Origin of the sequence: Chryseolinea soli (genome assembly GCF_003589925.1) — a bacterium.
Lineage (GTDB): Bacteria > Bacteroidota > Bacteroidia > Cytophagales > Cyclobacteriaceae > Chryseolinea > Chryseolinea soli.
The window spans coordinates 3,456,390-3,514,060 of record NZ_CP032382.1; the positions used below are offsets into that span (position 1 = coordinate 3,456,390).

The window sequence follows — 57,671 nt, forward strand, 5'->3', positions numbered from 1 at the left end:
GCGGCCGCTCGCCGCATAAGTTGCCACAGAAGGGGCATGAGGCTTTCGTGTTTTTGAATAGAAATGGGAAGAAGCTCACGCGGGTCATGATCTTTACCATCATCAAGAATCTGGCGTTGCAGATCGGGTTGAACAAGACGATCAGTCCGCATACTTTTCGTCACTCGTTTGCTACGCATCTCATTGAAGGGGGGGCAGACTTGCGGGCTGTGCAGGAGATGTTAGGTCATGAGTCCATCACTACGACTGAAATATACACGCATTTGGATCGCGATTATTTGCGGCAGGTCATCCAGGAATTTCATCCACGGGCATAAGGGAAACGTGCGAGATGAAGCTGGACACCGTACAATACACTAAGAAAACGGTTATTTTTACTGACACAACACCATGGCTATATGAAACTCTTTAGCGCAACGTCATTGATGGTCCTACTACTGGTTTCCCGGTCGTTGGCCCAAGATCCGTACGAAACAATTCACATCAAGCCCACTAAAGATTTTGAAATCACAGGAGCAGGCGATGCAGCGGCCTGGAAGGATGCCGATTGGCTCACCTTGACACAACGAACGGGAAACAAGTCCTACGCCACGAAAGCCAAATTACTTTATAGTGATAAAGGAATCTACGTGCTCTTCCATTGCGACGATGAAAAAATATCGGCAACCAACACGGAAGATTTCGCCGACCTATGGAAAGAAGATGTGATGGAAGTTTTTTTCTGGACCGACGAGTCCTCGCCCCTCTATTTTGAATATGAAATATCGCCTCTTAATCGCGAGCTCGCCCTGTTGATTCCCAATTTTGACGGGACTTTTTTGGGATGGCGGCCCTGGCATTATGAAGGGGATCGAAAAATAAAGCACCTGGTCACCACCGCCAAGGGGGCAACGGGAAACGTCACTTCCTGGACGGCGGAGATATTCGTTCCCTACAAATTGCTTCAACCCCTCCAGCACGTACCGCCTCAAAAAGGGACCCGCTGGCGCATGAACATGTACCGGGTCGATTTCGACGATGGCAGAAGTGCATGGTCATGGAATAAAGTCAAAACCAATTTTCATGACTACAAGAACTTTGGTGTCATGCTATTTGAATAACACGGACGGATCGCCCTTCTTTAAAGGCTTTCATAAAAATATCTTTCGTACCTTCGCCCCATGATTCGAATCACCGCAATTGCCTTGTGTGCGTTCTTCCTTGGATCGACTTTCTCTCAGGCGCAAACCGTTGAAACCCACACCCAAAAAGGCGTGGACCTCACCGAATACAAAACCTTCACCGTCACCAAAGGGGAATTCATGACCCCTGCCGACGAAAAAAACACATCTGAGGACGAGCTGTTTGCCACTATAAAGAAATCCATTGTTAAAGAACTGGAGATGCGCGGCTACACCTACGCACCCGACTCCGCCCAAATGGTGGTGAGCTATGTCGCCGGCGGCTATAACTTTACCGACGGTGGCTCCAACGGTCCCCTTGGACAACGCCCCGCCGACAATCCGGTGGACATGGACCAGTCGCGCAGCTGGTCGCGCGAAACCCGCGAAGGCATGATGATGATCCAGATCGACGACGCGCGCACCAAGAAAGAACTCTGGAAAGCCAACGCCAACCTCGTGCTTAACGGTGCCGACCTGCACCGCGCGTTGGATGCGTCTGTCTATAAAGCCTTTAAAAAATTTCCCAAACGGAATAAAAAGAAAAAGTAGTAACGCCCTGCATGTACGCCCTGATCCGTCCCCTGCTGTTTGCCGTCGATCCTGAAAAAATCCACCACATTGTTTTTGGTTTTCTCCGATTCGTCGGGCGTGTCCCTGGCGGCAAAGCGCTGCTGCGGTGGGCTTTTCACTATGAGCATCCCAGCCTGGAGCGCGAGCTGTTTGGCATCCGTTTTAAAAATCCAATCGGCCTTGCGGCAGGGTTAGACAAAGATGCGCGGCTCATCGACGAGATGGCCTGCCTGGGCTTTGGCAGCATCGAGATCGGCACGCTCACGCCGTTGCCACAACCTGGCAACGACAAGCCGCGTCTTTTCCGCTTGCCCCAGGATCAGGCGCTGATCAACCGCATGGGGTTCAACAACGAAGGCGTGGAGGCCGCCGTGCAACGACTTAGAAAAAGAACGTCGCGCGTCATCGTCGGCGGCAACATCGGCAAGAACAAGGTCACACCCAACGAGAACGCGATGGACGATTACGTCCGTGCGTTTGACGCTCTGTTTGATCATGTCGATTATTTTGTCATCAACGTGAGTTCGCCCAACACGCCTGGGCTGCGCGCATTACAGGAAAAGGATCCGCTGGGAAAATTGTTGCAGTCCATCAAGCAACGAAGCCTGGCCAAGCCTCGCCCCAAACCCGTGCTCCTGAAGATCGCTCCCGATCTCACGCCCGAACAACTCAACGATATTGTCGACATCCTCCGTGAAACCGGAACCGATGGTGTCATCGCCACCAACACTACCATTGCCCGTGATGGCCTGCGTGCCAGCAAAGCGGACCTCGACCGAATTGGCAACGGGGGGCTTAGTGGCCGGCCGCTGACAGCGCGTTCCACGGAAGTGATCCGATATTTGCGCACGTCACTTGGCCCCAAATTTCCCATCATCGCCGTTGGCGGCATCTTTACACCTCAGGATGCTATCGAAAAATTAGACGCCGGCGCCGATCTCCTGCAGCTTTATACCGGATTTATTTACGAAGGGCCCGCCCTTGCAAAAAGGATCAATAAAAGTCTGGTGAAGCGAAAAGCCTGAGCGCCGGTTGACCCAGGGCGTCAACTCATGATTTTTTATCGAAATTCAAGGTGGCCTTCACCGTGCCCTGTATTTCGGTCTTCGTGTCCGGGTCGGTATAGCTGCCATCCTTTTCAATGTACAGGACGAGTTTGGTATCGGTGATCTCTTGAATGGTGTAGGTGCCCGACAAATCGATAAATTCAGTGCCAAAGGTGACGGAGAGCGTGAGCTTGTCATTGTTCTGAGACCATGTGCCGGTGGAGGTTTGATTGTTGTCGGTTAGCACCGCTGTGCCATCGGACTTGAATTCCACCAGGGCGTCAAAGGTATCGTCGGTTTGTTTGTTGGGGAGGGCGACGCCGAAGACGGTGATCTCGGCCGTGAGCAAAGTGCCTTGCCATTTTCCGGTCACGGAAGGGTAGGACTTTTCATCGTCCTTGCACGATAGCAGGATAATGAAACTCAGGCTCAGGAAGAACGTGATAATGCGGGGGGTCATGATGCTTTCGTTTATAAGTTTCGACAAAGATCTATATTTGTAACGCGATTTTCGTCCTTCTGTTCCGGTCTGCGGGACGAACGGATAATAGAAGCGTTGTTGCAGCATAATACATTGTTCGTTGCACATTTCTTCATTATCTTAGTATACTTACGGTTTACTAAGTACGCACGACCAGATACTCACGACTCATTCGACCCTCTCATGAAAACAAGAACCCTGCTTCCTGCTTGTATCTTTCTGCTTTGTAGTGTGCTCTTCATCTCCTGGAAAACCTGGGAGCGCCCCAAAGCGAAGGGCTATGGAAAATTGCCCAACACGCCCGTCGCGCTCTGCGGTGGCGTTTCGTGGGATTTGGCCGACACCTTACTGGCCCAGCCGCGGTTGCTCAGTGGCCTCGGCGATCTGCACTACCCCGTCACCACCACTTCGCTGGAAGCGCAAAAGTTTTTTGAACAGGGTTTGCGGCTGGTCTATGCCTTCAATCATTGGGAAGCCATCCAATCGTTCCGCGAAGCCACACGCCTCGATCCCGAATGTGCCATGGCCTATTGGGGATTGGCCCTTGCCTATGGCCCCAATCTCAACGACGTGAATCCAAAAGACCGCGAACGCATCGCGCTCGACGCCATCCAGCAAGCCCAAAAAAGAAAGGCCCGGATCTCGCAGGTAGAAAAAGATATGATCGATGCGCTCGCCACCCGCTACAACGGCAAGGCCTACGAAGTGCGCGACTCGCTCAACCAGGTCTACGCCGGCGCCATGGGCAACATCGCCCAACGCTATCCGGAAGATGCCGAAGTTCAAATTCTCTATGCCGACGCCGTGATGAACACGATGCCGTGGGACTACTGGCTGCCCGATGGCAAAGCCAAGCTACAAACCCAGGAGGCGAAGCGCGTGCTGGAATCGACGCTGGCAAAATTTCCCCGGCATCCCGGCGCACACCACCTCTACATTCACCTCATCGAAGCCTCGCCCACGCCGGAGTTGGGCTTGAACAGCGCAAAGTTCCTGGAAGCGGCCATGCCAGGCGCGGGGCACATCGTGCACATGCCTTCCCACATCTACGTTCGCACGGGCGACTACACCCGCGCAGTGCTCTCCAATGTCAAAGCGGCCGAAGTGGACGAGAAATATTTAGCACGGTCGGAAAACCAGGGCATGTATCGTCTCATGTATTATCCGCACAACATCGATTTTATCTGCTTCAGCTCCTACATGGAAGGCCGAAGCAACCTGGGCATTCAATCGGCGCTGAAGCTGGCCTATAAATCGAATTTCATGTTATCGACCTCTCCGGGCTTCTCGCAGTATATGCAGATCGAACCCATGATCGCCTTCACACGCTTTGGCAAATGGAACGACATCCTCGCCTTGCCCGATCCGGGCAAGGAGCCTTACCCGCAAGTGATGTGGCGCTTCAGCCGCGGCATGGCCCTGTTGCGTACAGGCTTTGCGTTGGAGGCCAAGTATGAACTCTCCAAGCTCGACTCCCTGGCCAAACTGGATGCGTTGAAGTCGATGTACATCTCCTTCAACCCCGTCTCCACGGCTGCCGGCATTGCCGCCGACCTGTTGCACGGCGAGATCGCGTTAAAAGAAAAGAAGTTTGACGAAGCCATTTCGTTCTTCCAAAAAGCCGTGAAAACCGAAGACGGCATGCGCTACAACGAGCCCCCCGACTGGAAAATACCCACACGCCACTTCCTCGGAGCCGCCTTACTGGAAGCCGGCAAATTTGCCGAAGCCGAACAAGTATATAACGAAGACTTAAAGCGCAACCGTGAAAACGGCTGGTCCCTCGCAGGCCTGCACCGCGCCCAACACGAACAAGGAAAAAAAGATGCCGTCCTCAGCACCGTCAAACGCTTCTCCACCTCCTGGAAAAACGCCGACATCACCATCATCACCTCCCGGTTCTAAACTTTGCGTCTAAGGGGGAAGCCTACTGGTTTCTCTAATGTGTGCAACGAAGCATGGAAAACGGAGACTGAGTTCTGCGTTAACTTTGTGGCTCTTTGCGTCTTTGCGGTGAAATTGAAATCGCCCGAATGGATAACCGAAGAACTAATTCCCCAAAGGCTTCATATAACTAATCCCCACAATAAGGGCCCGGTTAGTATTATTCGTATCGTCATGCGCATTCTTCTGAAGATCCAACACCCCCAACTCATACCGGAGGTCCAACGACAAACTTCCATTCTTCAAAAAATACTCCAACCGTCCACCCACGTTCGGACCGAAGTCAAAGCGTTTCGTACCGGTCTGCTTAAAGTCGACGTTGTCGGCCCCATCGGGATCGAACCCTTTGGTTTTGTAGATGCCGTTCAGCCAATAGGCCGTATAGATCCCCATGTTGGCATGCAGCTTGAAATTTTTTAGTCCCGGCATGATGAAGGTATAGTCAACCATGATCGGCACCTCCAGGTAATGGGCCTCCAATTTGTCGGTGATGGTGTTGCACACTTTGTGATAATAGCCTTTCTGGATATAATGAAAGTCCAGGGCGAGACCAAAATGCGTCCCCAACTGTTTGAACGACGTGAAGCCGAACGTGTAGCCGATATTGGAGGCTTCCTTCCACGGCGTTTTGGTTTTATAGTTGGAGAAGGTCGGTCCGGCTTTCACACCGACGTACCAGATCTGCGCAGAGGCCAGCGAAGCGGAAAAAAGAAAAAGGATCAGTAATGCTATTCTCATGGTCGTGGCTTAAAAAGGTTCTAAAACATATTCGAATTCATCGGGGCCGGTCTTGTTCACATCGCGCTCGATGACGAGCACGATCTTCCGCGGCGTATACGACTTGATGATGTACGGCTCCGCGATGCCTGACTGCGGGGTCAGTGTCAGCACCGTGTTGTTGTTGCCGATGGTCCAGATGCCGGTGTCGGTCACACCCGTCAGGTTGACCCGGTTGAAGTTAGCCGTGGGCGCCGAAGTGGGATTGGGCATGATGAGCGTGAGCTTGTATTTCTCCAGGTCGATCGACGTGTCGAGCACACCGTTGGCGTAGATCTGCGTGAGCCGCCACTCGCCCGACAGTACACACATCTTGCTGGGGCAATCGGGTATGTCTCCGCCGCCACACGACATTTCGAGGACCAGGAAGACAAGGACAGTTATTTTGACAAGTATAGATTTCATAGCGTGATAATTGGCTGTGAGGTGCTGGATTAGTTGACCTTGATAATTTTGTGGGCCTGCTTTTGTGCGCCGATGTCGATCATGAGCACATACGGACCTGCGGGCAAGTCGCGCAAAGACAACACGTGTTCCTGGCCGCTGCCCTGAATGACTTTCATCGGCCGGCCGGTGATGTCGTTGATGGTGAACGTTACCGACGGTGCAGCTTCTTTCAGGTGCACGTTCAATTCGTCGCGTACCGGGTTCGGGTACAATGACCAGAGGCTTTGTTTTTCCGCGCCCGTGATGAGATACGTGTAATCTATGGATCGTCCAACGCAGCCAAAGTATGTTACTTCGACAGCGTACACGGCGTTTTCATAGACGTTGATCGGCAGCGTGGCGGTTGTAGCACCGCTGATCGCGACATTGTTCCGATACCACTGTATGGTGCTTCCCGCGAGCGGGGTGGGGGTGGTAAGGGGGGTGCCGTCTGCTGAAGAATTGATCACCGGTGCGGCCGGGCAGATGCCGTATTCGCCATAGTTCTCGCGGTTTTCAAGGCCGAAGTAGTTGATGTAACCGCCGATGTAAAGTTTAGTAGGTGAAAGGGTGATGGACTCGACGTCGTAGCCTCCCTCGCCGCCATCGCCATTGTCGGGCACCCAGTTGTTGAGTGCGCCGGTGGCCAAAGAGAAGGAGCACAATCCCGGCCGATTCGAAAGCGATTTTCCAACGTAACTGAAATATCCAGACACGTACAGATCGGTGGCACTCAAGGCTACATCGGTAACCCGGCCGCCAAAAAGGGTGTCCCAAGGAAGTGTATTTCCCGTGCTGAGATCCAGCGCGGCAATGCCCGCGTCCCGAACCTGTCCGCCGATGCCATTGGCAAAATCGCCCACGACGTAAGCAGCATTGGGAGCCACTCGGATCTTGCGCACCTCGCCGTTGCTCTTCGGTGCCCACGGCAATACCGAACCACTGGTGGCATCGATGGCCGCGAGATTGCCGCGCGCATTGTTGCCCCCGACGAGACTAAAGGATCCCGCAGCATAGACGGTGTTGCCTACGATGTCGATGGAGTTCACGACTTGATCGATGGTCTTGCCATCGCCAACGGAGGGGTTCCACGCATTGGCTGCACCTGTGGTCAGGTCGACCGCCGCAAGACCAAAGCGTACCGTGTTGGCGTTGTTGACCGACCTGAACCGGCCGGCCACATACAGCAGGTTGTCTTTGATGCGAATGTTGTAGACCTCCGCGTTAGGATCTCCGACACTCAGGCCGTCGACCGACGGATCCCATGGCAATAAAGCGCCGGTGGTGAGGTCGAATGCAGCCAAGTTGTTGCGTGTAGCCCTGCCGATGAGATTGAAGCGCCCGCCGATGTACAGCTTATTGCCGGTTACAGCGATGGTGTTGATGTTGCCACCGCCACTCAGGTCGATGGGAAACGGCCATGCCTCGTGCGTGGCATCGCTCAGGAGCGCGAAGCCGGAACGGTCGAGCCAGTTGAAGCCATTCATGTAGCCGCCTACGAAGACGGCCGACGCTGTGGGCGCTATCGCATTGGTATAGGATGTGTTGGGTCTCGGTGCCCAGTTTGTAACGTTCACGGTGCTCACATTAGAGATATCGACAGCCGCGGCGCCATAGCGCTCAACCCCAGCGACATAGTCAAAATAGCCGGACAGGTAAAGGGTGTTGCCGGAAAGGGCGAGCTTATAAATGGATGTGCCCGCCATCGCAGGGTCCCAGGGTAGCAACGAAGCTTTGCCCCTGTCGAGCGCCACCAGGGTGGTTCTCGGCGTGCCGTTGACGGTGTCAAAATACCCGGCAACGAATACCACATTGGTTGTGACCTCGATGTCGTATATATAAACTTGGTAAGGCGTGATCGAGAGCTTGGCATCCCAGCCCGTAAGGGCACCGGTGGTGATGTTAAACTGGGCCAGGGAGGCGCGCGCCACGCCACCCACCGTCAGAAAATAGCCCGCGATATAAATATTGCTCGCATCTATTTTGAGGGCGTACACATAGGGTGTCGATGAGCCCGCCAGGACGGGCGCCCAACTTGTGGCGACTCCGGTCGATGCATCGATGGCTGCCACGCCTGTCCGGGCGACGACGCCAATATTACTGAAGTATCCGCCTACGTATACCGTAGTACCCGTTACGGCAAGGGCGTAGACAACATTGTCTGGTGCGGGGTTCCAGGCGTTTAGTGCACCCGTAGTGGTGTTGAACGATACCAGGTTTTTCCGGCTTTGTCCGGCAATGAGGGTGAAACTTCCTCCGACATATAAGGTGTTGCCGCTGAGGCTGAGCACTTGCACGCCACCATCGGGATTGGGCTTCCACGTCCGGTCGACGGTCTTGTCGCTCTTGATGTGTGCCAGGTGTTGGATGCGCACGGTGTCGATCGCTTCAAAATATCCTGCGATGTACCATCCACCAGATCCATCCGAAATTGCCTCTTCCACGGAACCGTGCACTTTCGGCATCGCCGTATCGACCGCTCCGGTTGTCGGATCGGTAGCCACGCCACCGCCCTGGTATGGGCCGACCTGGGTGAAGTACCCGGAGAGCATAGTATAACCGTTGGAATATTCAACGCGGTTGACACCACTGTTGGGGATCCAATTATCCTGGAGGTGGTCCCCCGATTGCGCCAACAGGCGGAAGGTGAAAAACAACGCGGCCAAAAAGGTGACAAGCCTTCTTGACGTGGGAGTAGCGGCAGTCATTCGGAAAGGGTTTAAAACAAGTTTGAAAGTTAAAAAAAATTGCCAGCGTCGCGAAATAATTTCGACCAGTGTACGTTTCGTTGCATTTCCTGAAACGGGATTGCTAGAGCGCCTCACGTTTTTCCGTGATCAATAAAAACTTTGAATTGGGATGGACGTTGAGCCGAAGGGTGTGCGATGCCGGCGGGCCGTGAAATTCGGCCCGTCGTTCGGGCCAGACCGCGCATTTTTTTATGCGTTGCCGTGCGGCAGAATAGCCCGTGCCTGGGGTAGGGATATGGCAGTTTTTTCTTTAGTTTTGCGACACTGATAATAAATGGCACAAAACACCTATAAGTCAAATACATTTAAAAAGCCGGAGAAGGAAAAGAAGGGGAAATCGTCCTCAAAAACTAAAATATCACTCGGATTTCTGAAGGATCCCCGCTTCAAACTGGCGGTCGGATTTTTCCTCATGATCGCCGGTATCTACCTGTTCCTGGCGCTGTTCTCATATCTTTTCACCGGGCAAGCCGACCAAAGTGTTGTGGAGGCGCACGACGCGTCTGTCATCGAGGCGGGCAAGGAGGCGGCGAACTGGTTGGGTCTCTACGGTGCCATCACATCGCATTATTTTATCTTCCGGTGGTTCGGGATCTCCGCGTTCTTTATTCCGCCATTGCTGTTCATCATCGGGTTCAAGATCGTTTTCAACCGCGAATTGCTGCGCATTTTCTCATTTTCCATTTTATCGATCTTCACGGGCCTCTGGCTGAGCCTGTTGCTGGGCTACATGACCATGATCAACGACGGCGTGAGCGAATGGAGCTTCCTGGGGGGCGGCATGGGCTATTACCTGGCCGTGTGGAGCGATGGCATGTTTGGTTGGGGAACCTTCCTGATCCTGATCCTCAGCCTTTTCATTTTCATCATCTTCTACTTCAACGTCACCGCCATCCCCCTCTTCGTGAAGGACCCCAAACCCATGGGCAACGACGCGATCCTGGACGACGAGAAGGAAGGGGAAGACCCCCTGTTTTCGGCCTATACCGATGATAAAGACAACTGGCCCGACCAGGTAGAGCCCAAAGTGGAGGCTCCTCCCAAACCGATTGTCCCTCCCAAGCCAGCCGTTGAAGAGGTTCTGGCCATGAACGAGGTGAAGCTGGACATCGAAACGCCACTGCCCCCTAAAAAAGAAACCAAAGCGGCCGAACCGGTCTTCACCGTGGAAGAAACCGCCGACACCGAAAAGCTTGCCGAGCAACTGGTGCAGGAGCAAGGCCTCTACGACCCGACCCTGGATCTGAGCGGCTTCAAATTCCCGCCCCTCGAATTGCTGAACGAATACGACGCGGGAAAAGCGGGTGTCACGCAGGAAGAACTCAATCAGAATAAAGATCGTATCGTGGCCACGCTGGTCAACTTCAAGATCGGCATCCAAAGCATCAAGGCCACCATCGGCCCCACGGTGACGCTCTATGAAATTGTGCCCGATGCCGGCATCAAGATCTCGCGCATCAAAAATCTGGAGGACGATATTGCCTTGAGCTTGTCGGCCCTCGGCATCCGGATCATTGCGCCCATTCCCGGTAAAGGCACCATCGGTATCGAAGTCCCCAACAAGAACCGCGAGATGGTGGGCATCCGCTCGGTGTTCGGCAGCCCGGGATTTGCCAAAACCGACAAGGAACTGCCCATTGCGTTGGGAAAAACCATTTCCAACGAAGTGCTGGTGATCGACCTGGCCAAAATGCCCCACTTGCTGGTGGCCGGTGCCACAGGGCAAGGGAAATCGGTGGGGTTGAACGTCATTCTCACCTCCCTGATCTACAAACGCCATCCGTCGCAGTTGAAATTTGTACTGGTGGATCCCAAGAAGGTGGAAATGTCGGTCTACAGCAAACTGGAGCGCCACTACCTCGCCAAGTTGCCCAACAGCGAAGAAGCCATCATCACCGACACGCGCAAGGTGGTGCACACGCTGAACTCGCTCTGCATCGAAATGGAAAACCGCTATGAGATCCTGAAAGATGCGGGAGCGCGGAACCTGAAAGAATACAATGCCAAATTCGTGTCGCGCAAGCTCAACCCGAAAGAAGGCCATCGTTTCCTGCCCTACATCGTGCTGGTGATCGACGAGCTCGCCGACCTGATGATGACGGCCGGCAAGGAAGTGGAAACACCTATTGCCCGCCTAGCACAGTTGGCCCGCGCCATCGGCATCCACCTCGTGGTGGCCACGCAGCGGCCTTCGGTGAACGTGATCACCGGTGTGATCAAGGCAAACTTCCCGGCCCGCTTGTCGTTCCGCGTAACGTCAAAAGTGGACTCGCGCACCATCCTCGACGCCGGCGGTGCCGATCAGTTGGTGGGACAGGGCGATATGCTGTTGTCGTCGGGCTCGGATGTGATCCGTCTGCAGTGCCCTTTTGTGGATACACCTGAAATTGAGAAAGTGGTGGAATTTATCGGTGGCCAGCGCGGTTATGACTCGGCTTATATGCTGCCGGAATACGAAGGTGACGAAGAATCGGGACCGTCCAGCGTGGACCTCTCGGAGCGCGACGCGCTGTTCGAGGAAGCGGCAAAACTCATCGTGGGGCATCAGCAGGGCAGCACGTCGCTCATTCAACGAAAATTAAAGCTTGGCTATAACCGTGCCGGTCGGTTGATCGACCAATTGGAAGCCGCAGGGGTGGTGGGACCGTTCGAAGGCAGCAAAGCCCGCGAAGTTTTGATCAAGGACGAGCTCAGTTTGGAACAATTATTGAACACATTGAAAGAAAAACACAGTCAATCTTAACTTTACGCAGTTTTTTAAGTTTTAAAAGAAATGAAAAATTTGATTTTTGCAGGCTTTTGCCTCCTTTTGACCGTAAATGTCTTCGCCCAGTACGACCCCAAAGCGCTGGAAATCCTGGAGGCCATGAGTAAAAAATACAAGTCCATCCCCGCCTTTGAAGCCAACTTCTCGTACGTGCTCACCAACGACGTGGAAAAAGTGAACGAAGAATTCAAAGGCAAGCTCACCGTGAAAGGCGACAAATTCCGCATGGTATTGCCCGAACAGGAAGTGATCAACAACGGCGCAACCATCTGGACCTATTTGCCCGAAGCCAAAGAAGTGAACATCGACAACTACGACAAGAATTCAGACGATGTGAACCCCTCCAAAATTTACGAGATCTACAAAAAGGGCTTTAAATACCTCTACCTCCAGGACAAAACCGAAGGCGGTGTGCTTTGCGAAGAGATCGACCTGGTGCCCGAGAAAAAAGATGCTCAGTATTTCAAGGTAAAAATGTTCATCAACAAAAAAGACAAGAACATTCAAAGCTGGACCATGTTCGACAAAGGGGGCAACAAATACAAATACACCATCACCAAATTCGTTCCCAACGCCAAAGTGGAAGACAACCTCTTCACCTTCGACCCCAAAAAATACCCCGGCGTGGAAGTGATCGATCTTCGATAAGTTTCGATTTAAGCCCATATAAAAAGAAGCCATCCTCATCGATGGCTTCTTTCGTTTAAAACAACCCTAACTTTCTTAATTTAGCGCCGTTCAACCCCGGTACTATGGATCGCGAAGCCCTATTCCAGCAAATCAAAAAGAAAAACTCCTATCTCTGCATTGGCCTCGACACGGACCTCGAGAAAATTCCCCAACATTTGCGCTCCACTGCCGATCCGATATTTGAATTCAACAAACAGATCATCGACGCCACGCACGAATACTGCGTGGCCTACAAACCTAACATCGCCTTCTACGAAGCGCTGGGCCCCAAGGGGTGGGAGAGTCTTCAGAAAACGATGGACTATATCCCGAAAGGCCTCTTCACCATCGCCGATGCCAAACGCGGTGATATCGGCAACACCTCGGCGCTATACGCCCGGACTTTTTTTGAGTACTTCAACTTTGATTCCGTGACCGTGGCCCCCTACATGGGAGAAGACTCCGTGAAGCCGTTCTTGTACAAAGACAAGTGGGTGATCCTGCTGGCCCACACCTCCAACCCTGGGAGCTCCGATTTTCAGCTGATCGAATCCGTCGTGACCGGCCGCAAATTGTATGAAGAAGTATTGCTGAAATCGCAGCGATGGGCCACACCCGACCAGCTCATGTATGTGGTGGGCGCCACGCAAGCCGAAAAAATGGAAAGCATCCGCGCCCAGGCGCCGGAACATTTCTTTTTGGTGCCGGGCATCGGCGCGCAGGGCGGCGATCTGAAAATGGTGTCGCAATATGGTATGAACGCCCAATGCGGACTGCTGGTGAATTCTGCCCGCGCCATCATCTATGCCTCCAATGGTCAGGATTTTGCACAACGTGCCCGTCAGGAGGCTGTCAACGTGAGAGACGAAATGGCGCGACACTTGCAGGACTACTACAAATAAACAGTGGCCATACCGTTGTTTTTGGAACGAGAAAATAGTATACTCGTTTCTAAATCGTTGTGTCGTGACCGAATCATTTTTACACTACCTGTGGCAGTTTCAGTATTTTGATAAGACAGAACTGCGCACCACGCAAGGCGACGCCTTGCAGATCTTTCACCCCGGCCAAAAAAATACACATGCAGGTCCGGACTTCTTCAACGCCCGGCTGAAGATCGGCGCCACCGAGTGGGTGGGCAATGTGGAGATCCACATCCAGGCCGGCAGTTGGATGGAGCATCATCACCACGCGGATCCCGCCTACGAAAACGTGGTGCTGCACGTGGTGTGGAGCAACGACAAGCCCGTGATCCGCAGCGACGGCTCGCCACTGCCTGCGCTGGAACTAAAACATCGCGTGGATCACAAGTTGTTGACCGATTTCAGGCAGCTGCTCCAAACGCCGGGCACGATTCCCTGCGCACCGCAGTTGGCGGGCGTACACGACCTGGTGAAGATCTCCATGCTGGACCGTGCACTCATGCACCGCCTGGAAGCCAAGACCGCCGTAATCACCGATCTGCTGAAGCGCAACCGCAACGATTGGGAAGAGACCTGCTATCAATGGCTCGCGCGCAATTTTGGGTTTAAAGTGAACGTGGATCCTTTTCAGCAACTGGCCCGGGCGTTGCCCCTTCGCTTGCTGCGGAAACACCGCGACCATCTCCTCCAGATCGAAGCCCTGCTGTTTGGACAAGCCGGATTTCTGGAGGCCGACGAAACCGACGACTACTTTTCAAAATTGAAACGCGAATACGATTTGCTGTGTCACAAATACCAATTGTGGGGTAAGCAGATGCAAAAGGCCCAATGGAAATTCATGCGCCTGAGGCCCGCGAATTTTCCGACGCTGCGAATCGCCCAATGTGCTTCCCTCATTCATCACCGGCCCAAACTTTTCTCCAGTCTCATGGAAGCGGAGACGGCGAAACAATTGGCAGAACTTTTTTCGGTGTCGCAATCGGACTACTGGCAACGTCACTATCAGTTTTTCAAGGCCTCCAAGGAAGCGGTGGCCAACATCGGTGTGGCGAGTGTGGGCAACATCATCATCAACACCGTGGCGCCGCTGCTGGTGGCCTATGGAAAATCGAAAGATGAAAACCTGTATGTTGACCGGGCAGTCGCTATCTTGCAGCAGGTTCACGCAGAGGCTAACCAGATCATCCAACAGTGGAAGAACGTAGGAATGGCGTGCAAGACAGCGTTCGATTCGCAGGCCCTGGTGGAGCTCTACAACAACTTCTGCCTGAAGCGGCGGTGTTTGGAGTGCAGCATCGGGGCGTCGCTGGTGAAACCGGGACGGCCGGCGTGAACAAAACCGGGGTTGCTACAACGGTCGGGGTGTGCCTGCAGGGTAACGCGATTTATTTTTACAAGACGAAATGGACGTTTTCTTTGCCATCATCAATGTAGGATTCCTGCTCTTCGTGGCGTTCCGCCTGTGGCGAAAAGAACCCGCCATCTTGAAGCCTTTCTTTTGGCCCGGGCTCATCGTGAAGTGTCTTGCGGGCATAGGCCTGGGGGCACTTTATAAATACCACTATGGTCTGGGTGATACGCTGGCCTACTTCAATGACGGTACACACCTGGCGGACCTGGCCCGCACCGATCCCGCCACCTATCTCCGATTTCTTTGGAGCGGCGATGAAACTTTCCCCGTGTGGAACACCCTGAACCTGCAGGAGCCCCGCGCCTTGTTCATGGCCAAGATCACCAGCATCGCCAACCTCTTCACCCACGACAACTACTGGGTGACGTCGCTGTATTTTTCGTGTGTGGCGTTCTTTTCTTCGTGGCTGCTCGTGAAGGCGCTTGTGCAAATGCAGGCGGCATGGCGAAATGCGGCCGTGTTTGCGCTGCTGTTCTTTCCTTCCGCGGTGTTTTGGAGTACAGGACTGATCAAAGAGGGAATCGCGATGGCTTGTCTTTTTTATATCACCGTCATTTTTTTAAAACTCTGGCAACGACAGCGTGTAGCCTGGTGGCAAGGTGTGGTCGCGGGAATCTGTCTTTGGCTGGGATGGGGATTAAAATACTATTACCTGGCCATTTACCTGCCAGTAACATCCAGTGCGCTCGTGGTCCAATTCCTGTTCAGCCGCTTGCAGGTTTCTGTCGCCGTGAAGGGTATGTTGTGGGTGGTGATATTTGTGATCCCGCTCTGTGTGGCCACCCTCATTCATCCGAATTTCTATCCCGAGCGATTCCTTGAGGTCATTGTCTCCAACTATGAAGCCTTCCACTCCATTTCGCAGCCGGAAGACGTGGTGGAGTACCCCGGCCTGCAGGCCACAGCATCGTCTATGGTGATCAATGCGCCGCGCGCCTTGGTGGCGGGACTTTTCAGGCCCTTCCCCTGGGAAGCCGGCAACGTGCTTCAGACGGCGCTGGCCTGGGAAAACGTGGGCTTGCTCATCCTGGCTGCCTTCGCTTTAACAAACCTCCGAAAAGGGTTGGCGTCGCCACACCGCATGCTGGTGGTGTCGATCTCATTGTACACCGTGTTGTTGTGCGTATTCCTGGCCTTGTCCACCCCCAATTATGGCACCTTGGCGCGGTATCGCGTGGGCTTTCTTCCTTTTTTTGTTTTGTTGATATCGATTGAAAATCCCGTCGTGAATCAAGCCGCGCGTTTCATAGAAAGATCATGGGCCCGCCTTGTTCGGTAGGGCAGCGGACTCTACCTTTGCTGCTCGCAAAATACGTATGGAAAATCCCGTCATCATCCTTGGTGCAAATCCCTTAGGGCGCCAAGCGAAAGAGATCCTCGAAAGCAATGGCAATGTGGTTTATGGTTTCCTGGACGACAACAAACAACTGCACAATACGGAGATCGACAACATTGTCGTGCTGGGCAGCACCGACGACGACGGTTTCCTGAAACTGATCGGAAAAAAATGTGAGGCCTTCGTGGCCGCGGACGAAAACAAGCTGCGCAAGAACCTGGTGGCTATGCTGCAGGAAGTGCGCCATGTGCAGCCTATCAACGTAGTGCCCAAAGCGGCCGTGTTGCCACAGTCGCTGGAGATGGGGCATGGAAATTTCATTGATAACGGCGCGATCTTTGGCGCCGGCGCCGTGATCGGGCACCACAACATCATCAACGCGGGGGCTATTGTGGGCATGGAAGTGAAGATCGGCAATTTTGTGCAGGTAGGTTCAGGTACTGTGATTAATCCAGGGACGGTCGTGGAGGATGAAGCGTTTATCGGCTCGGGAGTGACTATTGTGGGCGGCATCACGATCGGCAAGGGCGCACGGGTAGGCGCAGGGTCGGTGGTTGTGGCACCCGTGAAGGCCGGTGAAACAGTCTTTGGCAATCCCGCCCAAAAAATAAAGGCGTGATCATACTGAAAAAAATTTTGGGATGGGTGGTGATCGCCGTGGGCTCGATCATTTCGTTGATTTCGATCGTCGCGTTTTTGAAGGGCCTCGAGGGACCTTCTGAGAGAGGCATTCATCTTGTTGAAACCATCGTTGGCAAAGGCATTGTTGTCATCGCGTGGGGTGCAGCGTGTGTCTTCATTATCCGCCTTGGTATAAAGTGGACAAAAGGATCGTAATATGCCCATCTCCGAAACAGATCTCATCTTAAATAAGGATGGTAGTGTCTACCACCTCAACCTGTTGCCCAAACACATCAGCGACACCATCATCACCGTGGGCGATCCCAGCCGCGTGTACCGCGTGAGTCAATATTTCGACGATGTTGAATTTGAGATGAACAAACGCGAGTTCATCACGCACGTGGGCAAATACAAAGGCAAGCGCGTCACCGTCATCAGCACGGGCATCGGCACCGACAACATCGAGATCTTTTTCAACGAACTGGATGCGCTGGTGAACATCGACCTCAAAACACGCGAACCCAAACCGCGCCGCAAGCGCATGAGGATCATCCGCATCGGCACATCGGGCGCCCTGCAAGACGATATTCCCCTCGGTGCACACCTGGCCACCGAATATGCGGTCGGGTTCGACAACCTCATGAGCTTCTACAACCTGGAGAACGACGGATTTGAAGAAAGCATCGCCCGCGACATCCAGAAAAAACTAGCGCTCCCATTTTCGCCTTATGTAGTGAAAGGAGCGCCCGCGCTAAAACAACATATCGCCGCCGACATGATCACCGGCAACACGATTACCTCACCAGGCTTCTATGCGCCACAGGGGAGATCGCTGCGCATCCCCATCAAGTATCCCAAACTGCTGGAAGACCTGACGCGCTATCACAATAAGAGCAACGATTTTTGGCTGACGAATTTTGAAATGGAAACGGCCGGATATTATGCGTTGGCGCGGCTGCTGGGACACGATGTGCTGAGCGTGAACGCCATCATCGCCAACCGGGTGAAAAACAAATTCTCAAAGGATCCGAACAAGGTGATCGACGCGTTGATCAAGAAAGTGCTGGAGAGAATTTAGGAGACGTTGTTTTGATCCCGGAACAGGCATCGAAACGTGAATGAATTATTGAACAATGGCTGCCGGCATCACCGGCGGCCATTGTTGTTATTAGGGCTAGAGTTCTAAAATGACTTGCCTTCGTGTCGCTCTTCTGTGAAGCGCACGCCCCGATAAGCGACGTCGGCAAACGCTAAATATTCACGGAGCTATCCATCCGCATAATGTGCTTGGCAGCAGCAAAGGGCTCGTTGTTGTAGAAGCCGGAAAGGATGCGGTGGGCTATTTGTTCGATGATGAGCTCATCATCAGTCTTGCCTTGCTTGCCTTGCCAAAAAATGCGATTGGGATGGCGTTTCATGTCTTCCACGTAGCCTTTCGCGCGGTTGTATTGATCATCCGTGAAGGTGATTGTGAAGCAGGTTCTTACTTTTTGTGTGTCCATAGCAAGTAGAATTTTACAATAGTTGTGCCAGTTGATTTTCGTAATAATAATACAGAAAAACGATGCGTCAGGTCAAGTGTTTGACCGCGAACGGGCATAAGTGTTCGCCGTTGGGAAGCGGTGTTTTTTGGTGTTGAACGGCCTACCCCGTTCGAGGGTAGGCTGCGTTTTGTGAGGTGGTTTTGCTTTCGGCATAGGCATGGATGTCGGTGGGGTAAGGTGTGGCGGCGAGGTGCAACCATGTTTGAAGGAACGTTGAAGGAATTTTTTTGTTGGTGGGACACCAACAAAAGGCGGGAGGTCAGATAACAAATTCGGTCAAGGGTGAGGGGTGGTCAAAACATAACTCGAGACGGCGGGCGGGCGGTGCGTCTACCCGGCGGAGGTGGCCAGAACGGCCAAAAAGGCCTTTTTTTGGGGTCCGGTGGCCGTATTTTGCGGCCGTGAATTCGGCTGAATGGGTTACCTTTGTGGCCAAATGAGAAACTGCACCATCTTTACATTGTCCAACGGCATGCGCGTTGTACACCAATATATTCCGACCACGGCCATTGTGCATTGTGGTATTTTCGTGGGCATTGGCAGCCGCGATGAACAGATCGCCAACCAGGGCATCGCTCACTTCTGGGAACACATGGCCTTTAAAGGCACCCGCAAACGCACTTCACTCGACATCATCAAAAGCCTCGACTCCATCGGAGGTGAATTGAATGCGTTTACCGACAAGGAAAAGATCGTTTTCTATGCTTCGGTGCGCAAAGAATACTTTGAGCGCGCACTCGATGTGCTGACCGACATCACCTTCCACTCGACCTTCCCCGAAAAGGAACTTGAAAAAGAACGCGGTGTGATCCTCGAAGAGATGGCCATGTATTTCGACAGCCCCGACGATTCGCTCCAGGACGAATTGGAAGCGCTCATCTTCAAGGATCATCCCATGGGGATGAATATCCTGGGCAATGAACAGACCGTGCGCGCCTTCCGGAAAAAAGACTTTGTATCGTTCTTTGCTGACCATGCCGACAGCCGGAAAATTGTGTTCAGCTGCATTGGCAACATCACACTCGAAGAAGTGGAGCAGCTTGTAAAAAAATACCTGGAGCCCAAGCCCCGTCTCAAGGCCAGCGCCACGCGCAAGAAATTCACGAAATACAAACAAGGGGAGAACAACCTGAAGCGCGGCGTGAAGCAAACCCGTTGTGCCCTCGGGCGAACGGCCTATCCACTGCTAAACGAAAAACGCATACCCCTTTATTTGATGACCAATATTTTGGGCGGACCGGGAATGAACTCCCGCCTGAACTTGTCGGTGCGCGAAAAACATGGGCTGGTCTATTCCATCGACGCGCAATACCTGGCTTATGCCGACACCGGCATGTTTGCGATCTACTTTGGCACAGAACCCAAACAAGCAAAAAAATGCCTCACTTTGGTGCGCCGCGAGATGGACAAGCTGTGCGACAAGAAACTGAGCGCCCGCGAGCTGGCGTCGGCCAAGGAGCAGATCAAGGGCCAACTGGCCATGTCTGAAGAAAACAACCTGGGGTTGATGATCATGATGGGACGAGCCGTCATAGATCTCGACAGAGTGCCGCCTTTGCAGGAGACGTTCGACAAGATCGAGGCGGTGGATGCGTTAACCTTGCAGACCGTAGCCCAGGAGACCTTTGACCCGCGTCACCTGAGCTACCTCACCATGGAGCCCGATCTGAAGTAAAAAGAAATACCCTCTCCCAATGGAATTTATAGACGAGAACATCCAGCGCTATGCCGAAGAACACACCACGCCGGAAAGCGCGTTGCTGAAACGCATCAACCGTGAAACGCATGCCCAGGTGCTGCGGCCCCGCATGCTGTCGGGGCACATGCAGGGACGCTTCTTGTCCCTGGTCAGTCATATGATCCAACCCAAGCGCATCCTGGAGATCGGCACTTACACCGGCTACTCTGCGCTGTGCATGGCCGAAGGACTACACGCCGACGGCAAGATCATTACCATAGACATCAACGAAGAGCTGGAGACCCGTGTGCGGGCCTATTTCAGCGAATCGGGCATGAACGCCAAGATCGACTACCGCGTGGGCGATGCGCGCGCGATAATTCCAACGCTGAACGAAACGTTCGACCTGGTGTTTATCGATGCCGATAAAGAGAACTACGCCCGCTATTTCGACCTGGTGTTCGACAAAGTGCGCATAGGCGGTTTCCTGTTGGCCGACAACGTGCTGTGGAGCGGCAAGGTGTTGCAAGGCAACGTGGACAAGGACACGAAGGCGATCATCGACTTCAACGCGAAAATTCAGAACGATCCGCGCGTTGAAAACGCACTTCTTCCGTTAAGAGATGGGATTTTGACAATAAGAAAAGTATCTTTGTAGAACGGTTTGATCATGAGAATACTATTCGCGCTATTTTTTGCGACCTGTTTTACAGTCGCCGCGCAAACACCACAAGTTCCGCATAAGATGGAATTCGCCGGCATGACGCTCACGATCCGTGACGATGCCCGACGCGAGATCCAAAAGGACGTGGATGCGCTTACCGCTTCACCCCGCCATCATAACATCAAGGTGGAACGGGCCAAGACCTACTTCCCGCTGATCCAAAAGGTGTTCGAAGAGGAGAACGTGCCCGACGATTTCAAATATCTCGTACTGCAGGAAAGCGCGCTCATTGCCGATGCCGTGTCGGTGTCCAATGCTGTGGGCTTCTGGCAATTCAAAGAGTACACCGCCCTGGAAATGGGTTTGCGTGTGGACAAGGAGATCGACGAGCGGCTCAACATCGTCTCATCCTCGCGCGCCGCGGCGCGCTATATCAAGAAGAACAACTTCTTTTTTAACAACTGGGTCTACGCCCTGCAAGCCTACCAGATGGGTGCAGGAGGTGTGATGAAGACCGTGGATAAAGGAGAAAGTGGTGCCAAGAGCATGGAGATCAACAGCAGCACCTACTGGTATGTAAAGAAATTCCTCGCGCACAAAGTAGCTTTTGAAAATGCCGTGAAAGGCGAAGGCGAAACGAAAGTGGTGCCCTATGAGAACCGGAGCAAGAAAAGCCTGAGCGACCTGGCCCGCGAAGTTTCCGTGAACGAGACCGAACTGGTGCAGTATAACAAATGGGTGAAGAAAGGCACCATTCCGGAAGACCGTCAATACATCGTGCTCATTCCCATGAAAGGCGACGGCAAGCCCTTTAAGCTTCCGGAAACAGCTGCCGGCACGGTGGCTTCCGCACAAGCCGGGGCGGCCCCGGTTGCGGCCGGAGCAGCCATCGCCAGCAAGGCCACGCGCATCAAGATCAACGGCATCAACGCGGTGAAGGCCGTGGCCGGCGAGAACGTGACCCAATTGGCCACGCGCGCGGGAGTGACTGCGAGTGAGCTTGCAAAATGGAACGACATCACGATCACCACGGCCCTGGTGCCGGATCGCTATTATTTGTTGGGCAAGAAACGCGCCCGCGGAACCGAAGCCTACCACAAAGTGCTGGTGGGCGAAGACCTCTGGGCTGTGAGCCAGCAGTACGGTGTGCAGATGAAAAAGCTGCGCCGCTACAACCGGCTGTCGTCGACCGAAGCGCCGTTGACGGCGGGCACCACGCTCTGGCTGGCGTCTATGAAGCCAAAAGATGCTGATAAGATGACGCCGCCGGCCGAAGTGGTACAAGTAGACAATGGCCAGACATTTTCGTGGGGTGCTTCCGGAGAGACGGAACCAACGGTATCGGTAAAGCCCGCGGCGGCCACGGTGCCCCCTGCAACTGCCCCGTCAGCCACAGGAACAACATCGTCGTCGACTCCTTCCACAACGCCTGCGACAGGCCCTGCCATCGCCCAGGTGTCAACCGCCACCGTTCCGGTAGAGAAAGCCCCGGAACCGAAGGATTCAGTTCAAAACATACAGCCAAACGCCCCGGCTGCCATGGCTCCTGATACAGCAACACAACAAACTATCGAAGTTGTCGTTCCCGAAAACAAAGGAGAACACATCGTCAAGCAGGGCGAAACCCTGTATGCCATCGCCAAACAGTATAACGTGGCCGTAATGGACCTGGTAAACTGGAACAAGCTGAACCTGCAGGAAGGCATAAAACCGGGTCAGGTGATCAAGTTGGTTGATAGTCAGCCGGTTGAGGTCGAGACGCCCGTCGCGACCCCAGTCAAGGAGATCGAACACGAGGTAAAATCCACCGATACGCTCTACAGCATCGCCAGAAAATATAACGTAACGATCAAGGAACTGATGGAATGGAACAATAAAAAGGACTTTACCTTGTCCATTGGCGAGCGGCTGAAAATCAAGAGTAGGTAAATTGCGGTTTTTTTACGTTTTTAGATAATTTATTACCTGACTTCATGAATTTTACGGAACCCATGCCGGATATTCTAACAAAAGGATATTTTTGTGATTCGTGGAATTGAAAGTGAGGCCTGATTTACTGATTATTGATGCAAACTGATACAAAAGCCATTGACTTAGTAATGCTCGTTGATGATAATGACACTGATAACTTTATCAGTAAGCGTATCATTGAGATTACCAAGTTTGCCAAGCGCGTGGAAGTAAAAGGTTCCGGCAAGACCGCGTTGGATTACCTACGCGAGAACCAGACCAATGCCGAAAATCTACCCAGCCTGATTTTCCTGGACATCAATATGCCCATCGTGGATGGCTTCGTATTTCTCTACGAGTTTGAGAAGTTCAACGAAGTGGTGAGAAACAAGTGCAAGGTCATCATCCTCTCCAGCTCCGACAACAAACGCGACATCGACAAGATTGTGAACAACAATCACGTGATCAAGTTCATCACCAAGCCGCTCACCGAAGTGGCCCTCGACGAGATCAAGCTAAACAATATCTGATTTTTCATTGTTTGGGTTTTTAACGCTACTTAGTAGTTTTGTCAAAAACCCACTGTTATGAAAAAGACCCATACCCTCCTTTCTGTCCTTGTTGCTTTATTCTTACTGATCATCGCCCCGGGTTTGCAGGCTCAAGTTGTGAAGCCTGATTCGCTCACACACTGGAAGCGGAAGCTGTTGTTCAATATCAACCTAAACCAAGCTTCATTTTCATCTAACTGGAAGGCTGGGGGTACGAACTCCATCGGTTTGAACGCCCGGTTCAACTATAAGCTTACCTACAAACACGGCCGGAACGGCTGGGAGAATGAGATCGATCTGCTCTACGGTTTTGTGAACAACGCGGGGCAGGGTTATCGCAAAACGGTGGACCGCATTTTTATCGACACCAAGTATGGTTACGAACTCAGCAAGAACTGGGGTTTGTTCTCTTCGCTCAACTTTATCTCGCAGTTTGCCCCAGGATACAAATATGAGAAGGACGCCAATGGCGTAGAGCAAAGTATTTTGATCTCCGATTTTCTGGCCCCCGGCTACATTACTTCAGCCTGGGGCTTGGAGTATCACCCGGTGGATTATTTTAAAGTGCGCATTTCACCGTTTGCCCCCAGGGTGACCATTGTGCGCAACTCCGAACGGTTTATTCCTTCCGTAGATCCCGTAAAACCCTATGGCGTAACGCCGCCCGACCAAACCCGTTTTGAATGGTTGGCGTTCCAGTTAATGGCCGAGTTCAATAAAGACATCGCCAAGAACATGAACCTGCAATGGCGCTACATCATGTTCGCCAACTACGAGACCCTGGCCTTGAAAACCATCGACCACCGCCTGGAGCTGTTGCTGAATGCAAAAGTGAATCGGTTCATCCAGGTTGGTTTAGGAGGGATACTGCTCTACGATTACGACCAGGATTCTGGCGCGCAGATCAGCCAGGCGTTCAACCTGGGCTTTGCCTACACCTTCCAGAACTACGAGGAACCGAAATAATAGGATAGACGTCCCAACAGCCATATTGGAGAGGCCTGAAATTTTCAGGCCTTTTCTTTTTGATAGCGCGATAATTTTAACTTGCATAAAAACCATCGCCCCATGTCAAAAGAAAATTTCATCGCCGCCATCAACAAGGCCTACACCACGTCGCTTCCCTCTATTTATCTTGGCGCGGGTGTTCTCAACAACGAGATCATCGCGGAAGCCAAAGTGAATTTACCCTTGCGCATGATGAACCGGCATGGGTTGGTGACGGGCGCCACCGGCTCGGGTAAAACACGCACCTTGCAGCTCATGGCCGAGCAACTTTCGGCCGCCGGCGTTTGTGTTTTCATGCCCGATATGAAAGGCGATTTGTCGGGCATGGCCAAAGAGGGCGCGGTCAACGAGAAGATCACCGAGCGCGCCAATGCGTTGGGCATAAAATATACACCCTCCGGATTTTCTGTCGAGTTGTATTCGCTGACCGGAAAACTAGGTGCACAAATGCGCGCCACCGTCACAGAGTTCGGTCCGACGTTGCTCAGCAAAATCCTGGAACTGAACGACACCCAAACCGGTGTGCTGAACATTCTTTTCAAATATGCCGACGATAAGAATTTGCCCGTCGTGGACTTCAACGATCTCAAGAAAGTGTTGAACTACCTCACGGAGGGCCCGGGCGCCGCAGAGATCAAGAGCGACTATGGAAAAATATCCGGCGCCACCGCCTCGACCATCCTGCGCAAGATCGTGGCCCTGGAACAACAAGGTGTCGACAGCATCTTTGGAGAGACCTCGTTCGACGTAGAAGACTTGTTCGAAAAGATCGATGGCCGTGGTGTCATCAGCCTGCTCAACGTGGCCGACATTCAAAACCAACCGGCCATCTTCTCCACGTTCATGCTGTCGCTGCTGGCCGAGCTTTATCAGCGCCTGCCCGAAGCCGGCGACCTGGATAAACCCAAACTCATTTTCTTTCTCGACGAAGCCCACCTGCTCTTCAACGACGCGCCAAAAGCATTCCTGGATCAGATCGATCAAATTATCCGGTTGATCCGCTCGAAAGGCGTGGGCATCTTCTTCTGCACGCAGCTCACGCAAGACGTGCCGCCTTCGGTACTTGCACAGTTGGGTAATCGTGTGCATCACGTGATCCGCGCGTTCACACCCAATGACGTAAAAGCACTAAAAGAAACGGTGAAGACGTTTCCTAAGTCGGAGTACTATGAGATGGAACAACAGTTTACGCAACTGGGTACCGGGCAGGCTTTCATCACGGTGCTCAATGAGAAAGGCATTCCCACCGAAACCGTGGTGACGCATTTGGCGCCGCCGGCATCGGTGATGGGGCCGTTGAGCGATGGTGAATATAAAACGCAACTGGAGTCGTCGGACCTGTATAAGAAATACAAAGAGACGGTCGATCCTCAAAGTGCTTTTGAGATGTTGGATGGTCGCATGAAGCAGCACGAAGAAGAGCAGGCGGAGGCAAAGGAGCAGAAGGCACAAGCGAAGACTTCGTCGCGACGGGAGAAATCTACTTTTGAAGAAGTGATTGCGTCGCCGGTGGCAAAGCAAGTAGGGCGCGAGTTGGTGAGGGGGGTGTTCGGGGTTTTGTTTGGGACGAGCACGCGGCGGAGTTCGAAAAGGAGAGGGGGATTATTTTAAGCGCTGGATCAAAACGCGAAGCGCCTTTGCGTTGACTTTGCGCCTTTGCATCTCTGCGGTGAAACCTGAATTCTAAAACTCCACCTGCAACCTGTAATACGTCCGCTCCGACCGCTCACACAAAGGAATAAACTTCGCATAAAACTCCTTCCAATCCTCCTGATGCGTAAGCCTGCACTGCGAAGGCTCCGCTTCCGCGAAGGTCTCATACCCCAATTCCAACACCAGGCTATACGCCGCCCCCGACACATCGGTCAACAAGCGCGCATGAATCTTCTTATCGCGCTTCTGCACGCGTTCCAGATATTCTTTCCACATCGGCACCGCCTCTTTGCTGGCGCCGAACTTGAGGGTGAAGACGTTTCGTTCCACATACATAACAGCAGGAGTTTGGGGTGAGCCAGGATTTTGCGCCGAAACAAGAAGGAAGGCCAGGGTCATGCCCAGGCACGCAACAAAGATCCGTTTCATAGGCAAGAGGTTTGGGTATGACCAATTTACCTAGAAATCAGGGTCCAGCCCAAGTCTTTCTTTCAGTTCCTTCAGGTTGGGATTCTTCTCCACGAGGTAGTCGAATTTGTCGCGGGGCGTGTACATCATTTTCTTCTCCTCCATTTCGCGCATTTCGCCCACTACGAGGATGGAATAGTTCTGTAGGGTGTCGCGCAGGTGGGTGATGAGCTCGGCCCTGATGTTGTTGAGCATCGTGTCCTGGACGGGACTCAACAAATGAACAATAACCTGTGTGCCCCGGAGTTCATAGGGTTGGCTGAGGAGCTGGTATTCGGCCTGGAATTTTTTCCGTTGTTCGGCAAAGGTATTCCAGGCGGCCTGCATTTGCTCGGGTGTGAACGACTGGCTGGCCCTCGATTGGATCTCGATTTGCTGCTCGGCGGTCTGTTCTTGTTTGGGTTCTACCTTGGTGAGGCCGGTAAGTTTTACCGTCGTTTTAGGAGCCGTTTTGAAGCGGGAGCGCTCGGAGTAGTCAGGCTTTTGTGAAAGTCCGGGAAGCGGCGGTGTTTCTGGAGTAGGCGCCGGTGTTTCTTTCGGAGTGGAGGACGATGGTGTTGGACTGGTTTGGGCCGTCGCAGCGGGTGTTTCGGCTACCGTGGGGGGTTCTGCCGGTGCGGCTCCGGGTTCTTCCGGGGTTACACTAATTTTTTTTTTAACCCATCCCCCAGATGGTTCAACTGTTGCAATTGGAGCACGGCTCCCACGTTCGCCATTTTCATGAGCGCAAGCTCCACGGATAGCCGCTGGTTCTTGCTGCCTTTGTAGTTGATGTCGCACTGGTTGGCGATGTTCAGCCAGGTGAGCAGGAGCGAAGGGGGAGAGGACTGCGCTTGTTGCGCATATTTCTTCTTCACGCTTTCGGGCACCTCCATCAGGTTGGTGGTGCGCGCGTCTTGCGATACGAGCAGGTTGCGCAGGTGTTCGCTGAGGCCTACGATAAAGTTGTGACCGTCAAACCCTTTGCGCAGGATCTCGTCCAGCAACAAGAGGGGTTGCGTGTGATTCTGGGTCAAAAGGGCGTCCACTACCTGGAAATAATAGTCGTAGTCCAGGATGTGGAGGTTGCTGAGGGTAGCGTTGAAGGTGACGCCTTTGCCGGAGGAATAGGTCACCATCAAGTCGAAGATGGAGAGCGCATCCCGCAGGGCGCCGTCGGCTTTTTGTGAGATCAGGTGGAGGGCCTCATCCTCGGCGGGGATGCCTTCGCGTTGCGCGATCTTTTTGAGGTGATGCGCGATATCGCTGATCTGTATGCGGTTGAAGTCGAAAATCTGGCACCGCGACAGGATGGTGGGGATCACCTTGTGTTTTTCGGTGGTAGCCAGGATAAAGATGGCATAGGAGGGCGGCTCTTCCAGCGTCTTCAAAAAGGCATTGAAGGCGGCGTTGGAAAGCATGTGCACCTCGTCGATGATATAGACCTTGAATTTTCCAAACTGGGGAGGGTAGCGCACCTGGTCGATCAGGTTCCGGATGTCTTCCACCGAGTTGTTGGAGGCGGCGTCCAGCTCAAAGATATTCAGGGAGTTGGTTTCAGCCTTTTCTTCAAACCCGTTGATGAGGCGGGCAACGATGCGGGCACAGGTGGTTTTGCCCACGCCGCGAGGGCCGCAAAACAACAGCGCTTGCGCCAGTTTGTTGTTGTCGATGGCATTTTTGAGCGTGGTGGTGATGTGCTCCTGGCCCACTACTTCGTCAAACCCCGTGGGGCGGTATTTCCGTGCCGATACGACAAAATTCTCCATCGGCCGCAAGATAACAGGAACATTGTAAAGTTGACAAGCGCAAAAAATTTTTATACGCAAACCAACCAGGACCCTCTCCGTTATTAAACGGCAAGGCAACACCCGGGCCTTTCATTCGTTCATTTCGTTTGGGTGCGGATGAAAGCCTTGATCTTGCTGAACAACTGTTCGGGGACGCGGAGGCAAAAATAATAGAATCAAGGGATGTCGATAAAACCGGCATGTGTTGTAGTTTTGGACTGTGGGCCATAGTTCGGTCTACCCCCCCCTCAACTGCATTTCTGATTGTTCCCCCAAGGTTAGCAGTTCGACGATTGTATCGACAGACATTTTGGAATAAAACGATATGGATTCCCGAATTTAAATTTTCAAGGGAAACCATCTTCTTGTCGCATCTTCGTGTCTAAGGAAAAAAGGATCGAAACATAAACCTATGTAAAGTGAGCCTCTCTATCCGTGTTGTGCCCCTGATAAAAAAGATTTTTAGAAAGCCCATATTCATCCTGGTAGTATGGCTCTCGTTGGCCACGGTGGCAGGCCTTCAGCATTATGCACTGGGTCACTATAACAATTATCGCATTTTTAAAAATGTGTTTTGGAACAGCGTGGAAGGCAAGAACCTTTACGCGCTTTATCCGGACGAACACAACGACTCCAATCACTACGGACCCTTCTTCAGCGTGGTCTTTGCACCTTTCGCGCTGATGCCCGACGCCCTCGGGCTTTGTTTGTGGATCATGTTCAATGGTGTGGTATTGTTTTATGCCATCCGTCAGCTTCCGCTAAAAGAATCCACCGGGATAGCCTTGCTGTGGCTGGTCACCAACGAGCTTTACACATCCTATTCCAACCAGCAGATCAATCCCATGGTGGCGGCGTCCATTATCCTGGCCTACACATGGATGCGGAAAGAGAAAGATTTTTGGGCGGCCGCCGTGATCATGGCCGGCACCTTTATAAAATTGTATAGCATAGCCGGCCTGGCATTCTTCTTTTTTTCGAAACACAAAACGGGCCTGGTGGCGGCGTGCTTGTTTTGGGCGATCGTATGTTTCACAGCGCCGATGGTCATTTCGGGTCCCGCCTTTGTAGTGCAGTCGTACCGGGATTGGTATACGTCCATCAAAACCAAAGATGAACTGAATGCCAAGGAGTCGCGTCACCAGGACATCTCCCTGTCGGGGGTGGTGCGGCGTGTGTCGGGCCACCGCGACATACCGATGCTTTACTTTTTGATTCCCGGTCTTATACTTTTTCTGTTGCCCTATCTTAAAACTCAATATTACGACGACCCTACGTTCCAGCAGCTCATGCTGTGTTCGGTGTTGCTATTCATTTGTTTATTCAGCAGCAGCACGGAGTCGTCTACCTACATCATTGCCTTCACAGGCGTTTCGCTTTGGTTCCTGTTGCATGAACCACCGCCGGCAAAGATTGTTTTAGGATTGTTGATCTTTGCCTTTGTGTTGACGTCGTTGTCGCCCACGGACCTCGTGCCCCGGCCGGTCAGGGCGTTCATCACTTCCTATTCATTGAAGGCTGTTCCGTGTGTGTTGGTTTGGTTATATTTAATGGCTGAGCTTTTGAAATATAGTCCATCGTCGAAGTGGCAAAAAACAATCGCATGATCATGAACCAAATGAACCGACAACTCATCTCCGTGGTGGTGCCCGTTTTCAACGAAGCCGGAAACATCCGCAAGATCTACTCGGAACTGTTGCGTGTGTTCGACAGCCTTCCCTATGATTGTGAGATCATCTTCGTGGACGACGGAAGCCGCGACAATTCGCTGGAGCTCATACAAGAGATCGCGGCGGGTCAATCGAACGTGTTTTTCATCGAACTGTCAAGAAACTTTGGACACCAGCATGCGCTGAAGGCGGGTCTGGACGTGGCGCGCGGACATGGCGTGATCTCCATGGATTGTGATATGCAGCACCCGCCGGAGATCATTCCGCAGTTGGTGACCCAGTGGGAAAAGGGATACGATGTCGTTTACACCGTCCGCGAAGAAGATCCGGGTCTTTCCTGGTTCAAGCGCAAAAGCTCATCCTATTTCTACAGACTCCTGAACAAATTGTCGGGCATCGATTTGGAAAAAGGGGTGGCCGACTTCCGGCTCATGGACCGGTCGACGGTGGATGTGTTTATCCGCTTTGGTGAGAACGACCTCTTCATTCGTGGGCTGGTGAAGTGGATGGGGTTCAAACAAGCTGCTGTGCGTTATGTTCCCAATGGCCGCTTTTCAGGAAAAAGCAAATATAGCCTGATGCGCATGGTGGCCCTGGCCTTCAAAGGCATCACCTCGTTCAGCACGAAGCCGCTGGTGATCACGGCCTATCTCGGCATCATATTTTTCCTTATTTCATTGATCTATCTTCCGTACGCCCTCATCAGTTATTTTACGGGCCATGCCGTTTCGGGATGGACTTCGATCATCATGACGGTGATATTTTTCGGCGGCCTGCAATTGCTCATGCTGGGCATTATCGGTCTGTATCTCGGCCGCATTGTTGTTCAGGGAAAAGGAAGACCCCAATATGTTATCCGGACCACGAACCATCCCGGTGTTGTTAAAGCAACCTATGCCTAGACCGCGTCTTTACCTTTCTTTCGACATAGAAGAATTCGACATGCCGTTGGAGTATGGAAAATCCATTTCATTCGAAGAACAGATTGCCATATCCAAAGCCGGTTGTCATCACATTCTCGATTTGCTGAAGAAGCATTCCGCACGGGCCACTTTTTTTAGTACGGTGGTGTTTGCAGAAAATGTGCCCGATATCATTCAACGCATTCTCGGCGAAGGACATGAGTTGGCTTCACACGGTTTTTATCATTCCGATTTTAAAAACGAACACCTGTTACAATCGCGGTTGGAGCTTGAGCGACTATCGGGAAGGAGCATCGAGGGGTTTCGCATGGCGCGCATGATGCCGGTGGAGACGGGGGAGATCATCCGGGCGGGGTACCGGTACAACTCGTCGTTAAACCCAGTTTATATTCCCGGCCGGTACAACAACTATTTCAAAAAGAGAACCTGGTTTCGCAGCGGCACTTTGTTGGAGATCCCAGCGTCGGCGACACCCTTCGTTCGCTTCCCGCTTTTTTGGTTGTCGTTTCACAACCTGCCGCAAGGGCTATACCGCGGCTTGTGCGCGATCACGATGATGAAAGATCATTACCTCAACATCTACTTTCACCCTTGGGAATTTACAGACCTCACCCTGCCACGCTTTGGTTTTCCGGGGTTCGTAAAACGCAAGACGGGAACAAAGATGATCGAAGCCTTTGATGGCTGGTTGTCCTGGTGCCACCGCAAGGGCTACACGTTTGAAGTGCTACGCGAATTTTCGCAACAACATGAAGCGCATGCCGGGCGATTGACGGGACCCCTTACCCCTTGATCCAAAGCTCGTCCATCGAGACGTTGGGCGGGAAATCAAGAAAGAGGCTTTTATCGATCTTCACCTTTCCTTTGAAAGCAGAAGTGCGTTTGAATTTGTAGGTCGATATGCGATAGCTCACCGGTGTGGCACCTGCCGTCGTTTTCTTGTCCAGGAACTGGCTTTCTGATTTGGATGTGCTGGTCACGATGTTGAGACCGGAAGCTTCCATCTTGTCGCGATTCAGTTGGGCGAATTTTGCGTCTTCGCTTTCGCTGCGTTGTTCGATGATCAGGTAGCTCTGTCCGTTGTAGTCTAACTGGCGGATCCAAAGTCCCTCGCGCGCCGTATCGGGAAGTTTGGGGTATACGCGCAACGTGAGGCTGTTGGTTTCATACACGCGGTCGGCGATGGAAAAACGAAACGGTCCGATCTTTACCTTGCCCGTGTCCGGTAGCACTTGTGATATTTTTAGATTGCCAAAGGCGATCTTGTTCTTGCGCAGCGCAGCAAAATCTTCGGTGGATTTTTTCTCCTTGATTTCGATGGCCTCCAGGCTTTCTTTTTTCACCGTGATGATGATCTCGACTTCCTCGCCGGCACGTGGTGCGGGATTCGCGATCTCCAATATCGAGGTCTGAGCCCAGGCCGTTGCGCAGCAAAAGCACCAGGCATATGTAAGCAGTCGTCTGATCATATTCATACAAGGAATGAATCCCACCGGTTGCGTGCCGGGATTCATGACCCGGTTTTTGCGAACGGGAGATAAAAGTAAGAAAACAATAGGCCGCTTACAACGTCCCGGCCGGGTTCTTGCCTGCCTTGTTAGGCATCGAACTAGGATGGAGTCGCCCATCCCAAGCCAAAGGATACCGAAATCCAGCTTATCCCAAACCGCAACGGCCCGCAAAGTACTCCACAGCTTCATCAACGATCATGTCCCGGGCATTGATCTTCGATTTCAATGTTATTCCCTCCAGGGTCCGGCACCGGCTCAACGCCACATACAACTGCCCGTGGGCAAAGGCCCCACGCCCCATGTCGATGGAGATGTTATCAAAGGTCAGGCCCTGACTTTTGTGGATCGTCATCGCCCATGCCAAACGGATGGGGTATTGCGTGTAGGTACCCAACACCTCAAAGGTGATCGTGTTCAATGGCTTGTCCCATGTATAGGCCTTACGCTCCCACGTCACCGGCTCGATGCGATGGATAGCCCCATCGGCGAACCGCACCATGATCACCTCCGGGGTGAGCTGGTCCACGATGCCGATGGTGCCGTTCACCCATCGTCCCTGCATATCGTTCTTCACCATCATCACCTGTGCCCCTTCGCGCAGGCTCAACTGCAAGCTGGCCGGGAAGAGACGTTGATCGAATGTGCCATCCGTTTTGCCCCGGTACACTTCACCGTGTGTCTTTAAGGCCATAAGTTTTTGCAAATTCACCTGGTCGGCAATTGCGTTAATGGAAGTGAGCGATACCGCAAATTCGTGTTCATCTTCTCCCGGGCGATAGCGCCGGTTCAAGGCTTCCAGGTCGTGACCGTCGGCATTGTTCATGCGGATCCGGTTCAAGAGATAAATGAAATCATCGTCCAGTTGCCGGTAGATTTTTTTTAATTCCACCACCTTGGGACGGCTGGCACGAAAGGCATCGGCGCTAAAAAAATAAGGACTCTCATACGTGTCCAGGTCGGTGCTTTGAAAATCCTGAGCACTCACCACCGGCGAAAGCTGGAACACATCGCCAATAAAAATAAGTTGCTTGCCCCCAAAAGGGAGGTCATTATTCATGTTGAGCCGAAGCGACAAGTCGATGGCATCCAACACATCGGCCCGCACCATCGACACCTCGTCGATGATCAACGTCTCCATCTTGCGAAGAATACGCAACCGGGGATGTCCCTTGCCCCAAGGCTGTATCTCCGGATCGTCCTTCACCAAGGTCCGCAACGGAAACCCAAAAAAAGAATGAATCGTCCCCCCACCCACATGAAGCGCCGCCAACCCCGTAGGAGCCAACACAATATGTTTTTTTGTCGTGGTCTTCCGAAAGTAATTCAACAACGTAGACTTCCCCGTCCCCGCACGTCCGGTCAGAAAAAGGGTCTCGCTCGTAAATTCCATCATGTGGTAGGCGGCGGCCAGGTCATCTTCCAGCCGAAAGTCACTGGGAATGACAATGGTGTCTTTGTCCGAAGTAGCGCTGACTCCCTTATTCATGCAACAACATACTAAAAAGGAGCCAGAATCCAGGAGCCAGGAGGGTGTGGGTGCGGGAGTGCGGTGTGTGTGAGTCTTGAATTTGTAAGCGACGTTTCTGTATTTTAAAAAACTGACCCCAACGATCAGCTCTCCCATACTTGCCTCCTGGCTGCTCACACTCCTCCAACTCCTGACTTCTGGCTCCTGAATTCCGCCTCTCGCTCCTGGATTCTGTCTGCTGATTTACTAGATTGATCCCCGCGATATGACCTCCTCCTCCAAAAATTTCCGCAAGATCATTCACATCGATATGGATGCCTTCTATGCCTCCATCGAGCAGCGTGATCATCCCGAATACCGGGGTAAGCCGATTGTGGTAGGGGGATCGCCGGAGGGGCGTGGGGGTGTGGTGGCTACGGCCAGTTATGAGGCGCGCAAATTTGGGATCCGGTCAGCTATGCCGTCGAAGCGGGCGCGTCAGCTTTGCGAGGCGGTTATTTTTGTGCGGCCGCGGTTTGATGTTTATAAAGAAGTGTCGCAAAAGATCCGCGAGATCTTTCACCGGTTTACGGACATCATCGAACCGCTTTCGTTGGATGAAGCCTTCCTCGACGTTACGCACGATAAGCAAGGCATCGGCTCGGCCATCGACATCGCCAAGCTCATCCGGCAGGCGATCCGCGACGAATTGCAGCTCACAGCCTCGGCGGGTGTGTCCATCAATAAGTTTGTCGCGAAGATCGCTTCCGATATGAACAAGCCCGACGGCCTCACCTTCATCGGGCCTTCGCGCATCGAGAAGTTTATGGAGGATCTGCCGGTAGAGAAATTTTTTGGCGTGGGGCGGGTCACGGCAGAGAAGATGCGCAACATGGGCCTGCACAAAGGGGCCGACCTAAAGCAGCTTTCGGAAGAGGAATTGGTCAAACGCTTTGGCAAGCCGGGCAAATTTTTTTACAAGATCGTGCGCGGCATCGACGACCGCGCCGTGCAACCCGATCGCGAAACAAAATCGGTGGGGGCAGAAGACACGTTTCCCTACGACCTGGAAGAGGCCGGCGAAATGGTGGAGGAGCTGGATAAAATCGCCAGCATCCTGGAAGGCCGCCTGAAACGCTACGGACTGAAAGGCCGCACCATCACACTTAAAATAAAATACCACGACTTCAAGCAAGTCACCCGAAGCCAATCGCTCACACAAGGCGTCGACGATAAAGCCACGATCCTGGATATAGCGCAACAGTTGCTGTTGGCCACCGACCTCGAAGAGAAAAAGATCCGCCTGTTGGGGATCTCTCTGTCCAACTTTGGCGAGCCTGGGGAAAGATCGCGACGCGACGAGGGGAATGAGCAGTTACCCTTATTTCCCCAAGACGATTCGTGGTAAGGCCTCTTTGTTTTCCGGAACCCAAAAAAGGCATGCCGTGTTGTAATTGTACCGAACGGTATATTTATTATCTTTCACGAAAGAACCCAGCATCATGTCAAAAGCCGAGCGAACCAAGGCCTTCATCATCGAAAAGACCGCTCCTGTATTCAACACGAAGGGGTATGCGGGCACATCGATGGCGGACCTGTCGGAAGCCACAGGGCTCACCAAAGGCAGCATCTATGGCAACTTCAGCAATAAGGACGAAGTGGCGCTTGCCGCTTTCGATCATAATTTTCAAAGCGTGCAAAACATTGTGAAGGCCGAAATGGCGAAACGCACCGGCGTGCTGGACCAGTTGATGGCCTATGTGTCGGTATACGAGGGCTTTGAAAAATATCCATTTCCCCTCGGCGGTTGCCCCATCTTGAACACGGCCACCGAATCGGACGATACCCATCCCGAGCTTCGGAAGAAAGTCGCGGCGGCCATCATTTCCTGGAAGAACAGCCTGGTGAGCCTGCTGGAGAAAGGCATCAAAACAAAAGAAATTCGCGCCACGGTCGATGCAGAACAAACCGCCATCGCCATCATCGCCCTGATCGAAGGCGGCATCATGGTGGCCAAGGCCACGGGCAAAAATAGTTACCGGAAGGCCGTCGTGCAGTCGGTCGAGAAAATGATCCGGGGACTGAAATAAGTTTTTTTAAGTGTTTATTCGTTCCGCAAAGCCTTTACCGGATTGAGTGTGGCCGCCTTGATGGATTGAAAACTCACCGTCACCAACGCAATGCCTACCGCCAATGCGCTCACCGAAAGAAACAATCCGATCTTCATCGAGGTATGGTAAGGGAATTTCGCCAACCATTGTGTCATGATCCACCAGCCCAGCGGGAGCGCGATGACGATGGCCCACATGACCAACGCCAGGTATTCGCGCGAAAGCAATTTCACGATGCTTTGCTCGGAGGCGCCCAGTACTTTACGCACACCGATTTCTTTTGTCCGCACCTCCGTCGTGTAGGCGGAGAGTCCGAACAAGCCCAGGCACGAGATCAACAGGGTGATGCCGGCAAATACGCCCACGACGTCGCCCAGTTGTTGATCTTGCCAATATTGTTTGTTGATGTCTTCGTCGAGGAATGAAAATTCAAACGCGGCGTTTCCATTCACATCGCGCCAGCTTTTCTTGATGGCATCGAGCGTGGTGGAGAAATTTCCCGGCGCGATCTTGATCAAGGCGTAGGACAATTCTGCATTTTCATTCGGGTTCAACAGCGTGAATACGGTGGGACGAATAGGACTGTGCAGATCGGCCGTATGAAAATCTTTCACAACGCCCACGATCATGCCTTTGGTTTCGCTAAACAATTCACCGTTCTCCTCGGTGAACAGGCGCAAGGGCATCCCGATGGCCGCCGCCGGGGTCTTTCCAAAAAAGCGGGCTGCGCTTTCGTTGATCACAAAATTTCTTCCCTCGTGAGCGGGGAATTGATTGCGCAGCAAACTGCTTTTTCCTTCATCGCTGAATTCGCGCGAAAAGGTCCGGCCTTCCAAGAGCGAAATGTTTAATGAGGAAAAGAAATCATAGTCAACGAATTGTTGAAAGATGAAGGGAAACTCCTGCGGATTGTATCCTTCGAATTCCACTTGCGGACCCCAACCCGGATCGATGCCCGGAAGGTCGCTGACGCCGGTCACACTCTCGATATTTTTGTCCTGCAAAAGTTTGTCACGCAACACACTATACCGGTCGGTCACGGAGGGCCCGGTGCGGACAGCAACCACGCGGTGTTGTTCAAACCCCAGGTTGGAGCCCTTTAGAAAATTCACCTGGAACCAGGCCACGGCGGTGCAGAAGAGCAGCGTGACCGAAAGCACAAATTGGAACACCACCAGCCCGCGACGGAGCCCCGCTCCTCCACCTTGCACCTGAATACCCTTCAGTACGGCACTCGGTTTCATAGACGAGAGATAGAGCGCCGGGTAGGACCCCGAAAGCAAAGTCGATACCATCACGATGCCCGCTGCTAAGCCCCACCAAAGCAAGCCATCGCCGAGCGCCAACTGCTGATGCAGCAGGAGATTCACCAGGGGCAGCAGGATTTCTGTGAGCACAATGGCAAAAGCAAAGGCCATCACATTGAGCAACGCCGACTCATAGAAGAACTGCAGGGCGATCTGTTTCCGTTGACCGCCGATCGATTTTCTGACGCCGATCTCCTTCGCCCGCTTCACCGCCCGCGCCGTGGCGAGGTTCATGAAGTTGATACACGCCAGCACCAAACTGAAAATGGCCACGGTGGTGAAGATGTAAACATTGGTGATGCTTCCGTTCGGGTTGATCTCGTTTTGTAAATCGCTGAACAAATGAATGCTGGTGAGCGGCTGCAAATGAGGAACAAAAAGCTTAGCCTCTTCCGCGGACCGGTGTTTACGGATCACCTCCGGAAAAGCAGCGTTGATCTTTTCTGCCGACTCGGGTTTATCCAGCAACACATAGGTCCACACCACCGGCCACCAGTGGCTGGTGAACTCCGATGTGGTCGGCATTTTTTGCAAGGCCTTGAAGGTGGCAAACGAGCAAAGGAAGTCGAACCGGAAATGAGAATTGTAAGGAACATCTTTCAACACGCCGGTCACCGTCACCGGCAGGAAATTGTCCAGCTTTAATGTTTTTCCAATCGGGTCGTCCGATCCAAAATAACGTTTCGCCGTCGACTCCGTGATCAGCACCTGTCCGGATTCCTTTAAGGCCGTTCCGGGCGAGCCCTTGATAAATTCAAAATCAAAGACGTCAAAAAATTCCGGATCGGTGTAGAAGATCTTGGTTTCCTCAAAGGCAACCGCTTCCTGGTTATCTTTTTCATAACTCACATACGTATAGGATTGCGCGTTGGCACGCTTGGCATTCCAACTGGTCGCACAATGAATGGAAACAACTTTTTTTACCTCTTTGAATTCAGACTTCACCAGTGAAGGCATCACTCCACCCGTCCAGGCCCAACCCTGGTTCGCCGGAAGGTTCTGAACCACGCGGAAGATCCGATCCGCCTTCGAATGAAAGCGATCGAAACTCCGCTCGTTTATAACATAGAGCATGATGATCATGCAGCTCGTGAACCCGATGGTGAGCCCCACCACGTTCAACACCGAATATTCTCTTTGGCGCAGAAAACTTCTCCAGGCCACCAATACATAATTCTTGATCATAGCCATCCGCATTTTGTTCCTCACACCCCAATCCAACTATCAGACCAATCCATTTCCCCAACAAAACCACCCAAAACTCACCTCCCCAAACCACACCTTGCCCGGAAACGAAACCAAACGTCCGCAAACGAAATTTCCCAAAAGAAAGTCCCGCAAAAAAATATTCCCCCACGAACGCTCAATCTCCCGACACACACCCCAAAAAAATGACTACTGGCTCCTGAATTTCTGGCTGCGGGCTTCTGGCTCCTGGCTCCTGAATTCCTATCTTTCAACCACGTTAACGAAAGAACTATGCTCCTTCCCAATGAACGAAGAAAAGTAGCTGTGATCGGCTACAACCGGATCCCCTTCGCACGCCAAAACACCGCCTACAGCACCGCCAGCAACCAGGACATGATGGTGGCGACACTGAACGGATTGATTGACCGTTACAAACTGCAGGGTCAGCGCATGGGCGAAGTGGCCGGCGGCGCCGTGATCAAACACAGCGGCGATTTTAACCTCATGCGCGAAAGCGTGATGAGCACGGCGCTCGATCCATCGACCCCAGCATGCGACCTGCAGCAGGCATGCGACACCGGGATTGAAGCGGCCGTGTACATTGGGAACAAGATCGCCCTGGGTCAGATTGAGGTGGGCATTGCAGGCGGGGTGGATTCCACCAGCAATGTGCCGCTGCTCCTGGGAGAAAACCTGCGGAAAATTTTGCTGGAAGCCCGCCGTGCAAAAACCACCGGCGCCAAGTTGAAAGCCTTTGCTAAAATACGATTCAAAGACCTGGCCCCCATTGCGCCGGCGAATGTGGAGCCACGCACCGGATTGTCTATGGGAGGACACACGGAGATCACGGCGAAGTATTACGGCATCTCGCGCGAAGACCAGGACTTGCTCGCCCTGCAAAGCCATCAGAAAATGGTGAAGGCCTACGAGGAAGGATTCTTCAGCGACATGCTCACGCCCTACCTGGGGCTGGACCGCGATAACAACATGCGCAAAGACACCAGCCTGGAGAAGCTTGCTAAATTGAAGCCCGCCTTCGACAAAGTGAACGGCTCCCTCACCGCCGGCAACTCCACACCCCTGACCGACGGCGCTTCCTGTGTGCTGCTCGCCAGCGAGGATTGGGCACGCGAGAACGGATGGCCGGTGCTGGCCTACATCACGTTTGCTGAATTGGCGGCCATCGAGTATGTGCAGCACCAGCATAACCTGCTGCTGTCGCCCGTCTATGCGTCGACGCGCATGTTGAAGAAAGCGGGATTGCGTTTGCAGGATTTTGATTTTTATGAGATCCACGAAGCCTTTGCCGCGCAAGTGCTGGCGACGTTGAAAATATGGGAGAGTGCCGAGTTGATGAAAACATTCGGATTCGATGCACCGTTAGGAAGTATCGACCGCACCAAGCTGAATGTGAAGGGAAGCAGCCTCGCCGCCGCCCACCCCTTTGCCGCCACAGGAGGACGGATCATTGCCACCATGGCAAAATTGCTAAAAGAGAAGGGCAGTGGACGCGGGTTTATTTCCGTTTGTGCGGCAGGAGGACAGGGGATCACGATGATCATGGAGCGGTAATTTTTTTACTCCAGCAGGATACGAGCATGCAAAGATGGAAGCGTTATCGAAAAATCAGGTTCAACAATTTATTGCGGAAGGATTTGTCAAAATAGAAGACGCCTTTTCAAAAGACGTGGCGTCGCGCGCCCGCGATATTTTATGGCGCGACACGGGGTGCGATCCAAGGGATAAGTCCACGTGGAAATTTCCGGTCGTTCGTCTTGGGGATTACGCTCACACGCCGTTTGTGGAAGCGGCCAACACGCCGCGATTGCATGCCGCCTTCGATCAACTGGTGGGCGAGGGGCGTTGGATCCCCCGCGGCAGCCTGGGTTCCTTCCCTGTGCGATTTCCCAGCGATGAAGATCCGGGCGATGCCGGCTGGCACGTGGACGCGAGCTTTCCGGGAAAGGACGAATCTTTTTTCTCGTGGCGTATCAATATCCATTCGAAAGGCCGCGCGCTGCTCATGCTCTTTTTATTTTCCGATGTCGGCGAGCGCGATGCACCTACCCGCATTCGCACGGGCTCACATCCCATCGTCGCGCGCATGCTGGAGCCGGCAGGAGAGGAGGGAATGTCATTCATGGAGCTCGCGGCTCAACTGAGTGCTACAGAGGGCTGCGAACAAGTGCTGGCCACCGGCGAGGCCGGCACCGTATACCTCTGCCACCCCTTCCTCGCACACGCCGCCCAACCCCACAAAGGCACCACACCCCGCTTCATGGCTCAACCGCCGTTGATATCCAAGACACCCTTTTTAATTCACAAAAGAGACGGTGGATACTCCCCTGTGGAAGACGCTATTCGCCAAGCGCTACGATATTAGTTATCAGTGATAGGCCTGCCGTTAGATTGTTGAAGAGTAAGCGAGCGCTTTTTTATCATTTGTCAATGTTTATTTTTTACTGACGAAATACTTTTGCCAGTAAAAAAATGGTGATGAAAGAAATGAATGGCGTTTCAAACGCTGATGGAAAAACTACGCGCGATTGGCTTTCGGACAACACGGAACCCAGTTGGCAGAGCCGCTGCATCAATGGTCTACTGAGATTACTCCCGATAAAGAAGCAGACGGCGTCGGCTGACGCCGTGCGGGAACGCGTTCGCAAGTTGACGGTGCGAAAGCCTTCTCATGAACCGACTGGCCTGGGTCGCGGTGTAGCGGTGACGTTGAAAACCTGGGCACAATGGCCTGTCTATTATACCGTACCGACGGCTGATCCACAGGTAAACAACTATGTTGTGTTCCTGCACGGAGGAGGGTATATCAACGAGATCGTTCGCGCCCACTGGCGCATCATCGGTTGGTTGACGCGTCATGCTCCCGCCAAGTGCATCGTCCCGATCTATCCGCTGGCGCCTCACGCTACGGCAGGAGAAGTCGTGCCCGTGGTTGGCGATTTGTTGCGTAAGCTTCTGGAAGATGTCGGACCTGCGAGCGTTACGGTGGTCGGGAATTCCGCCGGCGCAGGCTTGGGATTGGCAGCAGCCCAATGGTTGCGAGATCAGGGTCATCGGCAACCCAGCAGGCTGGTGCTGATCTCGCCTGGAATCAATGCGTCCATCCATGGCCCGGAGCGATTGGCTATCGTTGAGCGTGACCCGGTGCTGGATATTCCCGGCATGCTGGAAGGGGCGCGTCTCTATGCTGGCGATCTGGACCTCACCCATCCCTATATCAGTCCCTTGCACGGCGATTTCCGTGGACTTGCACCCATGCTCGTATTCTCGGGCACGTGCGATCTTCTTTATCCCGACAGTATCGAACTGGCGGCTAAGGCGCGAGCCGCGGGAGTGCCGGTTGAACTTCATCTGCGAAAGGGGCAGCCACACAATTACGCAGGCATGCCGACGCCAGAAGGCCGGCAAGCGCGTGAGATCATTCTGCGGGCCGTTGCCAGCGGATTGATGTGATCGTTGTAGTGGTGAAGAGAAAATACAATAATCAAGCGCTCAACCGGGCGAGCCCATATGAAGAAGCGAAATCATTTGGTGGACACGGTGTTGTTTTTTCTTTCCATCCATCGCTTCCAGACGGATGCCATCCCGCCTCCCGCCAGCAAAACAATCCCGGGTTCCATGGGAACATAAAAACGATTATCCCAATCCACCGTAGAGATCGCGATGAGCACACCGTTCAACACGATTACCGTGCAAACAAAATACGCCACGGGGTTGCGCCGGACGATCGCCCATCCTGTGAAGAATGCAAAATAGATTACGCCCATCCACGCCAATAAAAAAGTATTGTGCCATTTTGTGTAATAGGGCCTGACCGCGGTGACCAAATAAAAAACTTTCAGGAAGGCGGCCTTCGCCGAGATCCATGGATTGTCGCGAAAGAAGAGCAACAATTTCCCGACAGCAGAGGGAATGTTTCGCGGGGGGATGATCTCCGTCGTATCCATGCGCAGACTTTCGTCGTAAAGCGGGCCGTCTTTCAGCGTGTCCATATACGTGACAATGTTGCCCCGGGCGTGTTGATCGGTGAAATCCCATTGGTCCATCACGATGAGACCGACCCAAATTCCCAGGATCACGATCACAACACTGGCCGCGGTCATGACCAAAGGCGCCGTTTTCCACAGCGAACGATAGTAGAATGCAAAAAAAGCGAGTAGGCCGCCGAGTATCAGGAGACCGGTGGGGCGGGTGAAGACACTCACGACAAGCAGCAGGACGAGAACGAAGAACCCTTTCGCTTTCCCATCAAAGTAAACCAGGGCATAGAGCACGAAGCACGCGGTGCTGCAGGCCAGCGATTCCGTGAGTGTCACCAGGTTCCATTGCAGGTGGTCGATCCACAGTAGAAAAATGACCACGGTAAAGAAACCGGCCATGCCATTGTCGAAAAGCTTTGAGGAGGCTCTATACAAGGCCGCGGTGGCGACTCCCGAAAGCAGGCATTGGAAAATGATGAAAGGAAGCACGGGCGGGTGAAATACGGTACCGAAAAGAGCGAATAGTGCGATGTGCACCACATAAAAAAGGTCGCTGGCTTCTTCGAGATAGCCGTGAGATAGCAGAAAATCCGCTTTCCATGCGTAGCGATGGGCATCGAGAAGGTCGCGGACACCATAGTGGAAAAAGAGTGCCAAGTGGATCCCAAACCAAAGAACGAACAGGAGGATGGAGAACAGATGATCTTTTCGGATGACGATGCGCGGCATCATCAAAAATACATTCAAATTCCCGAAAGTAAGCGCACAAAAAACGCAGGAAGAAATTACGCCGCGAAGAGAACACAAAAAAGCATCACGGTGACGACACTTGCCAGCAGGAGTCGATGAAGCGCGGGATGACGATGTGAGTTGACATGGGATGGAGTTTAAATTCTGTTGTCTGTCCCGGGCGTTGGTGAATGAAAAACGATGTCAACATATTTGCTGCTTCCGCACACGTTTGCTCTATGAAAAGTGCTGATTCACTTATCGCTGTGCGCGATCGTTGTTCGTAAAATAAATTTCAGGAGCTGTAATTTTCATGTAATAAAAAAAAGCGTGTTGCGTTTTAATCGTTGTGGCGTATTCCCTTAAAAACTCCTTAAAAAGTGTGGAATTGATTTTTACATAGCCATACCGTTGCGACTCAGAAATTTTTTTTTAACTTAAAAAAAACTGAAAATCATGAGCGGTTTGAGCGAAGATTGAAGCATCAACGCCAAAAAATTTTCCTACACCAAAAAATGGTACATGATCAGATTCCGAGGTACTCAAAAAGCATCAGAAGCTCTTCGGGTTTCCACAACGCTTCACCTTCTTTTTTTCGGTAGAGGCTTTGCCGGGTTATGCAAAGTGCATTCGCTATGTCCTCCAATTTTTCGCCCGAAGCGTCGATTAAGACTTTGGCGTCGTGACGAATTTCGATATAATCCTTGACCCGCCGGATAGGTTCTTTCCGGATGATGACCTGCAATTCTTGTAGCGTTTTAGGCATACTGAGGTAAAGTTTAAAGCCACCCTAATTTAAACAAAAAACAGATAAAGTTACAAGGGTGACGATTAACTATTACCGAATGTCCGGTTTATGATACACGAAGTACATTCCATTATACATTTGTGCCATAAATAAATGTACAATGAGAAGAAGGATTTTAGGTTTGTTGGGGGCTGTACTGCTGTTTCCGATGGCGGTAATGGCCCAAAGCGGCTGTACATTCACAATTTCTACCTCGGCGACGGAGTGGCAATTTGATGGGGCGGCAAAGGGGGTGAAACCGGGGGACAGGATCTGTTTCAAAGGGGGGACCAGGACGGGTATTGCACTTGTAAATATCCACGGTACGGCAGCACAGCCGGTTATTATTTCGAATGAAAGCACCAGTTCGGTCATTATCAGCGCACCATCGTCGTACGGAAATGCGATTGAGGTCGATAATGTGACCTATGTGAAGTTCACGGGGAGCAACAATCCGTCTGTTAAATACGGCATTGAGATCACCGGGGGCCAGATGGGGATCAACTTTCAACAGTTGAGCTCCGATTTCGAAGTCGATCACCTTTATGTTCATAACACGGGTTGTGTGGGTATTGTGGCCAAGACCGACCCCACTTGCGACGCTTCCACCTGGAAGGGCAACTTCGTTATGAAGAATACATCATTTCACGACAATTTAATCAGCAACACGGGATGCGAAGGATTTTACATAGGTAATTCACACTACGACACGGGCGTAGGCAAGACTTGTAACGGCACCAACCTCACCATTATGGAGCACGATGTGGTAAACGTTAAGGTCTATAATAATACATTGCAAAGCATCGGGAACGACGGTATCCAGATCGGGGCCGCGGTTTCGGGCTGCGAAGTGCACCACAACACCGTCACCAACTACGGTGCACTCAATAATTATGGACACACCAACGGCTTCCAGGCCGGCGGCGGTACCACACAAGCAAAAGTATACGACAACATCATCGATACCGGTAACGGCTATTGCTTCTGGGATTCCGGAGGGGGTGGTATCTACTACAACAACACCGCCCGCAACGGTTTGCTGGGAGGTTTCTCTTTAATAGACTATGCCGGCAATTATGCTCCGACCGGGTTCATGGTGATGAACAATACCATCGTGAACTGCCCGCAATTCGACATCATCATGTACAGCGAGGGCCCGCCCACGTCGCGCATTGCCAACAACATTTTTGTGACGGACCAGGCCAGCGGCTACACCTATATTAAATACAACAGCCCCACGGCACAGGCGCGCACGGTAGAAGCCAATAACCTGAAGACAAACAATATCGCCAGCGTGAAGTTTACAAATGCTGCTGCTATGGACTATCATCTGTTGACCGGTTCACCGGCCATCAACGCGGGTACGGACTTGTCCAGCTATGGCGTGACCGTCGACAAGGACGGCAGCGCGCGCGTGGGGGCATACGACCAGGGTGCTTTTGAATTTGGGGGAGCATCGAATCAATCCCCTTTGGCGAATGCAGGGTCGGATAAAACCGTGACCTTGCCGACGGCTTCTGTTGCCATTACGGGCACAGCATCCGATCCGGACGGCACCATCAGCAGCTACACCTGGACACAAGTATCGGGTACTGCGGCTACATTGACCAATGCCACATCGGCCACCGTGACTGTGAGCGCCCTCGTAGCCGGTACCTACGTGTTCCGACTGACCGTGAAAGACAATGCCGGCGCCACCGCCAGCGACGACGTGACCGTGACGGTTAGTGCGAACAAAGTGCCGACGGTAAGCGTAGGCACAACACTAAACATCACCACGGCAACAACTACCCTCACGGGTACGGCTTCCGATACAGACGGTACCATTGCGACATACGCGTGGACAAAAGTATCCGGCGGCGCCGCTACGTTGACGAATGCCAACACGGCTACCTTAAGCCTTAGCGGACTGGTTACCGGTACTTATGTATTTCGTCTCACGGTGACCGACAATGGTGGTGCTACCGCCTACGCGGATAAGACCGTGGTTGTGGCGATTGCTACCAACGTAGCCCCGACCGTTAACGCGGGTGGAGCCAAAGACCTGGTGTTGCCCACCAACTCGGTTTCCCTGGTGGGAAGTGCATCTGACCAGGATGGTACGATCGCTTCTTACACGTGGTCCAAAGTTTCTGGTGGTACTTGTACCCTTTCAAACGCAGCGTCGTCCACGGCTTCGGTCAGCGGCATGGCGGAAGGCGCTTATGTTTTCCGTTTGACCGTGAAAGACAACGCCGGTGCTGCTGCCAGCGCCGATGCTTCGGTGAGTGTTTCGGAAGGTGCTGTAACACGCTTCAGCTTCAGGCCCACAGCCGCCAGCATCAGCGGTTGGATCAGCGTGGCCGGTGCACCTCACGCCAGCGTGATCACGGCAACCGACCCGTCGACCAACATCAAGGTGACCAGTGTGGCTACCGGCCAATGGAATCCGGCCATCTATGGTACGGCGACCAGCTCGTATGCCGGTGGTGTTGCCAACGGCACGGTTCAACCGGCTGCCGTCGTGCAAAACAACTGGTTCAACTACAACGCGGCGTATGGCACTACCGTTAACGGTGTTTTGCAGGGCGACAACCTGAAACTTACCCAGCTCAATCCTGCGCATCAGTACACGATCCAGATGGGTGCTTCGCGCGCCACCGGTAACGGCACTTCCGATCAATACGGCACATTCGAATACCGTGTAGGCGGCGTAGTGAAGACCTTGAACGTGACCAACAACGCCACCTTGCAAGTAGAGTATGCATCGCTTACTCCCAATGCCAGCGGCGAGATCGGCATCAGTGCACGCAAAATGGCCGGAAGCGCCATGAACTTTGGCTACATCGGTTGGATTGTGGTTACGGACTTGACACAAGAACAAAACCTGAGTGCCAAGGGCCTCACCACCGCCCGCACGATCAACGTAGACCTGGCGCCTACTGCGCCGGCGGCAGACTCTGCAGGGGTGGAGTCGACGACCACCGTGACAACGCCTTCGGAAGACGACTTTGTGTTCCTGGACAACCGGTACCCCGGCGGCTACAACTACACCGTCGTGATCTATAACGGCACCGGCCGTCGCATCTTCCAAGGTGAATGGAAACCGGAAATGTATACACAGCTCTTCACACCCGGTGAGATGTATATCTATCACGTTTTCCAGAATGGCCTGAAGATAGACACGGGCAAAACGGCGATCGTACAATAGCATACTCCTCGCCCCGGGATTGGGGCGCTCCATAAAAGTTATCGCGAAAGTCGTCAACGGCTTTCGCGATAATTTTTTTATGGGCAGCGGGGGATGCGTGGCAGCGTCAATGTGCACTGACTTGCTTACCTTTGCATCTCATGTAGCCTCCGGATCCGGCGATTTCTTTTTATGAAGCAAACTTCCCTGTCCTTGAAAACGCTCCTGAACAAAGTGGGGCTCGACGGTTTTTTATTGGCGCTCCTTTCCCTGATCCTGCTGGCCTATCTCTGGCCTGGCCCGGGACTGGTCACAGGACCGGCATCGTTGGGAAGTCTCGCCAATTATGGTTTGTCGGTCGTCTTCTTCTTTTATGGTTTGCGATTGAGTCCGAAGGAATTGCGCGAGGGTCTCTCCAACTGGCGGCTCCATCTGCTGGTTCAAGCGGCAACGTTTGTTTTATTTCCCTTGCTGCTATTGGGTGTGAGACCTTTGGTGCCGTCGCAGGCCGACATGCTTTGGTTGGGCACCTTCTACCTGGCGGCTTTGCCGTCTACGGTATCTTCTTCGGTGGTCATGGTGTCGATGGCGCGGGGAAACATACCGGCCGCCATTTTCAACGCCAGCATTTCCAGTCTGCTCGGGGTGTTCATCACGCCGTTGTGGATGGCGTTGTTTCTCTCTGCCGATGTGAGTGGTCTGGATACGAGTGGGATCATTCTCAAGCTGGCGTTGCAAGTGTTGGCGCCGGTGCTGGTGGGCATCTCGCTTCATTCGTATTTTGGCGACTGGGCGCTGAGACATAAAAAACAACTACGCTACTTCGATCAATCCGTGATCCTGACGATTGTGTATACTTCGTTTTGTCATTCTTTCGCCGGGCACGTGTTCGACCAGCTTAGCGCGATGCAGATTATTTTACTGGGTGGGTTACTGGCGTTGTTGTTTTTTACGGCATACTTCATCTTGTCGGCGGTGGCACGCATCGCCGGCTTGCAGCGCGAAGAGCGGGTGACGTTGTTGTTTTGCGGATCGAAGAAATCGATCGTTCATGGCACAGTCATGTCGAAGGTATTGTTTCAGCAGTCGTCTGTGGCCGGCATCATGTTGCTGCCGATCATGATGTATCACGCGTTGCAATTGCTTTTTGTCAGCCTCATTGCCCAGCGTATGGCCCGCGCGGTAGAAGCCTCGCCGCCACTTCAACGTGTTCCAACCGAATCCTAACGCATACTATTCATGAACCCTCCCGCAGAAAATGAAAAGCCCGTCTCTAAACAATCCTTACCCGGAACGGTAGATTTGCCGGTCATGCCCGCGGCGAAGATGCGGATCTGGAACATTCGCCGGGCCATCTCCATCAAAGGATCGATCCGTCTGGGCGTAGGCACCTTCTTCTTTACGCAAGGCCTCTGCTTTGCTTCCTGGGCGAGCCGCATTCCCGACATCAAGAACTTGTTAGGCCTCAGCGACGCGGGTTTAGGCAGTGTGTTGTTTGCACTTCCCGCCGGTTCCATCGCGGGCTTGCCTTTGTCGGGATGGGTGGTGGCGCGCTTGGGGAGCAAACGTGTGTTGCTGTTTGGCGCCATGCTCTATGTGCTGGCCCTGGTGTCGATCGGGTTAGTGAGTGCCACCTGGCACCTGGTGGCCGCGCTGTTTTGTTTTGGACTGACCGGCAACCTGGTGAACATCGCGGTGAACACGCAGGCGATTGGTGTGGAGAATATTTATAAGAAATCGATCATGGCATCGTTTCATGGTGCGTGGAGTCTTGCTGGACTTTCCGGTGCAGCGATTGGCACCGTGCTGAGGTATAACAGCGTGCCGCCGTTGTTTCACTTTTTAGATGTTGCTGTATTTTGCTACCTGGCCATCTTCATCGCGCATCGCTTCACGTTGCGCGGCAACATCAGCAGCGGCAGTCAACCCTTCTTTGCCAAACCCGACAATGCGCTGCTGGCCCTGGGCCTCATCGGCTTCTGCGGCATGGCCTGCGAAGGGGCGATGTTTGATTGGAGCGGCGTCTATTTTGAAAAAGTTGTGAACGCGCCTAAGGCCCTGATCACGGTAGGCTACGTGGCATTCATGAGCACCATGTCGGGCGGACGCTTTGTCGGCGATTGGTTGGCCAACACAATTGGCAAAAGGAAAATGCTACAGATGAGCGGGATTTTCATTTCCGTGGGATTGATGGTGTCGGTGATCTTTCCTTTTATCGTGCCGGTGACCATTGGATTTTTGCTGGTGGGCTTCGGAGTTTCTTCCGTAGTGCCCCTGGTGTACAGCGCTGCAGGGAAATCACCGACGCTGTCGCCAAACATGGCACTGGCGGCCGTGTCGACCATCAGCTTTTTAGGATTTCTTATTGGCCCGCCGTTAATCGGTTTCATCGCGGAAGCTGCAAGTCTGCGCTACTCTTTCGCCGTCATTGCCGCCCTCGGATTGGGTACGACTATTCTATCATCGAAGGCCAAACTCATTCAGTAGAAAAACTTTGCGCTTACTTTTGCGTCTCTGCGTCTTTGTGGTGGAAAATTTGAACCGCAAAGACGCAGAGGCGCAAAGAAAGACGCAGCGTATTAAGACGCCCTTTCAAGATTCGTTTTCAAATTGAAGAGGCTTTGCTCAAGATCTTTGCCAAGCATGCCGATGACGAATGGATTCATGGCATTCATGGGGAAAGCACTACGGCCATTCATTCCCCACTTCACAACCGTTTGACCGGCCTGTGCAGTCGTAGTAGTTAGAAATGCCGTGGCAACTCCCGCGAAGGGTTTCTCAAAACGAAGCTCGACGTCAACGCTCTCGCCGTCGCGCAGACGTTTAATTTCTTGCTCGCCTTTGCCGGCTTTCTTGTTGCCATCCCACGCATACACAAATCCAACAGTACCATCGGCGCCTTTGAAGTCCTTTTTCATGGCGGGATCGACCATGACCCATTTGTTATAGTGTTCTTGATTTTTCAGGAACTTCACGTAGTCGAAGACCTCTTGCTTGGTTTTGTTGATGGTGATCTGCCGTTCGATGGAATATTCTTTTTTTACGAACAGACCGAGGAGCAGGAAAAGGACCACCGGCACGGCGATGATGAGCAGGATGATGATGAGCGCGTTCATGTTTGTATTAATTAAGTTGGGGGTTTAGAAAGGTGATATGGGTTTCAGGAATGTGCAGCGTTTTTATATCGTCGACCAAATCTTCGATGCCACCGGTGAACAAGTGGCCGCCTTCTGCCAGCTCGCGTACTGCGGCCGTTGGCAGGCGGTCGGAAAAAAGAACCTGGTGGCTGACGGGCACTACTTCGTCGTCGCGGCTGTGGTAAAGGAAAATGTGTTCTACTTGTTGCAGGCGCTGGAAGAGGCAATCCTGCATGATAAAATCATCCACGGCCCAGGTGGTTGAGCTAAAAAATGGCGGGGCAACAAGGAACAGACCCGCGATATTTTTTTCAGGAACCTCTTCCGACAGAAATTTCATCAACACCGATCCACCCAGCGAATGGCCGACGAGGATAATGTTGTCGCCGACATAATGGAGCGCTTCCTGGAGGGTATGTTTCCATAACGCGTATTGGGGATTGTCGGGATCGGGCATCTGCGGGTACAACACGTCATAAGGAGCGCCCAATGCACCTTTCAAGTAGTCTACCAAGTCGCGGCTGCCGCAATTGGGTCCTTGGGTGCCGCCACAGTGGACGAATAGTACTTGCTTTTTCATCGGCTTTACTTTTCTTTTATAGACGCGTGTTGATGGAACAAACTTAGTTTCAGGACGCGGTAATGAGAGGGGGAGATTCCGAAAATAAAAGGGGTTGATTACGACATCATGTTTTTTTATCGTTGCTCTATGAAAAACGTAGCCATCTTAATTCCTTCCGGTGACATCAGCGTCAGCAACGTTGAAGGCACCCATCACATCCTGACCGAAGTGAACAAGGCGCTGGTCCGTGCAGGAAAACCCCGCTTGTTCGACATCCATCTTGTGGGCCCTCGCCGGGATTCGCGCATCAAGAACAATTTCTTCAGCATCCACGCCGATGTGCTCATCGAAGACGGCGTTCAGTTCGACCTCGTCATCATTCCGGCCATGCACGGCGAAATGCATCACTGTCTGTCGCTGAACCGGGACCTTGTGCCCTGGATCGTGAGCCAGCACGAAGGCGGTGCGGAAGTGGCCAGCCTGTGTACCGGCTCGTTTTTGCTGGCGTCAACAGGTTTGTTGACGGGTAAAAAATGTGCTACACACTGGGCGCACATCAACGAGTTCCGGAAAATGTTCCCCAACGCCCAGTTGGTCGACGATCGACTCCTCACCGAGCAAGATGGCATCTACACCAGCGGGTCCGCCTATTCTTATCTCAACCTCATCCTGTATCTCATCGAAAAATACACCGACCGCAGCATGGCCATCTTTTCCTCCAAGCTGTTTGCCATCGAGATCGACCGCAAAAGCCAGTCGCCCTTCATCATGTTCGAAGGCCAACGGGACCACGACGACGAGTCGATCAAAAAAGCGCAGGAGTTTATTGAAGCCAACTTCCGCGAACGCATCACGGTCGACCAATTGGCAGACATGCTGGCGGTAGGTCGCCGCAACCTGGAGCGACGATTCAAAAAGGCCACGTCAAACACGATCGTGGAGTACATCCAACGCGTGAAAGTAGAAGCCGCAAAGATCAGTCTTGAAAAATCACATGAGAATATCAACGAAGTGATGCTAAACGTCGGCTACACCGACATGAAAGCCTTCCGCACCACCTTCAAACGAATCGCCGGCCTGTCGCCCATGCAATACAGAAATAAATACAACCGGGCGGTGCTCGCCTGACGCGCTGTCGCCACCGCCCTTGTTGGCGTTCTTCACCAACAAGTTTCATTCAACGCCCAACACATTTCATCAAAGAATGCCCATCGCCCGCTTGTTGGTGTCCCACCAACAAGCCCCATTCAGCATCCAGCACTCTTGATTAAATGCCACGCATCATCCTTCGAGCCCCTTACTTTTTCTTAAACCCATCATCATTGATCTCAATCCAATGCCCATCCGGATCCTGAAAATAAATTTGTTTCACCCCATCGACGCGGAGCGTAAACGTTTTGGGCTCTCCCTTCCAATTGGAATAGAACACATTATTTTTTTCAAGCCGCGTAATGAAGTCCTCCACCGAAGGCACGCTGAAGCATAAATGATCATTCTTGTCGCGTGGAATATCGTTGGGTGCTCCTTCAATGAGGTGGAGACGGCTGGTGGAGCTGAGGTCGAACCAGGTGTGTTTGCCATCTTTGAAAGGCTCGTCGGCTTTCTTGAAGCGAAGAATGGTTTCGTAAAATTGGGTGCTTTTCTTCAGGTCGTGCACATACATAGCCATGTGATTCAACATGATGCTGTCTTTCTTCGGGGCCTGGGCTTTCAAGGTGATGCTGAGAAGGCATCCGAAAATAAAAATCAAAAGAGATCGCTTCATAAAAGTACGGTTTAGCAGAGCGGTGTGTGGAGAGCCCGCTCCGGGGAATAACAATACTATCGCGTAAAATCTTGGTGAACAAACGTTTTGGCGCTTTTTTCCTTCCCGGTCCGGATAAAAGTTTTGAGTGGAAAAATACCGGTAGCGACGGGCTCGCCAAATTATTTGCTCAAGCGACCGGCATCACCTTTTGACCTTGTTTCAACAGTGCCAGGATGTCTTCGTACGTGCCGGAAAAAGGTCCTGACGATTCGATCTTCAGACTGGCCATGGCGGCTGCAAATTCCCCGGCTTCCTGGAAGCCTGCGCCGTGATGGCGTTGGTAGAGATAACCGGCCATATACGTGTCGCCACAACCCGTGGCATCGGTGACGGCCGCCGGCACATAGGCGGGAATATCATAGAAGATCCCTTCGCTGTAGATGATGGAACCTTTGCTGCCCAGGGTGATGAGCACTTCTTGAACCCCCCAATCGTTGAGCATGCGTGCACCGGTTCGGGGATCGGTTTGCTTGGTCAAAGCTTCCATTTCGTGCTCGTTGGCTTTCAGGATATGAATGTGGCGGAGTGCGGCGTGCTTGTCGGCCCAATCGATGGGCAGCACTTGTTGGTTCTCGACTTTTCGAAGGAATCCCTGCACATCGAGGGAGACTTTGGCGCGGGCGGCCAGGGACTGGATAAGTTCCAGCGGCATGTCGTGAGCCAGCAAGGGGCCAAGGTGAAACACGGTCGCCTGCACATCGGCCAGTTGTTCCACCGTGAAGGGATCGGCAATCTGCAAGACCCTTTGGGTGCGATGATCAAGATTACCGGAGTAAATGTTTTCGAAGTATACGGTATGTGTGCTGGGGAGCACTTGCACGTCGATTCCTTTTTCGCGAAGGGCCAGGGCAAAGCGTATTTCATCCTGCCCCAACGCCGTGACCAGGCCATAGGAAAGATCCATGTTGCGGATGGCATTGGAAAAATAGAAGGAGGTGCCTCCCGCCATGTGTACTTCTTTTTTGGTGGTCACCACCTTGTCGTGTGTAAGGTGACCGATGCAGCAGATGTCGAACATAAAATGACTTTTAGCCAGAGCTTCCCGGCAAACGCGGCAAAAATAAGAAAGATTCCCGAAGGGAGGGGCCAGGGAGGGTGATTGTCCCGAATGCCCCTCTTGTTGTCGCGATCCCTATCACCATCCGTGCGCTGAAATACGCAACTTTGAGGCGTTTCAAACCTTTGTTATCATGGAAAAAGAAAAATATGGCTATATGAGCATCCTGGAAGCGAGCGAAAAGATCAGGCAGGGAATGGTCACACCGGTTGCATTGGTAAGCGAATGTCTGGCGCGTATAGCGCAGTTGAACCCAGCGTTAAATGCCTTTATCACCGTGCTGTCAGAAGAAGCTTTGAAGCAGGCTGCCGTGGCGGAAGCGGAAATCAAAAAAGGACAATGGCGGGGGCCGCTGCATGGCATTCCCGTAGCCGTAAAAGACTTTTACGATACGACGGGCATTCGTACGACGGCCGGATTTGTTCACTTCAAAGACCGTGTGCCGGCGAAGGATGCTGTGATGGTGGAAAAATTAAAAGCGGCCGGCGCTATCCTGGTGGGCAAAACCAACATGCACGAATTGGGGATGGGCACAACGTCTGTGATAAGCTATTTTGGCAGCGTCCACAATCCGTGGAACGGGGCGTATGTGGCCGGCGGTTCTTCGGGTGGTTCGGCCGCGGCTGTCGCTGCCGGGTTGTGTTATGCCACCGTCGATACAGATGCTGTGGGATCGTGCCGTTTGCCGGCTTCGTGCTGTGGTGTCACGGGCTTTAAAGCAACCTACGGATTGCTGAGTGGCCAGGGCATCCTGGCCGGTGAACGCACGGACGACACCATCCTAAAGCTAGCCCATGTGGGAATAACCACACGTTGGGTGACGGATACGGCCATCCTGCTGAATGCGCTGGCCGACCATCCTAATCCCAAGCGTGAATACAAAGATGATTACCGTTTGGCTTTTGCTTCCGGAAAAAAATACAGGATGGGGGTGGTCCGTAATTTCGAAAGCACCGCCGATGTCCGTGACCTGTTTTACGCGACGGTGGAAGGACTGAAGGAATCGAAACACATTTTCACAGAAACCGATGTGCCCTTTGCCTCGGCTGTTTTTGACATCCGCACGATCGATGCTGATCGCGAAAAAATCAATGCCACACTTTTTAAAGAGATAGACCTCTTACTTTTACCCACCACTACAGATTTGACACCAACGATTGACGTCGCGCAAAAGTTAGGTCCTCAAGCGGTGTCGCCCAACAATACTTTTTTTGCAAACTACTTTGGCCTGCCGGCGATCAGCATACCGTGTGGCATGGATAAAAACAATATGCCCTTGGGACTTCAGTTGGTGGGCAGGGCAGGCGATGAAGGTGCCGTGCTCGATGCAGCAAAAGATTTTCAGGAGAAATTGCCGGTGATGCACCCCTCATAGACATCGACTTAAAAGATCACGTTCATTTACATTTGCCTTCCTTCCAATGAAGCACGCCGGAACGTGTGGCCAGGCACTCGTTACCATAGGTGACGTTGTTGCATCCACACACCGGTGCGTACAGCGTCATGCAGGTGCCGTTCAAATCGATTTTGGCTGGATCGATACAACCATCGTTGTCTGTTTGCACCACGGAGGAGGAAGAGCAAACCGATAAGGTAAACGACACAAATAAGACCAACACCACAGTGAGGAGGCTAGTCCAGGAGGCGGGTTTTGTTTTTTGCATAGATGAAAATTATAGGACAGTATTCAATTTTGATTACAAGAGAGGCAACGGGTGAAGACGATCCTTGCGGGTTTACTTCAACGGCTTGAAAATTTCCCAATGATGGCCAAAGGGATCGACTACCCGTCCGAGCCTGTAGCCATAACTCTGGTCGGCCACGGGGTAAACTTCTCGGGCGCCGGCATGAACGGCTTGGCGCGCAACCGCGTCGGGATCTTCTACCTGTAACCCCATGCGAATGGTCGTGCCTCCCAACGTCTCGGGGCTGTAGTTGCCATAGGTCGGTGCTTCGTCGGCCACAATAAAATGACAGTCACCAATAGCGATCTCAGCTACAGCCTCGCCGTCGGGACTCACATTTCGCATAAGTTCTACGGCGTTAAAAGCATGTTTGTAAAAATCGACTGCACCCAGGCAATTTCTGACAGAAAGCGTGGGAAGAAAGGTGATGCGGGAGGTGCTCATAGGGAAGGGATGATGGTGGTGGAGATGGAAGTTACGGATTATTTCTCAACGGTGCGTTTGGTTTAGGGTGGTCAACATAGCAACGCGTGCCCCATGCTGTTGTTATGCAAAGGCGCAATTTTTTTCATGGGATGTAGTCGTTCCCCTTAAAGACGGGACATGATCGGACAACAATCATCTTGATGTTGCCGTCTTGGTTACTCGTTTTCACCCACGCTGCGGGATGGTCAATACAAGATCAAAAAAATTGAGCGCATAAATTTTTCCCGCTTCTGATGGTAGATCGTATTCGAATTTTTCCTTTATGGTTATCGTCTTATACACCCTTTGGAAAATATATCGGCGAGCTCAAAGAACGCTGGAATAGGATGGAAGGAAGAATTTTTTTTGCGCTCAGGAGATTACGTCGTCGAAAGTCTTGGGATAGTTTTCGGCGTAGAGATTTTTATACTCTTTCACAAAATGGTCGTACCACGTGCGGGCCAGCGAGTATTTTCCTTTCTTGTTGAGCACCGAGCACTTGATCACCAAGGCCTCCTGGTTGATGGTGTCGTAGTTGAAAATGGCATCGGCAATATCCAGCAGGAGCTTGTCGTCTTTATAGGAATCGAGTTTTGCCGAGTACGCCAACAGCGCGTCGATGACCTTGTTGGAGATGTCTGACTTGAAATTATCGAGCCACCCCGTTTGCAGGTTGGGAAGCAGGCTGCCGCGCTTTACGTATTTTAAGAGCAACTCTATTTTTTGATTCTCGGGAACTGCACTGCTGTCGGCATTTAGAATTTTGAAGACGGCCTGGTAGTCGCAGAACACTTCCAAGCCGATGTCGAGGCGGAGGTAGGAATTGTTGTTTTCGATGGTGATGTTGCCGATCTCCTCCAGTAACGTGCGCAGCTTTTTGATGTTTACGTTCCGGTTGTTGCGCGCACTCACTTCGTCTTTGTCGGGCCACAAATATTCCTGCAGCTCGGTGGTGGAGATGCCTTTTTCATTTTTGACCGAATGCAAAAGGATGAGCGCGAACAACTCCTTTAGCGTCATGGTGAATTTGCCCGTGATGTCGTGACCCGTCTTGTCGAAGACCTGGAACCCGCCAAAAAGATTGATGGTTGCCACGGGTTTTTCTTCGTGCAGATTTTTCAAGAAGTCGATGTCATGCCCGGCATCGTGGGTGTGGACGTTAGCTTGTACCGCGGGCGTTTTCGATTTTTTCCGAAGTAAAACAAAGAGCACGACCGCACCGATACCAAACACGAGCACAACGTAGTATCCAGCGGCAGATGCGGTTGCGGGTTGTTGGAGAACATCCTGGGTGCGCAGCGGCGGATAGTTGATCGTGTAAACGTCCACTTTGTACTGGCCTTTTTCTTTGTGTGCCGTCACGGCCACGAGCTCGTTGGTGGCGCGCGAAAGAAAGAGATCGCAGAACGAGTGCTCGTCGTGGAAACGGAAGGGAATGGAGTCGGCCAGCACTTCGGTTTCGGGTGCTCGCAGGGCATAGCGGCGCAGCTTGATGTGGCTTTCGTATTTATTCTTTGGGAAGCTGAGCACATAAAAGCAGCTGTCGGCTTCGTTGATGACCAGCGAATTGGAGAACACGAGGTCTTCCGCGCTGTGCCCCTCCGGGAACTCCCACAGTTTTTTCACACGGTGATCGTTCATGTCGAACGTATAGAGGTCGTAGAAGCTTTGGGGCGACAATTCTTGTTTGCCGCTTTGACTTCCATAGCCTCCAAAGAGCAGCACCTTGTCGCCCTTCGCCGTTACGCCGGATGCGCCGAGGTAGCGGGGTGGGATGGTGCCGTTGGTTTTTAGATTGATCCATTTTCCCGCAACCGTGTCGTATTGCCAAAAAACATTTTTGTAAGAAAAGAATCCATAGCCCCCAAACGAATAGAGCATGCCGTTGGCGGCGTTGTAGAATTTATTGTTGTGCCAGTAGCTTGGTTCGTGATAGGCTGTATCGCGAT

52 protein-coding genes (2 of these 52 cut by a window edge) are annotated in these 57,671 nt (G+C 52.6%); 32 read left to right on the top strand and 20 right to left on the bottom strand.

Going from position 1 to position 57,671, the window contains the following annotated elements; all coding sequences use genetic code 11:
- The 4 genes from xerD to D4L85_RS14890 all read left to right on the top strand — a co-directional run.
- A protein-coding gene (gene xerD, locus D4L85_RS14875; RefSeq protein WP_119755035.1) for a site-specific tyrosine recombinase XerD crosses the window boundary here: on the top strand, positions 1-317 show its final stretch. It extends 592 nt beyond the left edge of the window; only the last 317 of its 909 coding nucleotides appear in the window; its start codon lies beyond the left edge, outside the window; it ends in the stop codon at positions 315-317.
- An 81-nt stretch (positions 318-398) separates the two neighbouring features.
- Positions 399-1,100, top strand: a complete 702-nt coding sequence (locus tag D4L85_RS14880; protein WP_228450902.1) for a carbohydrate-binding family 9-like protein — start codon at positions 399-401, stop codon at positions 1,098-1,100.
- Positions 1,101-1,160: 60 nt separating this feature from the next.
- The gene (locus tag D4L85_RS14885) at positions 1,161-1,712 is read left to right on the top strand and encodes a DUF4136 domain-containing protein (protein ID WP_119755036.1); all 552 of its coding nucleotides are present in this window, start codon (positions 1,161-1,163) and stop codon (positions 1,710-1,712) included.
- Between the two features lie 11 nt (positions 1,713-1,723).
- Positions 1,724-2,758 (top strand): quinone-dependent dihydroorotate dehydrogenase, encoded by a 1,035-nt coding sequence (locus D4L85_RS14890; protein WP_119755037.1) that lies wholly within the window; start codon positions 1,724-1,726, stop codon positions 2,756-2,758.
- A gap of 25 nt (positions 2,759-2,783) precedes the next feature.
- On the opposite strand, the gene D4L85_RS14895 is transcribed toward D4L85_RS14890, so the two are convergent.
- Positions 2,784-3,239 (bottom strand): lipocalin family protein, encoded by a 456-nt coding sequence (locus D4L85_RS14895; RefSeq protein WP_160143740.1) that lies wholly within the window; start codon positions 3,237-3,239, stop codon positions 2,784-2,786.
- A 204-nt stretch (positions 3,240-3,443) separates the two neighbouring features.
- Between D4L85_RS14895 and D4L85_RS14900 the strand changes: the two genes are divergently transcribed.
- Complete coding sequence (locus D4L85_RS14900; protein ID WP_119755039.1) at positions 3,444-5,165, top strand: tetratricopeptide repeat protein; 1,722 nt, start codon at positions 3,444-3,446, stop codon at positions 5,163-5,165.
- Between the two features lie 144 nt (positions 5,166-5,309).
- Here D4L85_RS14900 and D4L85_RS14905 read toward each other — a convergent pair whose 3' ends face one another.
- The 3 genes from D4L85_RS14905 to D4L85_RS14915 are packed head-to-tail and all read right to left on the bottom strand — an operon-like array spanning position 5,310 to position 9,115.
- Positions 5,310-5,942, bottom strand: coding sequence for a porin family protein (locus D4L85_RS14905; protein ID WP_119755040.1), 633 nt, complete (start codon positions 5,940-5,942; stop codon positions 5,310-5,312).
- 9 nt (positions 5,943-5,951) lie between these two features.
- A complete protein-coding gene (locus D4L85_RS14910; protein WP_160143741.1) occupies positions 5,952-6,386 on the bottom strand; it encodes a hypothetical protein in 435 nt (144 codons plus the stop codon).
- Between the two features lie 29 nt (positions 6,387-6,415).
- Positions 6,416-9,115, bottom strand: coding sequence for an outer membrane protein assembly factor BamB family protein (locus D4L85_RS14915; protein ID WP_119755042.1), 2,700 nt, complete (start codon positions 9,113-9,115; stop codon positions 6,416-6,418).
- A 316-nt stretch (positions 9,116-9,431) separates the two neighbouring features.
- Here D4L85_RS14915 and D4L85_RS14920 point away from each other — a divergent pair, with 316 nt between their 5' ends.
- The 8 genes from D4L85_RS14920 to D4L85_RS14955 all read left to right on the top strand — a co-directional run bounded on the left by D4L85_RS14920 (position 9,432) and on the right by D4L85_RS14955 (position 17,962).
- Complete coding sequence (locus D4L85_RS14920; RefSeq protein ID WP_119755043.1) at positions 9,432-11,900, top strand: FtsK/SpoIIIE family DNA translocase; 2,469 nt, start codon at positions 9,432-9,434, stop codon at positions 11,898-11,900.
- A gap of 30 nt (positions 11,901-11,930) precedes the next feature.
- A complete protein-coding gene (lolA1, locus tag D4L85_RS14925; protein ID WP_073137774.1) occupies positions 11,931-12,572 on the top strand; it encodes an outer membrane lipoprotein periplasmic chaperone LolA1 in 642 nt (213 codons plus the stop codon).
- Positions 12,573-12,676: 104 nt separating this feature from the next.
- Complete coding sequence (pyrF, locus tag D4L85_RS14930; protein ID WP_119755044.1) at positions 12,677-13,495, top strand: orotidine-5'-phosphate decarboxylase; 819 nt, start codon at positions 12,677-12,679, stop codon at positions 13,493-13,495.
- Between the two features lie 64 nt (positions 13,496-13,559).
- Positions 13,560-14,849 carry a DUF2851 family protein gene (locus D4L85_RS14935; protein ID WP_119755045.1) on the top strand — a complete coding sequence of 430 codons (1,290 nt, stop codon included), beginning with the start codon at positions 13,560-13,562 and terminating at the stop codon, positions 14,847-14,849.
- Positions 14,850-14,919: 70 nt separating this feature from the next.
- Positions 14,920-16,206, top strand: a complete 1,287-nt coding sequence (locus D4L85_RS14940; protein WP_119755046.1) for a hypothetical protein — start codon at positions 14,920-14,922, stop codon at positions 16,204-16,206.
- 37 nt (positions 16,207-16,243) lie between these two features.
- Positions 16,244-16,882: a NeuD/PglB/VioB family sugar acetyltransferase gene (locus D4L85_RS14945; RefSeq protein WP_119755047.1), complete on the top strand. Its 639-nt coding sequence runs from the start codon at positions 16,244-16,246 to the stop codon at positions 16,880-16,882.
- Positions 16,879-17,100, top strand: coding sequence for a hypothetical protein (locus tag D4L85_RS14950; RefSeq protein WP_119755048.1), 222 nt, complete (start codon positions 16,879-16,881; stop codon positions 17,098-17,100). Before D4L85_RS14945 ends, D4L85_RS14950 begins: the two co-directional genes overlap by 4 nt.
- A 1-nt stretch (position 17,101) precedes the next feature.
- Positions 17,102-17,962: a nucleoside phosphorylase gene (locus D4L85_RS14955; protein WP_119755049.1), complete on the top strand. Its 861-nt coding sequence runs from the start codon at positions 17,102-17,104 to the stop codon at positions 17,960-17,962.
- A 172-nt stretch (positions 17,963-18,134) separates the two neighbouring features.
- Here D4L85_RS14955 and D4L85_RS14960 read toward each other — a convergent pair whose 3' ends face one another.
- Complete coding sequence (locus D4L85_RS14960) at positions 18,135-18,386, bottom strand: hypothetical protein (RefSeq protein WP_073137786.1); 252 nt, start codon at positions 18,384-18,386, stop codon at positions 18,135-18,137.
- A gap of 478 nt (positions 18,387-18,864) precedes the next feature.
- On the opposite strand from D4L85_RS14960, the gene D4L85_RS14965 reads away from it, so the two are divergent.
- The 6 genes from D4L85_RS14965 to D4L85_RS14990 all read left to right on the top strand — a co-directional run bounded on the left by D4L85_RS14965 (position 18,865) and on the right by D4L85_RS14990 (position 25,890).
- Positions 18,865-20,103, top strand: coding sequence for a M16 family metallopeptidase (locus tag D4L85_RS14965; protein ID WP_119758805.1), 1,239 nt, complete (start codon positions 18,865-18,867; stop codon positions 20,101-20,103).
- A 19-nt stretch (positions 20,104-20,122) separates the two neighbouring features.
- Complete coding sequence (locus D4L85_RS14970; RefSeq protein WP_119755050.1) at positions 20,123-20,764, top strand: O-methyltransferase; 642 nt, start codon at positions 20,123-20,125, stop codon at positions 20,762-20,764.
- A gap of 12 nt (positions 20,765-20,776) precedes the next feature.
- A complete protein-coding gene (locus D4L85_RS14975; protein ID WP_119755051.1) occupies positions 20,777-22,699 on the top strand; it encodes a LysM peptidoglycan-binding domain-containing protein in 1,923 nt (640 codons plus the stop codon).
- 137 nt (positions 22,700-22,836) lie between these two features.
- A complete protein-coding gene (locus D4L85_RS14980) occupies positions 22,837-23,250 on the top strand; it encodes a response regulator (protein ID WP_073137794.1) in 414 nt (137 codons plus the stop codon).
- Between the two features lie 57 nt (positions 23,251-23,307).
- Complete coding sequence (locus tag D4L85_RS14985; RefSeq protein WP_119755052.1) at positions 23,308-24,237, top strand: DUF3078 domain-containing protein; 930 nt, start codon at positions 23,308-23,310, stop codon at positions 24,235-24,237.
- Between the two features lie 102 nt (positions 24,238-24,339).
- Complete coding sequence (locus D4L85_RS14990; protein WP_119755053.1) at positions 24,340-25,890, top strand: helicase HerA-like domain-containing protein; 1,551 nt, start codon at positions 24,340-24,342, stop codon at positions 25,888-25,890.
- A gap of 72 nt (positions 25,891-25,962) precedes the next feature.
- Here D4L85_RS14990 and D4L85_RS14995 read toward each other — a convergent pair whose 3' ends face one another.
- The 3 genes from D4L85_RS14995 to dnaX form a co-directional block, all read right to left on the bottom strand.
- Positions 25,963-26,361: a hypothetical protein gene (locus D4L85_RS14995; RefSeq protein WP_119755054.1), complete on the bottom strand. Its 399-nt coding sequence runs from the start codon at positions 26,359-26,361 to the stop codon at positions 25,963-25,965.
- Positions 26,362-26,391: 30 nt separating this feature from the next.
- Positions 26,392-26,727: a hypothetical protein gene (locus tag D4L85_RS15000; protein WP_119755055.1), complete on the bottom strand. Its 336-nt coding sequence runs from the start codon at positions 26,725-26,727 to the stop codon at positions 26,392-26,394.
- Between the two features lie 311 nt (positions 26,728-27,038).
- Positions 27,039-28,148, bottom strand: a complete 1,110-nt coding sequence (dnaX, locus tag D4L85_RS15005; protein WP_119755056.1) for a DNA polymerase III subunit gamma/tau — start codon at positions 28,146-28,148, stop codon at positions 27,039-27,041.
- A 440-nt stretch (positions 28,149-28,588) separates the two neighbouring features.
- On the opposite strand from dnaX, the gene D4L85_RS15010 reads away from it, so the two are divergent.
- Genes D4L85_RS15010 through D4L85_RS15020 form a run of 3 tightly spaced genes read left to right on the top strand, consistent with a single transcriptional unit; the run spans position 28,589 to position 31,555 of the window.
- Positions 28,589-29,776, top strand: coding sequence for a glycosyltransferase family 87 protein (locus tag D4L85_RS15010; RefSeq protein WP_160143742.1), 1,188 nt, complete (start codon positions 28,589-28,591; stop codon positions 29,774-29,776).
- On the top strand, positions 29,773-30,741 hold the full coding sequence (locus D4L85_RS15015; RefSeq protein WP_228450903.1) for a glycosyltransferase family 2 protein: 969 nt from the start codon (positions 29,773-29,775) through the stop codon (positions 30,739-30,741). Before D4L85_RS15010 ends, D4L85_RS15015 begins: the two co-directional genes overlap by 4 nt.
- Entirely contained in the window at positions 30,734-31,555 is an 822-nt protein-coding gene (locus D4L85_RS15020; protein WP_119755058.1) for a polysaccharide deacetylase family protein, read from the top strand. Before D4L85_RS15015 ends, D4L85_RS15020 begins: the two co-directional genes overlap by 8 nt.
- On the opposite strand, the gene D4L85_RS15025 is transcribed toward D4L85_RS15020, so the two are convergent.
- Together D4L85_RS15025 and D4L85_RS15030 are read right to left on the bottom strand one after the other, a co-directional pair.
- A complete protein-coding gene (locus D4L85_RS15025; RefSeq protein ID WP_160143743.1) occupies positions 31,545-32,231 on the bottom strand; it encodes a hypothetical protein in 687 nt (228 codons plus the stop codon). The two genes, D4L85_RS15020 and D4L85_RS15025, sit on opposite strands and share 11 nt — an antisense overlap.
- Before the next feature lie 187 nt (positions 32,232-32,418).
- On the bottom strand, positions 32,419-33,759 hold the full coding sequence (locus tag D4L85_RS15030) for an ATP-dependent DNA helicase (protein WP_119755060.1): 1,341 nt from the start codon (positions 33,757-33,759) through the stop codon (positions 32,419-32,421).
- Between the two features lie 247 nt (positions 33,760-34,006).
- On the opposite strand from D4L85_RS15030, the gene dinB reads away from it, so the two are divergent.
- Positions 34,007-35,128 (top strand): DNA polymerase IV, encoded by a 1,122-nt coding sequence (dinB, locus tag D4L85_RS15035; protein WP_119755061.1) that lies wholly within the window; start codon positions 34,007-34,009, stop codon positions 35,126-35,128.
- A 94-nt stretch (positions 35,129-35,222) separates the two neighbouring features.
- Positions 35,223-35,810, top strand: coding sequence for a TetR/AcrR family transcriptional regulator (locus D4L85_RS15040; RefSeq protein ID WP_119755062.1), 588 nt, complete (start codon positions 35,223-35,225; stop codon positions 35,808-35,810).
- A 14-nt stretch (positions 35,811-35,824) separates the two neighbouring features.
- Here D4L85_RS15040 and D4L85_RS15045 read toward each other — a convergent pair whose 3' ends face one another.
- Entirely contained in the window at positions 35,825-38,323 is a 2,499-nt protein-coding gene (locus D4L85_RS15045) for an ABC transporter permease (protein ID WP_160143744.1), read from the bottom strand.
- A gap of 294 nt (positions 38,324-38,617) precedes the next feature.
- On the opposite strand from D4L85_RS15045, the gene D4L85_RS15055 reads away from it, so the two are divergent.
- The 3 genes from D4L85_RS15055 to D4L85_RS15065 all read left to right on the top strand — a co-directional run bounded on the left by D4L85_RS15055 (position 38,618) and on the right by D4L85_RS15065 (position 41,797).
- Complete coding sequence (locus D4L85_RS15055) at positions 38,618-39,898, top strand: acetyl-CoA C-acetyltransferase (RefSeq protein ID WP_119755065.1); 1,281 nt, start codon at positions 38,618-38,620, stop codon at positions 39,896-39,898.
- A 34-nt stretch (positions 39,899-39,932) separates the two neighbouring features.
- The gene (locus tag D4L85_RS15060) at positions 39,933-40,709 is read left to right on the top strand and encodes a phytanoyl-CoA dioxygenase family protein (RefSeq protein WP_119755066.1); all 777 of its coding nucleotides are present in this window, start codon (positions 39,933-39,935) and stop codon (positions 40,707-40,709) included.
- A 113-nt stretch (positions 40,710-40,822) separates the two neighbouring features.
- Complete coding sequence (locus D4L85_RS15065) at positions 40,823-41,797, top strand: alpha/beta fold hydrolase (RefSeq protein WP_228450904.1); 975 nt, start codon at positions 40,823-40,825, stop codon at positions 41,795-41,797.
- A 71-nt stretch (positions 41,798-41,868) separates the two neighbouring features.
- Here the strand turns inward: D4L85_RS15065 and D4L85_RS15070 are convergent, their stop codons facing one another.
- Together D4L85_RS15070 and D4L85_RS15075 are read right to left on the bottom strand one after the other, a co-directional pair.
- Positions 41,869-43,071, bottom strand: a complete 1,203-nt coding sequence (locus D4L85_RS15070) for a hypothetical protein (protein WP_160143745.1) — start codon at positions 43,069-43,071, stop codon at positions 41,869-41,871.
- A 508-nt stretch (positions 43,072-43,579) separates the two neighbouring features.
- Positions 43,580-43,819: a hypothetical protein gene (locus D4L85_RS15075; protein ID WP_073137828.1), complete on the bottom strand. Its 240-nt coding sequence runs from the start codon at positions 43,817-43,819 to the stop codon at positions 43,580-43,582.
- A gap of 142 nt (positions 43,820-43,961) precedes the next feature.
- On the opposite strand from D4L85_RS15075, the gene D4L85_RS15080 reads away from it, so the two are divergent.
- From D4L85_RS15080 to D4L85_RS15090, 3 genes are all read left to right on the top strand, one after another.
- On the top strand, positions 43,962-47,030 hold the full coding sequence (locus tag D4L85_RS15080) for a PKD domain-containing protein (RefSeq protein ID WP_160143746.1): 3,069 nt from the start codon (positions 43,962-43,964) through the stop codon (positions 47,028-47,030).
- A gap of 192 nt (positions 47,031-47,222) precedes the next feature.
- Positions 47,223-48,236, top strand: coding sequence for a bile acid:sodium symporter family protein (locus tag D4L85_RS15085; protein WP_228450905.1), 1,014 nt, complete (start codon positions 47,223-47,225; stop codon positions 48,234-48,236).
- Between the two features lie 12 nt (positions 48,237-48,248).
- Positions 48,249-49,496 (top strand): MFS transporter, encoded by a 1,248-nt coding sequence (locus tag D4L85_RS15090; RefSeq protein WP_228450906.1) that lies wholly within the window; start codon positions 48,249-48,251, stop codon positions 49,494-49,496.
- A gap of 92 nt (positions 49,497-49,588) precedes the next feature.
- Here the strand turns inward: D4L85_RS15090 and D4L85_RS15095 are convergent, their stop codons facing one another.
- Positions 49,589-50,125: an SRPBCC family protein gene (locus D4L85_RS15095; protein WP_119755071.1), complete on the bottom strand. Its 537-nt coding sequence runs from the start codon at positions 50,123-50,125 to the stop codon at positions 49,589-49,591.
- 7 nt (positions 50,126-50,132) lie between these two features.
- Positions 50,133-50,726 (bottom strand): alpha/beta fold hydrolase, encoded by a 594-nt coding sequence (locus D4L85_RS15100; RefSeq protein WP_119755072.1) that lies wholly within the window; start codon positions 50,724-50,726, stop codon positions 50,133-50,135.
- 129 nt (positions 50,727-50,855) lie between these two features.
- Here D4L85_RS15100 and D4L85_RS15105 point away from each other — a divergent pair, with 129 nt between their 5' ends.
- Positions 50,856-51,836: a GlxA family transcriptional regulator gene (locus tag D4L85_RS15105; protein WP_119755073.1), complete on the top strand. Its 981-nt coding sequence runs from the start codon at positions 50,856-50,858 to the stop codon at positions 51,834-51,836.
- 169 nt (positions 51,837-52,005) lie between these two features.
- Here the strand turns inward: D4L85_RS15105 and D4L85_RS15110 are convergent, their stop codons facing one another.
- Both D4L85_RS15110 and D4L85_RS15115 read right to left on the bottom strand, forming a co-directional pair.
- Positions 52,006-52,473, bottom strand: coding sequence for a VOC family protein (locus D4L85_RS15110; RefSeq protein WP_228450907.1), 468 nt, complete (start codon positions 52,471-52,473; stop codon positions 52,006-52,008).
- Between the two features lie 169 nt (positions 52,474-52,642).
- On the bottom strand, positions 52,643-53,533 hold the full coding sequence (locus tag D4L85_RS15115) for a PfkB family carbohydrate kinase (RefSeq protein ID WP_119755074.1): 891 nt from the start codon (positions 53,531-53,533) through the stop codon (positions 52,643-52,645).
- 172 nt (positions 53,534-53,705) lie between these two features.
- Here D4L85_RS15115 and D4L85_RS15120 point away from each other — a divergent pair, with 172 nt between their 5' ends.
- The gene (locus tag D4L85_RS15120; RefSeq protein ID WP_119755075.1) at positions 53,706-54,947 is read left to right on the top strand and encodes an amidase; all 1,242 of its coding nucleotides are present in this window, start codon (positions 53,706-53,708) and stop codon (positions 54,945-54,947) included.
- 22 nt (positions 54,948-54,969) lie between these two features.
- Here the strand turns inward: D4L85_RS15120 and D4L85_RS15125 are convergent, their stop codons facing one another.
- The 3 genes from D4L85_RS15125 to D4L85_RS15135 form a co-directional block, all read right to left on the bottom strand.
- A complete protein-coding gene (locus D4L85_RS15125) occupies positions 54,970-55,236 on the bottom strand; it encodes a Kazal-type serine protease inhibitor family protein (RefSeq protein WP_119755076.1) in 267 nt (88 codons plus the stop codon).
- Positions 55,237-55,308: 72 nt separating this feature from the next.
- The gene (locus D4L85_RS15130) at positions 55,309-55,701 is read right to left on the bottom strand and encodes a VOC family protein (protein ID WP_119755077.1); all 393 of its coding nucleotides are present in this window, start codon (positions 55,699-55,701) and stop codon (positions 55,309-55,311) included.
- Positions 55,702-56,094: 393 nt separating this feature from the next.
- Positions 56,095-57,671, bottom strand: the 3' portion of a protein-coding gene (locus tag D4L85_RS15135) for a Kelch repeat-containing protein (protein WP_160143747.1). It continues 979 nt past the right edge of the window; the window shows 1,577 of its 2,556 coding nt (coding positions 980-2,556); its start codon lies off the right edge, out of view; it ends in the stop codon at positions 56,095-56,097.

Bases quoted from the DNA above. Each gene is read 5' to 3' on its own strand.
- D4L85_RS14880 (WP_228450902.1), top strand. From the start codon at position 399: ATGAAACTCTTTAGCGCAACGTCATTGATGGTCCTACTACTGGTTTCC.
- D4L85_RS14885 (WP_119755036.1), top strand. From the start codon at position 1,161: ATGATTCGAATCACCGCAATTGCCTTGTGTGCGTTCTTCCTTGGATCG.
- D4L85_RS14890 (WP_119755037.1), top strand. From the start codon at position 1,724: ATGTACGCCCTGATCCGTCCCCTGCTGTTTGCCGTCGATCCTGAAAAA.
- D4L85_RS14895 (WP_160143740.1), bottom strand. From the start codon at position 3,239: ATGACCCCCCGCATTATCACGTTCTTCCTGAGCCTGAGTTTCATTATC.
- D4L85_RS14900 (WP_119755039.1), top strand. From the start codon at position 3,444: ATGAAAACAAGAACCCTGCTTCCTGCTTGTATCTTTCTGCTTTGTAGT.
- D4L85_RS14905 (WP_119755040.1), bottom strand. From the start codon at position 5,942: ATGAGAATAGCATTACTGATCCTTTTTCTTTTTTCCGCTTCGCTGGCC.
- D4L85_RS14910 (WP_160143741.1), bottom strand. From the start codon at position 6,386: ATGAAATCTATACTTGTCAAAATAACTGTCCTTGTCTTCCTGGTCCTC.
- D4L85_RS14915 (WP_119755042.1), bottom strand. From the start codon at position 9,115: ATGACTGCCGCTACTCCCACGTCAAGAAGGCTTGTCACCTTTTTGGCC.
- D4L85_RS14920 (WP_119755043.1), top strand. From the start codon at position 9,432: ATGGCACAAAACACCTATAAGTCAAATACATTTAAAAAGCCGGAGAAG.
- lolA1 (WP_073137774.1), top strand. From the start codon at position 11,931: ATGAAAAATTTGATTTTTGCAGGCTTTTGCCTCCTTTTGACCGTAAAT.
- pyrF (WP_119755044.1), top strand. From the start codon at position 12,677: ATGGATCGCGAAGCCCTATTCCAGCAAATCAAAAAGAAAAACTCCTAT.
- D4L85_RS14940 (WP_119755046.1), top strand. From the start codon at position 14,920: ATGGACGTTTTCTTTGCCATCATCAATGTAGGATTCCTGCTCTTCGTG.
- D4L85_RS14945 (WP_119755047.1), top strand. From the start codon at position 16,244: ATGGAAAATCCCGTCATCATCCTTGGTGCAAATCCCTTAGGGCGCCAA.
- D4L85_RS14955 (WP_119755049.1), top strand. From the start codon at position 17,102: ATGCCCATCTCCGAAACAGATCTCATCTTAAATAAGGATGGTAGTGTC.
- D4L85_RS14960 (WP_073137786.1), bottom strand. From the start codon at position 18,386: ATGGACACACAAAAAGTAAGAACCTGCTTCACAATCACCTTCACGGAT.
- D4L85_RS14965 (WP_119758805.1), top strand. From the start codon at position 18,865: ATGAGAAACTGCACCATCTTTACATTGTCCAACGGCATGCGCGTTGTA.
- D4L85_RS14970 (WP_119755050.1), top strand. From the start codon at position 20,123: ATGGAATTTATAGACGAGAACATCCAGCGCTATGCCGAAGAACACACC.
- D4L85_RS14975 (WP_119755051.1), top strand. From the start codon at position 20,777: ATGAGAATACTATTCGCGCTATTTTTTGCGACCTGTTTTACAGTCGCC.
- D4L85_RS14980 (WP_073137794.1), top strand. From the start codon at position 22,837: ATGCAAACTGATACAAAAGCCATTGACTTAGTAATGCTCGTTGATGAT.
- D4L85_RS14985 (WP_119755052.1), top strand. From the start codon at position 23,308: ATGAAAAAGACCCATACCCTCCTTTCTGTCCTTGTTGCTTTATTCTTA.
- D4L85_RS14990 (WP_119755053.1), top strand. From the start codon at position 24,340: ATGTCAAAAGAAAATTTCATCGCCGCCATCAACAAGGCCTACACCACG.
- D4L85_RS14995 (WP_119755054.1), bottom strand. From the start codon at position 26,361: ATGAAACGGATCTTTGTTGCGTGCCTGGGCATGACCCTGGCCTTCCTT.
- D4L85_RS15000 (WP_119755055.1), bottom strand. From the start codon at position 26,727: ATGCAGGCCGCCTGGAATACCTTTGCCGAACAACGGAAAAAATTCCAG.
- dnaX (WP_119755056.1), bottom strand. From the start codon at position 28,148: ATGGAGAATTTTGTCGTATCGGCACGGAAATACCGCCCCACGGGGTTT.
- D4L85_RS15015 (WP_228450903.1), top strand. From the start codon at position 29,773: ATGATCATGAACCAAATGAACCGACAACTCATCTCCGTGGTGGTGCCC.
- D4L85_RS15020 (WP_119755058.1), top strand. From the start codon at position 30,734: ATGCCTAGACCGCGTCTTTACCTTTCTTTCGACATAGAAGAATTCGAC.
- D4L85_RS15025 (WP_160143743.1), bottom strand. From the start codon at position 32,231: ATGATCAGACGACTGCTTACATATGCCTGGTGCTTTTGCTGCGCAACG.
- D4L85_RS15030 (WP_119755060.1), bottom strand. From the start codon at position 33,759: ATGAATAAGGGAGTCAGCGCTACTTCGGACAAAGACACCATTGTCATT.
- dinB (WP_119755061.1), top strand. From the start codon at position 34,007: ATGACCTCCTCCTCCAAAAATTTCCGCAAGATCATTCACATCGATATG.
- D4L85_RS15040 (WP_119755062.1), top strand. From the start codon at position 35,223: ATGTCAAAAGCCGAGCGAACCAAGGCCTTCATCATCGAAAAGACCGCT.
- D4L85_RS15045 (WP_160143744.1), bottom strand. From the start codon at position 38,323: ATGATCAAGAATTATGTATTGGTGGCCTGGAGAAGTTTTCTGCGCCAA.
- D4L85_RS15055 (WP_119755065.1), top strand. From the start codon at position 38,618: ATGCTCCTTCCCAATGAACGAAGAAAAGTAGCTGTGATCGGCTACAAC.
- D4L85_RS15060 (WP_119755066.1), top strand. From the start codon at position 39,933: ATGGAAGCGTTATCGAAAAATCAGGTTCAACAATTTATTGCGGAAGGA.
- D4L85_RS15065 (WP_228450904.1), top strand. From the start codon at position 40,823: ATGAAAGAAATGAATGGCGTTTCAAACGCTGATGGAAAAACTACGCGC.
- D4L85_RS15075 (WP_073137828.1), bottom strand. From the start codon at position 43,819: ATGCCTAAAACGCTACAAGAATTGCAGGTCATCATCCGGAAAGAACCT.
- D4L85_RS15080 (WP_160143746.1), top strand. From the start codon at position 43,962: ATGAGAAGAAGGATTTTAGGTTTGTTGGGGGCTGTACTGCTGTTTCCG.
- D4L85_RS15090 (WP_228450906.1), top strand. From the start codon at position 48,249: ATGAACCCTCCCGCAGAAAATGAAAAGCCCGTCTCTAAACAATCCTTA.
- D4L85_RS15095 (WP_119755071.1), bottom strand. From the start codon at position 50,125: ATGAACGCGCTCATCATCATCCTGCTCATCATCGCCGTGCCGGTGGTC.
- D4L85_RS15100 (WP_119755072.1), bottom strand. From the start codon at position 50,726: ATGAAAAAGCAAGTACTATTCGTCCACTGTGGCGGCACCCAAGGACCC.
- D4L85_RS15105 (WP_119755073.1), top strand. From the start codon at position 50,856: ATGAAAAACGTAGCCATCTTAATTCCTTCCGGTGACATCAGCGTCAGC.
- D4L85_RS15110 (WP_228450907.1), bottom strand. From the start codon at position 52,473: ATGAAGCGATCTCTTTTGATTTTTATTTTCGGATGCCTTCTCAGCATC.
- D4L85_RS15115 (WP_119755074.1), bottom strand. From the start codon at position 53,533: ATGTTCGACATCTGCTGCATCGGTCACCTTACACACGACAAGGTGGTG.
- D4L85_RS15120 (WP_119755075.1), top strand. From the start codon at position 53,706: ATGGAAAAAGAAAAATATGGCTATATGAGCATCCTGGAAGCGAGCGAA.
- D4L85_RS15125 (WP_119755076.1), bottom strand. From the start codon at position 55,236: ATGCAAAAAACAAAACCCGCCTCCTGGACTAGCCTCCTCACTGTGGTG.
- D4L85_RS15130 (WP_119755077.1), bottom strand. From the start codon at position 55,701: ATGAGCACCTCCCGCATCACCTTTCTTCCCACGCTTTCTGTCAGAAAT.